Raw genomic sequence first — 55,570 nt, forward strand, 5'->3', positions numbered from 1 at the left:
TCGCAGCAGATGCTGCCCGTGTGGATCGCGCTGATCCTGACCTTTGCGCTCTCCCTCCACTTCAAGCGACGGCTCGGCCTTTACGGCAAGCTGTTTGACAGCACCGTCGGCATGATCGGTTTCGCTATCGTAATGTTCTGGGTCTACACCGGCATCTTCGGCGGGCTGTTCGATCTGTTGGTGACGCATGACAGCCTCAGCCAGACCTCGGGGATGAAGAACAAACTGCCCGGCACGCCCCTGCGCAGCCCGGATGAAGGCGAATACCCTTGGTTCCTTCTGGGCGGTGACAACCTTGCCCGCGATGTCTTCTCGCGGCTGATCAAAGGGTCTTGGGTCGTGGTGCAGATCGCGCCGATGGCGACGCTTTTTGCCTTTATGGTGGGGATCACGCTGGGCCTGCCTGCGGGATACTATGGCGGGCGGTTGGATACTGTGCTGAGCTTTCTGGCAAACCTGATCCTCGCCTTCCCGGTGATCCTGCTCTTCTACCTGCTGGTCACGCCCGAGATCGTGCTGACCGGGATCCCGAACTATATGGCGGTCTTCCTGTTCATCTTCCCGCTGATCTTCCTCGCCGTGCTGCTGAACGCGCGCTATTACACGCAACCTTCGTTCCGCACGCCGCTCCTGATTGTGGTGCTGGGGGTGGTCGGCTGGCTCTACCTGTCGCTGGTCTCCACCGACGGGGCGATCGTGGCGACGGACAGCTACCGTATCCCCGGCCTTCCCGGCATGATCGACCTCTTCGACATCGACCCCGGCGTGCTGGTGGTCTTTGTCTCAGTGGTCTTCGTGAACTCGCCCACGGTGTTCCGCATCGTGCGCGGCTTGGCCCTCGACATCAAAACCCGCGACTACGTCGCCGCCGCACAGACCCGCGGCGAAGGCCCGTGGTATATCATGCTATGGGAAATCCTGCCCAATGCACGCGGCCCGCTGATCGTCGATTTCTGCCTGCGCATCGGCTATACCACGATCCTTCTGGGCACGCTGGGCTTCTTCGGCCTCGGGCTGGAGAGCGAGAGCCCCGATTGGGGCAGCACGATCAACGCGGGCCGCCGCTTGCTGTCGCTCTACCCGCATGCCGCCATCGCGCCTGCGCTGGCGCTGCTGAGCCTCGTGCTGGGTCTGAACCTCTTGGCCGATGGCCTGCGCGAAGAATCTCTGCGCGACTAAGAAACATCCTCCGGGGGGCCAGCCCTCCCGGCCCCTTTTGATCCCCCGACTGGGAGAGCCAAATGCCAAAGACTGATCACGACGGTCCCATTCTTGAGATCAACAACCTGTCGATCTCCTTTTTCACCCGTTTGCGAGAGATTCCCGCCGTGATGGATTTCTCCGTGAACGTCCAACCCGGAGAGGCCGTGGGGCTGGTGGGCGAAAGCGGCTGCGGCAAATCCACCGTGGCGCTGGGCGTGATGCAGGATCTGGGTCGCAATGGCCGGATCGTCGGCGGCTCCATCAAGTTCAAAGGACGCGACCTGAGCGAGATGAGCCCCGAAGAGCTGCGCGACATTCGCGGCAGCGAAATCGCGATGATCTATCAAGAGCCAATGGCCAGCCTGAACCCCGCTATGCGGATCGGCAAGCAGTTGATGGAAGTGCCGATGATCCACGCCGGCATGACCGAGAAGGAAGCCTATGCACGCGCCTTGCAAGTGGTAACGGACGTGAAACTCCCCGACCCCGAGCGCATCCTGAAGGCCTATCCGCACCAGCTTTCGGGCGGCCAACAGCAGCGTATCGTCATCGCCATGGCGCTGATGTCCGAACCCTCGCTCTTGATCCTCGACGAGCCGACCACCGCGCTCGACGTGACCGTCGAGGCCGCGGTGGTGGAACTGGTGAAGGATTTGGGCAAGAAATACGGCACTTCGATGCTCTTCATCTCGCACAACCTTGGGCTGGTGCTGGAGACCTGCGACCGGATCTGCGTGATGTACTCCGGCGAGGCGGTCGAGAAAGGCTCGATCGAGGATGTCTTTGACGAGATGCAGCATCCCTATACGCAGGCGCTGTTCCGCTCGATCCCGCTTCCGGGGGCCGACAAGAACGCGCGGCCCCTGAAGGCCATCCCGGGCAATTTCCCCCTGCCCCACGAACGCCCGCCGGGCTGCAACTTCGGCCCGCGCTGCGACTATTTCGTCCCCGGCCGCTGCGACGCAGCGCCGATCCCGATGGAGAGCGTGCCCGGCAACGACCGGCATGAGACCCGTTGCATTCGGTTTCAAGAGATCGACTGGCAAACGGCCTTGGAACTGGCCGAGGTCAAGGAAAAGGGCGATGTCGGTGAGGTCGTCCTCAAGATGGACAAGCTCAAGAAATACTATCAGGTCGCCGCCAATGCCATGTTCGGCGGCGGCAATACCAAAGTGGTCAAAGCCAATGAATCCTTGAGTTTCGAGGCCCATGAGAGCGAAACGCTCGCCATTGTCGGTGAGTCGGGCTGCGGTAAATCGACATTCGCCAAGGTGCTCATGGGGCTGGAAACAGCGACCGAGGGGCATATCTACCTCGACGGGCAAGACATCGGCGGCGTGCCGATTGATGACCGCACGACCAAGAACGTGGCCGATGTGCAGATGGTGTTTCAAAACCCCTTCGACACGCTCAACCCCTCGATGACCGTGGGGCGGCAGATCATCCGCGCGCTCGAAATCTTCCGCATCGGCAAGAACGAGAAAGAGCGCCGCCAGCGCATGCTCGAACTGCTCGATCTGGTCAAACTGCCCCGTGAATTCGCAGGCCGGATGCCGCGCCAACTGTCGGGCGGGCAAAAGCAGCGCGTCGGCATCGCCCGCGCCTTTGCCGGGGATGCGCGGATCGTGGTGGCGGATGAGCCGGTCTCGGCCCTCGACGTGAGCGTCCAGGCCGCCGTCACCGACCTGCTGATGGAAATCCAACGCGAGCAGAAGACGACGCTTTTGTTCATCTCCCACGACCTTTCGATCGTGCGCTATCTCTCGGACCGGGTGATGGTGATGTATCTGGGCCATGTGGTTGAACTGGGCGACACCGATCAGGTCTTCTCCCCGCCCTATCATCCCTATACCGAAGCCCTGCTGAGCGCGGTGCCGATTGCCGATACCAAAGTGAAAAAGAAACACATTGTCCTCGAAGGCGATGTGCCCTCGGCGATGAACCCGCCCCCGGGTTGCCCCTTCCAAACGCGCTGCCGGTGGAAATCTCAGGTGCCGGGTGATCTGTGTGAACGCGAGGTGCCGCCGATGGTGACCATGGCCGATGGGCACCAGATCAAATGCCACCTCTCTGCCCAGCAGTTCGCCGAGATGGAGCCGGTGATCGAGACAGGCACGGCGGCGGAATGAAAAAAGGCGCGGTTCCGAAGAACCACGCCTCATGCCTCAGGCTATTTAGGGGGGAACGGCCTGAGGTTATGGCGATCCGGCCAGCATGTCCAAATCAGACCCGGATTTAGGGATCAACAGGCGAACCGGCAGTGTTCACATTGGCCAGACCTTCGGCCACGACATCCGCGAAGGTAGAGACGAGCGCTACATAGAACTCAGTCTCGGACGGCTGCACGTTGACATAGCCTTCGGGCGCGATCTCATCGCCGCTGTAGGCAGAGATCATCACCGGGAAGCTCAGGCCCGCGTTGTCACCAGTGGGGCTTGTGATATCAACAACGCCTTCCAACTCGTTGAATTCCTTGCTGTCGGGCAGCATGGTCGCGCCGTTCAAAGAGATTTTGCGGATGTCGATCTTGATCTGCGGATCGGACCCATCGCTGCTCATCGGCACGCGCTCTGCCACTTCGGCGCGCAGGTCTTCTTCCAGATCAGGATAGAAATCCATGGCATTGCTGTCAGCCGCGGCGGCGACAGAGGATTCGACGTCGATTTTCGAGACCATGATCTTGTCATCGGCGAAAGCAGAGCCGCTCAGCGCGATAACGCTTACACCAGCGGCAAGGGCGATGTTTTTCATATTCGTCAGCATGTCGTTCTCCTTTGATCTTTCCTCTCTGCGGCGAGAATGCCCCGCTGCAAAGTTTCTGATCAGAGAACACCACGATTGCCCCGGCGGTTCCCAAGAGGGCCGATGCCAGAGGGGCTTACGGGGGTGCAAATAGGCGGACAAACGCCCAAGCGCAGCGCTTACCCCATAAATATCAATGACTTAACTGCCCGTGATCACTTTAACGTAATTGCGGGTTTCCTTGTAGGGCGGGATGCCCCCGTATTTCTTCACCGCCCCCGGCCCCGCGTTATAGGCGGCCAGCGCCAGTTCCCAACTGCCGAAAGCGCGGTACTGCATCTTGAGGTAACGCGCCCCGCCTTCGAGGTTTTGCACCGGATCGGCGGGATCGACACGCAGCGCCCGCGCGGTCTGCGGCATCAACTGCGCCAGCCCCATCGCCCCCTTGTGCGACAGCGCCTTGGGGTTCCACCCGCTTTCCTGCTGCACCAACCGCAAAAACAGATCGACCGGGATGCCATGGCGCGTGGCCGCGGCGCGGGCATGCGTTAGAAAGGCCCCTTTGTAAGACCCGTTGTATTTCGGCACGTCCCATTTCGTCGGGGTGACGACCTTGGGCGGTTGCAGCCGCACGGAGGCGGAATATTGTTTGGATGCCCGATTATCGAGGATGCTTTTCTGCGAGGCAAAGAGCCCCGCGCGGTTCTTGCTGGCGAACATATCGGCAGCCGCTGGTGCCGCCCCCATCGCGATGATCCCGGCTGCCGTCAAACTCACCGCAGCCAGACCGGCCAAAAGTCCCGTCTTTCGCATATCTGCCCCCTGCCGTTGCATTGCGCGCAGTATACTTAATTGCGCCCCTTCTACCAGCCCCCGAAATCCCGGCCATTTCGCGGGCCGTGGCGATGGGCTGCGGGATGGAAAGCCGGTGTCATCCGGCGAACAAGCACGATATAAACAGCCGAATTGGGCGCGCTCGGATTCGCGCCCGACGCAATGACACAGCAATGACAAACGAGGGGGCAAGATGGCCGGCTCAGTGAACAAAGTGATCCTTATCGGCAACCTCGGGCGCGACCCCGAGGTGCGGTCGTTCCAGAACGGCGGCAAAGTGTGCAACCTGCGCATCGCCACCTCGGAGACATGGAAAGACCGCAACACCGGTGAGCGCCGCGAGAAGACCGAATGGCATTCGGTGGCGATCTTTCAAGAAGGGCTCGTCCGCGTGGCCGAGCAATACCTCAAGAAGGGCTCCAAAGTGTATATCGAGGGCCAGTTGCAAACCCGCAAATGGCAGGACCAATCGGGCGCAGACCGCTATAGCACCGAAGTCGTGCTGCAAGGCTTTGGCGGTACGCTGACCATGCTCGACGGTCCCGGCGGCGGCTCCGGCGGCGGTGGTGGCGGCGGCTACGGTGGTGGCGGCGGTGGCGGCTACGGCGGTGGCGGCAACGACTACGGCGGCGGCTATGACAGCGGCCCGTCCTCTTCGGGCGGCGGTGGCGGCGGCGGCAGCCGTGATCTGGACGACGAGATCCCGTTCTAAACCCTATGCGACTTGGGGCGGGGCGCTGTTGCGCCCTGCCCAACCTTTGCGAACGCGGCTATGAGAAACCTTTAACCGCGCCGCAGTAGACCTTTCCCCATCGCGATACCCGCCGGGCAATCATCCGTTCGGCAACAGGATCAGAGGCGCTCCACGCGGGCGCCATGTCAAGACGTCAAGACATGCAGGGTGACGCCTGTCTCAAACGTCCGATTTGGCGGCGCCGCCCTTTTTATAAGTCTACACAATAGCTTAGAGAATTAAGTTAAACCGCCGGGCCCCACCCGCCGCGGGTCACTGCCTTGCGCTCAATGCATCCCCCAACAGCGCCAGCACCTGCTCGTTCTCCGCCTCGGCCCCCGCAAAGGCCTGCCCGATGCCGCGAGCCAGAACAAAGCGCAAACGGCCATCAACCACCTTTTTATCCTGCCCCATCAGCCGCAGCAGTTCCTCGGCTTCGGGCAGATCGCCGGGAATGTCGCGCAGGTCGGTCTTCATGCCCATCTGCACCAAATGGGCGCGCAGACGGCTCGGGTCTTCCTGCGGGCAAAGCCCCAGCCGCGCGGAAAGCTCAAAGGCCAGCGCACAGCCAATCGCCACCCCTTCACCATGCAGCAGCCGGCCGGAATAGCCCGTCGCCGCCTCAAGCGCATGGCCGAATGTATGGCCAAGGTTCAAAAGCGCACGGTCGCCCTGCTCTGTCTCGTCGCGCTCCACAATATCGGCTTTCATCTGAACCGACCGCCGCACCGCTTCGATCCGGGCGGCCATATCGCCCACCGCGAGGGCTGGGCCCTGCGCCTCCAGCCAATCAAAGAACGCCGCGTCGCCGAGCAGCCCGTATTTTACCACTTCGCCGTAACCGGCGAGGAAATCCCGCTTGGGCATGGTGCCCAACACCTCGGTATCCGCCAGCACGAGGCTGGGCTGGTGGAAGGCCCCGATCAGGTTCTTACCTTGGCGCGCGTTGATCCCGGTCTTGCCGCCCACCGAACTGTCGACCTGCGCCAAAAGAGAGGTGGGGATCTGCACGAAACGCACCCCGCGCCGCAGCACGGCGGCAGCAAAGCCCACCAGATCACCGATCACCCCGCCGCCAAAGGCCACGACGATATCGCCGCGCTCCACCTGCTCATCAAGCAGCCAGTCCACGCAGCGTTGAAGATTGACCCAATCCTTGGTCCCCTCGCCGGGGGCGAGTTCCAGTGCAGACATCGCGATGCCCTCGGCCGCCAACCCCTCCCGCAGGGATTGCAGATGCAATGCAGCGACGCGGCTTTCGGTGATGACGGCCACCCGCTTGCGGCGCAGCAGCGGCGCGATCAGCGCGCCGGCATCCCCCAGCAAGCCCGGCCCGATAACCACGTCATACTCCCGCCCCGGCAGGGCGACGGAAACCGTCTCACGCATCCAATCTCTCCAAAACATCGGGCCTTGTCAGCAGCTTGTCGATCACCCGGTTGGCCATGGCGTCAATCGACAGACGCGGATCGCAGCGCACCGAAAGATCCGCCAGCCGGTAAAGCGGCACTCGGTCGCGATAAAGCGCGGCCAGCGTAGCCTTGGGATCAGCCGTGCGCAGCAGCGGACGGCTATCCTTGTAGCGCACCCGGTTCCACAGCAGTTCCAAATCCGCATCCAACCAAAGCGCCACACCGTAAGCCGCGATATTGTCGCGGTTCACCTCGGCCAGAAAGGCGCCGCCGCCGGTCGACAGGATGCAGCGCTCCTCGGCCAAAAGCCGCGCGATCACCTCGGTCTCCCGTTTGCGAAAGAACGGCTCCCCGTCGCGGGTGAAAATCTCAGGCACGCTGAGATTGGCCGCTGCTTCGATCTCCGCATCGCTGTCCAGAAAAGGCGCGCCCAGTTTGGCCGAGACCGCACGCCCTACCGCCGTCTTGCCCGCGCCCATCATGCCAACCAGCGCCACCGTCTTGTTCAGACGGTAGCGGGGCGGCGTTTCTTCGCCATTGGTCATGCTGTGCTTAATTCCGCTCATTTTTCTCTGAATGACGTGATCTTGCCGAAAAGGCCATATATAGTTTGGCAAAATAGCAGAATTCCGGGCAGGCATAAATCATGGGTAAACTTTTCAAGCTTTTGATATTTCTATTGATTGTCGGCTTCATCGGTCTCGTAGGCTATGCCTATGTCGGGCCTTTCTTTGGCGTGGATTTTTCGCCCGAACAGATTGAGACGCGCCAGCCTGTCACGCTGACAGCGGATTGAGCGGCGTGGCCAACGCCCTGTCCAAAGGCAAACGGGCCCTTTGCGCTGCATTGATCTGCTCGGTCAGCGCCACAGCCCTGCTGGCCGAATCCGAAGAAGACCGCAATCTGGGTCGCGAATCGCGTCAGGCGTCTGAACGGCAAGACCAGCCCCCCGCGGCCAATGATCAGCCGCTGTCGGTGATTGACTGGCTGGGCGCGCAATCGCCGCCCGAAAACCGGCCCAAACGCCCGCCCAACCCGGGCCGGGTGCCGGAACCGCCCGTGGCCGACAGCGCCCTGCCGCCGCCCGTGCAGGTCACGCCCTTGGGCGATGGCGCGCCGCGCCGCATCGGGCTGGTGCCCAGCTCTGTCACCGGGCTGCGCGGGGACATCTGGCTGGGCAGCGACACGACCGCCCTGATCGACCGCATCCGCGATTTGCCGGACCTGCATCTGCCCGCCGCCCAGGCGCTGCTCTACACCGTGCTTCTGGCCGAGGCGCAGGCCCCGCAGGGCGAGGCGCGCAACGGCGATCTTTTGGCGCTGGCGCGGGGCGAAAAGCTGATGGAGCTTGGCGCCCTCGACCCGGCGCTGTCACTGATCGAACAGGCCGGGGTGACCACCTCGACCGCGCATTTCGACCTGTGGATGCAGCTTTCCCTGCTCACCGGGACCGAGCATCGCGTCTGCGAGCGGTTGGTGAAATCGCCGCATCTGACCCGGGACTATGGCACCCGGATTTTCTGCAACGCCCGCGCTGGCAATTGGGAGAACGCGGCCCTGACCTTTGGCTCGGCCCAAGCGCTTGGTCTGCTGCCCGAGGCGCAGCTTGAACTCTTTGACCGTTTCCTGAACCCGGATTTCTACGAAGGGGCCGAACCGCTGCGCGTGCCGCGCCAGATGGACCCGATGACCTTCCGCCTGTTTGAAACCATTGGCGAGCCCTTGCCCTCCAACATCCTGCCGCGTGCTTATGCGGTGGCCGATCTGCGCGACATCGCCGGATGGAAGGCCCAGCTTGAGGCCGCCGAGCGGCTGACCCGCGCGGGCGCCCTGCCCGACAACCTGCTGCTGGGGCTTTATACTGATCGTCAGCCCGCCGCCTCTGGCGGGGTCTGGGACCGGGTCGCGGCGCTGCAACGGTTTGAGACGGCCCTGCGCACCGGCAGCGCCGAGGCGGTGGCCAAGACCCTGCCGCCCGCTTGGGAGGCGATGCGCGAAGCCTCTCTCGAAGTGGCCTTTGCCGCGCTCTTTGCCGAACCGCTCTCGACCATTCCGCTGGCGGGCCATGCCGCGCGTCTGGCGCGGGATGTGGCGCTGCTGTCGCCTGAGTATGAGGCCGCCGCGGCGCGGGTGATCGGCAAGTCCCCCGAGGACGAATTGCTGCGCGCCGTGGCCGTGGGCGACGCGCCCAAAGGCCCCGCGCCCGATGCGCCATTGGCCGCCGCGGTGCATGACGCTTTCGCCAATCCCACCCCCCGCGCCGACCTGATGGCGCTGGCACGGGACAAGGAATTGGGCATGGCGATTTTGCGCCTATTGTCGCTCTTGCATGACGGGGCGAGTGGTGACACATCGGCGCTCCGCGACGCCCTAGCCACCCTACGCGCCCTCGGATTGGAAGACACCGCCCGACGTGCCGCCTTGCAGATTGTATTGCTCCAGCAATGATGATGTCCCAGACCCCGACTTTCCATTGGATCTCCAGCTTTCTGGAGGCCGCCGCCGCCGAACAGGGTGCCGCCACCAACACGCAGCTGGCCTATGGCCGCGACCTGAAGGATTTCGATTCCTTTCTGGCGCAGCGCAACCATGACTTCCTGACCGCCAGCCGCGGCGAGGTCGAAGATTACCTTGTCTATTGCGACGCGCAGGGGCTGGCCAAATCCACCCGCGCACGGCGGCTCTCGGCGATCAAACAGCTTTACCGTTTCGCCTTTGAGGAAGGGCTGCGCGAAGACAACCCTGCGGTGCAAATCGCCGGGCCGGGGCAGGACAAACGCTTGCCCAAGATCCTGTCCGAGGAAGAGGTCGACCGGCTGCTCGATGCCGCGCGCAACTCTGGCCGGTCGCTGGCCGATCAGCTGCGCAACACCTGCCTGATGGAGCTGCTCTATGCCACCGGCATGCGGGTCAGTGAATTGGTCAGCCTGCCGGTCAGCGCCGCGCGGGGCGATCCGCGCCTGCTGCTGATCGCAGGCAAAGGGGGCCGCGAGCGGCTGGTGCCCCTGTCAGAACCCGCCCGCGACGCGCTGGCGGCATGGCTGGTGGTGCGCGACAAGGCGGATGAGGCGGCCCAAGCCAAGGGCAAACCGCCCGCGCGGCACCTCTTCCCGTCCCGCGGGGCGACGGGGCATCTGACGCGGCATCGCTTCTATCTGCTGATCAAGGAATTCGCCGTGACCGGCGGCGTGCCGCCCGAAAAAGTCACGCCCCACACACTACGCCATGCCTTTGCCACGCATCTGCTGGCCAACGGCGCGGACCTGCGGGCGATCCAGACCATGCTGGGCCACGCCGACGTCGCCACGACCGAGATCTACACCCATGTGCTGGATGAGCGGCTGTCAGATCTCGTGCTGGAGCGTCACCCCCTCGCCAAGGACGGCACCCGCAATTCCGGCGGCAACACGTCTTCCGAAGGCCAGTAACCGCTTTGTAGCGCGTCTGCATAGGCGCGCGGCAAGCCTGCCTTGGCCATATCGGCCACGGCCCCGGCCACATCGTAACTCAGCCGGTGAAAGCCCACTTCACCCCCGTCGAGCAGCGCCAGCCGCGTCTGCTGGCCGCCGTCATGGGGCGGCATGCCGATCACGCCTGCGTTGATCCAACGCCCGCGCGCTGTCTCGCGGATGAAGGGCAGACCGGAGTGGCCCGCGATGATGTGATCGACGGGGCCTGCGATGTCTTCCAGCGCCTGCCATTCTTCTTCGAACACCGCCGCCGCACTCTCGGACCAGATGAACCGCGCCACATCGCGCACCCCGCCGTGGATCACGCCATAGCGCTGGCCCTGATGGCGGAACACCGCCACATCCGGCAGGCGGCCCATCCAGTCTTTCGCGCCCGCGTCCAACTGCTGTGCCGCATGGGCGTACCAGGCGCCCGAGAGCATGTCGCAACTGCTGCCCGGCGCGAAGCCGCAGCCGCAATCCTCGGCCCCGCTGGCCAGTTGCACTTCGCAATTCCCTGCCACCACGGCACAGCCAAGCGCCCGCATTGTTGCCACACATTCGCGCGGCGCGCCGCAATAGGCAACAATGTCGCCGGTGCAGATCATCTGCCCCCCGTCGATGCCCCGCGCCACGGCGAAAGCCGCCAGCGCCTCGACCGCCTGAAGGTTGGAATAGGGCCCGCCAAAAAGCAGCAACGGCCCGTCCAAAATCCCAAGCTCCGCGCAGTTGATTTTCGCCTGCATCACGCCACCCTGCCCCGTTGCAACCCTTGAATGACGCAGCCCCTGCGCCCATAACATTCGCAACACATAATGGATGGATTTAGACCTCATGGAAACGGGCCCCGCCCTCTTTGACACCGCTTTCTGGATCAGCACCGGAATTATCCTGTTCCTCCTTGTCCTCTCGGGCTTCTTCTCAGGCTCCGAAACCGCCCTGACCGCCGCCTCGCGCGGCAAACTGCGCGCGCAGGCCGACAAGGGCGCAAGCGGCGCGATCCGGGCGCTCAAGATCACCGAGGATAACGAGCGGCTGATCGGCTCGGTCCTTTTGGGCAACAACTTGGTCAACATCCTTGCCGCCTCTATGGCGACTGCGCTCTTCACCCGGCTCTTCGGTGAAAGCGGCGTGGCGCTGGCGACGCTGGTGATGACGCTTCTGGTGCTCGTCTTTGCCGAGGTGCTGCCAAAGACCTATGCCATCACCAATGCCGAAACGGCGGCGGCGCTGGTCTCGCGCCCGATTAGCATCGTGGTGCTTATCTTCTCGCCCGTGGTGACGGCGGTGCGTTATTTCGTGCGCGGCGTGCTGCGGCTTTTCGGCGTGCAAATCGACCCCGACAGCAACATTCTGGCGGTGCGCGAGGAAATCGCCGGAGCGCTGCAATTGGGCCATTCCGAAGGCGTCGTCGAAAAGGAAGACCGCGACCGTATTCTGGGCGCGCTCGACCTGCGCGAACGCGCGGTCGAAGAGGTCATGCTGCACCGCTCGGGGATCGAGATGATCGACGCGGATTCAGACCCGACCGACATCATGGAGAAATGCCTGCAATCGAACCACACCCGCCTGCCGGTCTTTCGCGATGACCCTGAAAACATCATCGGCGTGATCCACGCCAAAGACCTGTTGCGCGCCATGTACAAGCTGATCGGCGGCCCCAACGGCGATGCCGCAGCGCTCAACGGGTTCAACGTGGCCGATGTGGTGATGAAACCCTATTTCGTGCCCGAAACCTCAACCCTGGACGAACAGATGCGCCAGTTCCTGCGCCGTCGCACGCATTTTGCGCTGGTGGTGGACGAGTATGGCTCGCTCCAAGGGCTGATCACGCTCGAAGACATCCTCGAAGAGATTGTGGGCGAGATCACGGATGAGTTTGACCCCGATGCGGATCACCCGCTGAAACAGTCGGACGACGGGCATTTGATGGTCGAAGGCGCGATGACGATCCGCGACCTCAACCGCGCGACCGATTGGTCCCTGCCCGATGATGAGGCCAATACCGTGGCCGGGCTGGTGATCCATGAGGCGCAGATGATCCCCACCGTGGGGCAGGTCTTCTCCTTCCACAACTTCCGCTTTGAGGTGATCGAACGGGACGGCAACCGGATCACCCAGCTCAAGATCCGCCCCCTATGATCCGGCTCAGGCCGGGGTCTCTACCGCTGCCTGCACGTCTTTGCAGGCGGCGGACCAGATGCGCGCCCGGTCGGGGCCGAAAGGCACCTCTTCAAAAGCCCGGCGCAGATGATCTTCTGCCGCGTCACGGGCGGCGGCCGAGAGGCCGGGATCGGGGTGCTGCATCAGCCCTGTCAGCACCTCCTGCAAGACCATCTGCACATCGACGACCGAGGCGCCATCGCGGGCCAGTGCGCCAAACCCGTCTTCGATCAGCGCGTCCGCCGGAATGGGCGGGATATGCAGGTTCGGCAGCGCGACCTTGCCGCCCGGCTTGGCCTCATCTGAATAATAGGACAGCACGCGCCCGATGCGGGTGATCACGTCAATCGCCGTGCCGCCATCGTTGATCCCCGGCGACAGCGCCTTGGAGGCAACCTCGCCCAGCACCCGCAAGCCGAAACGCGGGTCTTGGTCAAAGGTGCGCAGATCGCCCAGTTGCACGGTCTCCAAAACCTTTTGCTCTAGAATGTCCCAATCATGTTCCGCGTCCTGCGGGCCGCCCCGCCGGGTGACCATGACCAGAGGCTCACCGACAAAGACGAAGTCACCAATCCGCCGGGGCATATAGATCGCGACCCCATGGTCGCGCGCCTGCTGGTCCAGCGCCTCGGGGTAGATATGTTGGATATAGCCGCTCTCAGGGGCAAAAATCGGGCGGGCGTCATCGGGCACCGGACCGGTCAGGGGGTGGCCGCCCATGCAGGGCGTCTTTAGACGCTCCTTGAACAATGAAGTGGTCACCGCCTCGATCTGGCGGGTCGTGTCGATCAGGCTGCCAAAGCTTTGCAGATGCAGCACCCAGCGGATCAGGAAGATCACGATGATCGCCAGCACCAGTACCGTGGTCAGGAACAGCACGAAAGAGCGTTCGTCGATATAGATGCCCAACTCGCGCATGATGATCGCCACCAGCGCATAGACATAGGCGCCGATAAAGACCGCCAGCGTGTTCTGCGTGGTGCGGTCCTGAATGATCAGACGATGCGCCCGTGGCGTGAACTGCGATGACGAGGACCGGTAGACCGTGACCATGATGGTGATGGAAAAGATCGTGACCGCCAACATCGCATCCGCGATGATCTGCAACAGGCGATCCGCCGCTTCGCCGGTCAACCTCGTGGCGACTTCCTTGGGCACCAAGGGCTCAAAAAGCTGGGTCAGCCCGAGGGCGACAAAGGCCAGCAACCCCATGAAAACCACCCGCACCCAAAGTTTGCGAGAATATTCGCGGGCTTTGCGAAACAGCGTGTGCGGGATCAGGTCCTTGATATTCATGGGGAAAGGGTAGCACGAAAAAGCGCCCTGCCAACGGCGGTTTAACGGAATCTGCACGCTGGCCCGGCGCGAAACGCCGCCCCACGGCGCGGGGGCAAGAAAGCCCTTATCCTCGCCCCCCGTGCCCGGTAGGTTGGGCGGCATGACGATAGCCCCTTTGCCCGTGATCCTCCTCGCCGCCGGTGCCTCAACTCGGATGCGGGGGCGTGACAAATTGATGGAAGACATCGGCGGTGAGCCCTTGTTGCGCCGTCAGGCGCGGCTGGCGCAGGGCATTGGCCCCGTCACCGTCGCCCTGCCGCCCGCGCCGCACCCGCGTTACACGACGCTTAGCGGGTTGGACATCACGCCGCTGCCCGTTCCCGAGGCCGCAGAGGGCATGGGCGCCAGCCTGCGCCGCGCCTTTGCCGCCCTGCCGTTGGACACGCCCGCCGCCATGGTGCTGCTGGCCGATATGCCCGCGCTTGAGGCCAGCGATCTTGCCCGCCTCGCGGCTGCGGTGGACCTGACGGGCGAGACCCTGATCTGGCGCGCGACCACAGAGGACGGCAAGCCCGGGCACCCCATCGTCTTTGCCGCCGCGCTTTTCGATCAGCTGAAACAGCTGCGCGGCGATGATGGGGGCCGCGCGGTTGTGCGCGCTGCCGCAGACCGGATGCAGCTTGTGCCCCTGCCCGGCCAGCGCGCGCGCCGCGACCTCGACACGCCCGAGGACTGGGCGGCGTGGCGCGCAGAGCAGGAATAGCCCGCGCATGAAAAAACGGGGCGGTCGCCCGCCCCGTTTTCAAACTGTGTCACGCTCGGCTCCTGCCGAATTACTTCACCAGCAGGCTGGCCTCGTGCTTTTTCAGCGAACGACGCGCGGCGGTGTAGCCTTCGATCCCGTCCTTCGTCGCCAGTTCGGGGAACAGTTCAAAAATTTCCTGACGCTGCTCTTCACCGATACCGGCCAGCGACATGTCACCGGGCTGGAAGCTCTCGGTCCATGTCCCGTCGGAGAGGATCACCTCGTGACGGTCGAACATCACATGGATGTAGCTGGTGCCCGACACGTCGACCACGTCGATGCCCTCCATCCCGGTCAGGTGTTTCGCCGCGACGAGCACCTCACGCTCTTCGAAGTAGAGCGCGGTCTTTTCATTGGCGACCAAGACGCGGTGGTTGGGGCTGACCATCATGTCACGCTCGGGCAGGTCGTTGCCAAGCGCGCCTTTGCGGATCAGCACCGGCTTGAGATGAGCGGCCATTTCGAACTCGGCCCCGGTCATCTCACGCGCGCCGACCCAGCGGATCGTCTGGATGCCGTTGTCGCGGGTGATGACCCGGTCACCGACCTGAAGCGCCTCGACCGGCACCTCACCGCGCGGCGTGGCGATCTTGGTCCCCGGTGTGAAACAGGGGATCACATTCTCGATCTCGATGAAGTTCAAACGCCCGGCATCGCTGCCATCTTGGTTGAAGTAGTCAACAAAACCGTCTTCGCGGTCGTCGGAGGTATAGGTGATCTCCAGACGGCCACCCTCGGGGGCGGAGCCGCGCAGGTCAAGTGTGTCGTAATCCACGCCCGCGCTGCCACCGTCGACATCGTCGCCTGCGTTGACGTTGACGAAGCTGTCCTGATCGGCACCGCCGGTCATCACGTCGACCCCTGCGCCACCGTCGAGCAGATCGTCGCCCCGACCGCCTTGCAGTTCGTCGTCGCCGTCGCCGCCCATCAGAGTGTCATTCTCACCGCCACCGTCGAGCAGGTCATCGCCTTCGCCGCCGACCAGCAGGTCGTCGTCCCGGTTGCCGCGCAGGGTGTCGTCGCCGGTGCCGCCGTCAAGCTCGTCATTGCCCTGACCGCCCGACAGGCTGTCATCGCCCTGACCGCCCAGCAGCGTGTCGTCGCCGGTGTTGCCCGAGATGACGTCATCGTCGATCTGGCCGTCGATATAGTCATCGCCCGAGCCGCCGCGCAGCATATCCGCATCGTCGGCGCCATAGATCACGTCATTGCCCGCGCCACCGTCGACCGTGTCCATCCCGTTGTTCGGGTTGCGGTCAGGGGTGAAGGGGTTGGACGCATCCTCTTCGTCGGGGATGTCGAGCACGTCGAGACCCAGATCGGGGTCGTTGCCCGCATAGATCGTATCGTTGCCAGCGCCGCCGAGCAGGCTGTCGTTGCCCTCGCCGCCGACGATCCGGTCGTCGCCGTCACCGCCGTCGACGATATCGTCGTCGATGCCTGCGTTGATCACGTCATCGCCGGTGCCGCCGGTGATGGTGTCGCGGTCGTCGCCTGTGCTGATCGTGTCATTGCCCGCCCCGCCATCGACAGAGTCGCGGTCATTCTCGGGGTCGGCGTCGGGGTCAAAGCCCAGATCGTCGCTGTCGCTTTCCGGGTAGCCCAGATCGGGGGCGAGATCGTCGTTGCCGGTGGTGATCATGTCATCACCCTCACCGCCCTCGACCACGTCGGAGCCTGCGCCCGCCTCGACAATATCATCGCCGTCGCCTGCCAGAATGGTGTCGTCACCGTCGCCAGCGCGAACATAGTCGTCGTCGCCTTCCGCATCGGGCAGGATCGCGTCGTCATTGTCGATCATGTCGCCATCGGGGTCGCCGGTATAGGCGGTGTCGATCAAGTCTGCGCCCGCTGTGCCGTCGACATAGCCGTCACGGGTCGAACCGCCGTCGCCCACCGTCACGGTCACCGAGCCTTCGTCGGTCAGGCCGTCGGGGTCGGACACGGTATAGGTGATCGTCGCATCGCCGGTGAAATCGTCATTGGCGACAAAGGTGATGGTGCCATCGTCGTTGATGGTCACGGTGCCATCATCACTCGACGCATCTGTCACGCTCAGGGTGTCGCCGTCGACATCGGTGTCATTGTCCAGAACCGGGATCACGACCGGATCGGTGCCGGTGGTGTCGGCGGTGTCGTCATTGGCGACAGGCGCGTCGTTCACCGGGTTCACGGTGACATTCACGGTACCGGTGTCGGTGCCGCCATTGCCGTCATCCACGGTATAGGTGATTGTGGTGTCGCCGTTGAAATCCGCGTCCGGCGTGAAGGTCAGCGTGCCATCGTCATTGATGACGACCGGGCCTGCCGGGCAGGTTGCCATGGTGATGGTCAGCGTGTCGCCATCGCTGTCGCTGTCATTGCCCAGCACGTCGACGGTGCCAGAGGTGTCTTCGTCGATCTCAAGCACATCGTCTTCGGCCACGGGCGCGTCATTGCCGCCGCCCTGCGGTTGGCCATCGTCGAAAACCAGATTGTCGATCGCGCCCGAGCCTTCGAAACGCACTTCGAAACGCGACACGCCATCAATGTTGAACTGAACGAAACGCTCACCGCCATCGCCGGTGGGCTGCACATAATGGTTTTGGATCACATCGCCATTGTCATCGTAAAAGATGACACGGGTGCCTTCCCCGCCGGTCTCTTCGATGTCTTTGAAGGTCACGCCCTTCATGCGCACCATGTCATCGAAGTCAAAAAACAGGCTGCCGCCGCCGGCGTTGTCGTCCGGGTCGCTCTGGTCGCCGTCTTCGGAGACGATCAACAGCCCCTCAAGCGTGTCGGAGGCCAGATCGCTGTCGCCGCCCGTGGGGTTGCTGCTGTCAAAGACCATCGCATCGCCGGAGCCGCCGCTGGCCGAAACCGTAACGCCCAGATCCGCATATTCGTCGTCAATGATGGTGCCTGCGCTGAACGCATTGAAATCAAGTGTTCTAATCATTGTGAAATCTCCTGAGCGGTGTTGCACGCGGCGCGCAACGCGGCCGTCTTGGAAGTGGATGCTGTTTCAATTTGAGGAATGGAGCGCCGAACGGCAGAGCGGTCGAACCGGGCATTTCTTGCCCCGCAGAAGGCCAGTGGCAGGGCCTGTCGCTTGTGTATCATCTCGTCTCTCCCTCCGTTCACATGCGCCCCGCTGGCAGAAATCCAGATCGAGCGGCACGCATCCTGCGCAACGAAGGGGAAGAGCCGGAACATGGCCCACAGCCGAGGCGCGGTGCACTTCGGTATGTTGTGCTTACGGTCGCAAACTTGCGGCGTATCCACATTTCCCGCATCCTTGATGCGCTTAATGCGGCCGCCCCCGTGACCTACAGACTTCTATGCCCCCCAGTTGGGCACCTATAGGAATAGCCCTCCTATACGAATGGACAAAGCAAAAAATGTTTGAAAATAGCCGGAACCAAATGAAGTTTTGCCGCAATTCAGGTGGTTTAGCGCGACTTTTGGGCGCAATTGTTTCCGGCGCACTCCGCGTCGGTATCGCGAATCGCCATAGGATTAAGGTGAATTAACGCCTGCGCAGGACGGCTGCGCCGATCCCTCGGTCAAGACTGTTTCGCATTGCGCGACAATGCCGCCGCAAATCAGCCGCATCTACGCCGCCTTGTTTTCGTCATTCTTTTTGATTGCTTGTTCACCGGCTGGAACCAATCGCCCGCAAACCTGCGGAACTGGTGACGAAACCACGGGCGACCCGCCTTATTCCCGCCGAATCGATTCCTCACGGCATTGAGCCCGCGCGGGGGCGAAAGCCGCGCGGGTTACGGGCGAGTCATGGTGAGCGCTCCGCCCCTCACTCCGCGCCGAGATTGACCGCGGAGAAAATGCAATTGCCACCCGCGAAGGCCACCCAAACAACGGCCCCTTTCCGTTCGATCGACCGCGCCAAAATGCGCCAAATCCGACTCTCAAAACGACATTTCAGATGCCACAAACGACACCACGCCGGGCGGGCGGAAACCTCAGCCATAGTGGGCTCTGCGCCTCGCACATGCGGCAGGGTGTCGCACCCCTATTTCACCCTATTGCAAAGACCGCTCGGGTGGACCAAATGCGCGGCATGTTGATGTATGCTGTTCATAAGAGGCGCCCGCGCAAACCGGGCACGCTGCTGAACCGCCGGTAACCCCGGTCGGACAGGCCGATCCGCCTGTTTAGACCATCGGGGTTCCAACTGACTTACCGGATCACACTCGGGATGAGACCGACCCGGCCCGGCCTTCTGGCACTGACCGTCGTCTCTTGCGGATCCTTCCCACTTCGACCTTCTTGATATGGAGCATGCCATGCATTTCCGCCTGCTGAAAAACACCAACCAGATCGCCGGGATGCCCGGAACCGCCTTTAACGGCACTATCGGTCAAGTCGCCAATGCCGAAGGGCTGGCCCTTGTCGCCATGCTGCGCCGTGCGCTGCGCGACACCGCGCGCCGTTGGGAGCGTAACCGCACGCTGTCGACCTTGAACGCGATGGACGACCGTCTGCTTCAGGATATCGGCCTGAACCGCAAGGACATCCCCCAGCACATCCGCGACATGGAAAGTTTTTCCCGCCGCTGAATGCTCTGGCCCGTGCCCCGCGTGAGGGGCCGTGCCGACCCTTAAAAATATGGCGTTCTGCATGGGAACGCCGCATATAGCGGCATCGCGTCAGGCCCGGCGCGGTGCCCGTTCTTGCGTCTTGCGCCCGGCAATCGTGTTGCACAGGGGCGCATGATTTGTTTTCATATCTCCAGCAAACCCGCCCATCGAAAGCTGCCGCGCCTATCGCGCGACCGGCTCCTTCTTGATGGAAAGGGGCAAAGATCAGCGGTGCGCGACTGCGCGACACTGCGGATACAATAGAGGAGATATCACTATGAAACGCTATTTGCTTGGCACGGCTTTTGCCGTTGCAACCCCGATGGCCGCCGCCGCACAGGACTGTGGCGAAGTCTCGATCGCGGAAATGAACTGGGCTTCGGCACAGATCGTCACCGCCGTCACCGAATTCCTGCTGACACAGGGCTATTCCTGCGACGTGACCGTGGTGCCGTCGGACACCACCCCCGCCGTGACATCGCTGTCCGAGAACAACGAGCCGGACATCGTGCCCGAACTGTGGCCGAACTCCGCCGGTGACGCTTACAAAAAGCTGAAAGCGGACGGTAAGATTGTTGAGCTGACTTCCGTGCTCGACCCCGGTGGCGTCGAAGGCTGGTGGATCCCCACCTATCTGGCCGAAGAGCACCCCGAGCTGAAGACCATCGAAGGCATCTTGGAAAACCCCGAACTGGTCGGCGGCATGTTCAACAACTGCCCCGATGGCTGGGGCTGCCGCGTGGTAAGCGACAACCTCGCGCGGGCCTATGACCTCGAAGGCAACGGCATCGAAGTCTTTAACCACGGCTCGGGTGAGACGATGGTGACCTCGATGGCCTCGGCTTATGAGAGCCAAGAGCCTTGGTTCGGCTACTACTGGGCGCCGACCACCCCGCTGGGTAAATACGACATGACCAGCGTCGATCTGGGCGAATATGACGAAACCGCGCATAACGCCAACCAAAACGCCGACACGCCGGACCCCAAGCCTTCGGCCTTCCCGACCGCGCCGGTGCTGACCGTCATGACCAAGGATTTCCACGACGAGAACCCCGAGATCGCGGAGTTCATCGGCAATGTGACCTTCAAGACCGACGAGATGAGCAAGCTGCTGGCATGGCAGGGTGAAAACAACGCCTCCAACGAGGAAGCGGCGGTGTATTTCCTGCAAAACAACAAGGACGTCTGGGCCGAATGGCTGAGCGATGACGCCCGTGGCAACCTGTCCAAGCTGCTTGAGCAGTAAGACAGACTGACCAAAACGACGGGCGGGGAACTCAACCGGGTTTCCCGCCCGTTCGTTTCGATGACCGGCGGCAAGACTTACGTCTTTTCATACCGACTGCGCCTTGGCCCCTTTGGCCCGAAGCGCAGTTCCTTTGTAAGGACATAGGTTTGAATTGCCGCCACTGCATGGGGCAGCCGACGCCGCGCGGCCTGCGCGGCGCCTCGGCCCCCTCCCCGAAAGCAAACGGTCTGATGCAGGCCGGGAAAGCGACAGATGGCAACCTACGACAATCTCTTTGACACGCTCGGCCTGCGGGACTGGTGCGGCGACGATCAAGGCGGCGGGCTAAGCTCCATGGCCGACCTCATGGGCCAAGCGGGCGGTGATACCGACACCACGCTTTGGGACATGCCCTTCCCCTCTCTGGATGCGCTGCACGACAGTTGCGACGCCATCCCACAATCGCGCGACCTGACCCAAGGGCTGGAGCAAGGCTTCCTTGCCATTAAGGACAGTCTCAAAGTTGTTGTCGACCCCCTCACCCAACCGCTGAGCTGGGCGTTGGAGAACGCGCTTTGGCTGATGCAATCGGTGCCGTGGTTCGTGATGATCCCGCTTTTGATGGCAATCACCTATGCCGTGGGCCGTTCGCTGAAGCTGGTGGGTCTCGTGGCGTTGGTCTTTGGTTTCCTCGCCTTCATCGACTTTTACGAACACACCATGCAGACGCTGGCGATCATCTTTGTCTGCGCATTCATCTGCGTACTTCTTGGCGTGCCTATCGGCATCGCCATGTCGCGCAGTGACAGGGTGCAGCGCTCGATGATCCCGGTTTTGGATATGCTGCAAACCCTGCCGCCCTTCGTCTACCTGATCCCGCTGATCTTCCTCTTCTCGGTGACCGAGCCCAAGCTCTACGGCATCGCCATCATCCTCTATGCCATTGTGCCGGTGGTGCGCCTGACTGACCTCGGCATCCGTCTGGTCGACAAGGACGTGATCGAGGCCGCGGATGCCTTTGGCATGACCAACCGCCAAAAGCTCTACAAGGTGCAGATCCCGCTGGCGCTGCCCAACATCATGGCCGGTGTGAACCAAACCATCATGATGAGCCTTGCCATGGTCGTGATCGCCTCGCTGGTGTCCGCCCCCGGCCTTGGCGTGCTAGTGCTGCGCGGCATTCGCAGCCTTGAGTTGGGCGTGGGCCTCCTGTCGGGTCTGGGGATCGTGCTGCTTGCGATCATCCTTGACCGGGTCACCAAAGCCGCGCTTGCGCGGATCAACGCGGCGCAGAAGTGAGGCCAGACATGACAGACGACATCAAGATTTCCGTCCGCAACCTCTACAAGATCTTCGGCGACGATCCCAAAACCGCGCTGGAGAAGGTCCGCGGGGGGATGAGCAAAGCCGACCTTCAGGCCGAGACGGGCCATGTGCTGGGCCTTAATGACATTAACGTGGACATGCCTGCGGGCAAGACGACGGTGATCATGGGGCTCTCGGGCTCGGGCAAATCAACGCTGATCCGACACCTCAACCGGCTGATCGACCCCACGGCGGGCGAGGTCATCGTGAACGGTGAGAACATCCTCGACTATAACGAGCGTCGCCTGCGCCAGTTGCGCAAGCATGACATGTCGATGGTGTTCCAAAAGTTCGCCCTGCTGCCCCACCGCACGGTGCTGGAAAACACCGGACTGAGTTGGGAGATTGAAGGCAAAAGCCGCAGCAAATACGCGGATGAGGCCACCAAATGGCTCAACCGCGTCGGGCTGGAAGGCCAAGGAGAGCAGTATCCCGCGCAGCTTTCGGGCGGGATGCAGCAACGTGTGGGCATTGCCCGGGCGCTGACCTCAAACTCCGACGTGATGCTGATGGATGAGGCGTTTTCCGCGCTTGACCCGTTGATCCGCACCGACATGCAGGACCTGCTAATCGAATTGCAGGAAGAACTGCATAAAACGGTGATCTTCATCACCCACGATCTGGACGAGGCGTTGAAACTGGCGGACCATCTGGTGATCCTCAAAGACGGGTTCATCGTCCAACAGGGCGAGCCGCAGCATATCCTGCTGAACCCCAACGATCCCTATATCGAAGCCTTCGTCAGCGACATCAACCGCGCCCGCGTGCTGCGCGTGCGTTCGGTCATGGAAAAGACCGATGTGCCCCCCACGGATGTGGCCGGTGAGGTTGATTTCGACGACACGCTGGAAAGCATCATTGCCGTTTCCGGCGGGGATACCACCAACAACTACCGCGTCATGCGCGAAGGCAAACAGGTCGGCGTGCTGCATATGCGCGATCTGGTGCGCGCGCTGGTGCCGCGTCACCCCGGCGAGGCGGCGTAATAACCTCGCGGCAACCTGACAGCCGCAAGACAAGATCAAGAAAGGGGCAGCACCCGGCCAAAGCGCCGTTGCTGCCCTTTTTGCAGGCGACCCTTACGTTTCGTCGCGAGAGCCTGCTTAAAAACAGCTACTTACGCGCCATTTCATTCTGCAAAACGGCGCTTTACCGCCGATCAAACTCCCTGCGTCCTATTGACACTCACGCCCACGATTGGCCTATGGGGGGTGAAATAAATACTGGGGTTCAAGATGCCGCAATCTGCTACGGCCAATATTCTGACTGTTCTCGACACCGATTTCAAAGGTATCATCGAGGAGTGGCTGGGAACGCAGGTCAAAGAAGGCGTAAAGCGTTCTGACCTGTTCTCCGATGCGGAGAGCCGTAACCAGAACCGCGAATTGCTCAAAGCCTTCTCCAAAGGTGTGCGCGATGGGGTCACCGGCGAGGATTTCGACTTTGACGATACCCAATGGGACGATCTGCGCGCCGTTCTGACCGATGTCAGCCGCGAGCGGGTCAACCGGGGCGTGACCCCGACCGAGATGGCGACCTTTGTGCTGGCGTTGAAAACGCCGCTGTTCAAACGGCTTGAGACGATGCTGGACAGCGACCACGCGATGCTGATCCGCGACGTGATGCTGGTCACCCGTTTGGTCGATGCCTTTGCCATCTTCACCAACGAAATCTTTATTCTCGAGCGTGAGCAGATCATTGATCGCCAGCGCCAAGAGATGCTGGAACTGTCGACTCCTGTGGTCGAGCTTTGGGACCGCGTTTTGACCCTGCCGCTGATCGGCACGCTGGATTCCGCCCGCGCCCAAGAGGTGATGGAGAACCTGCTTCAGACCATTCTTGAGCGCCAGGCCGAAGTGGTCATCATGGACATCACCGGCGTCGGCACTGTCGATACGCAGGTGGCGCAACACTTGCTGCGCGCCGCCGCCGCCGTGCGTCTGATGGGGGCTGAATGTATCATCAGCGGCATCAGCCCGATGATCGCCCAGACCATGGTGCAGCTTGGCATCGACGTGGGCACTGTCTCGACCCGGTCCAGCATTCGCACCGCCCTGTCGGATGCGCTGATGACCGTCGGCTATGTGATCAAGAAGACCGAGGGTCAATAAGGTGGCCGGTGTCACGTCGATTAATCTGGTCGAACATGCGCTCCTCGTTTCGATACAGGATGACATCACGGACACGGAGATTTTGGAGCTTCAGGATCGGCTGTCGAACAAGATATCCCAGAATCGCATCGATGGGGTGATCCTAGATATCTCGGCGCTTGAGATCGTGGACACTTTCGTTGGGCGGGTGATTGCGCAGTTGGCGGGGATCTCTCGCCTACTGGCGGCGGATACCTATGTGGTTGGCATGCGACCCACGGTGGCGGTCACGCTGGTTGAGCTTGGCATGTACTTGCCAGAAATCCGCACCGCCTTGAGCCTGACCCATGCCCTCACCCAGCTACGTCGCGTTTGATGAAAAGGACCTTGGGGCGCAGGTTCTTCTCTCTCAGTTCAAACTAAAGACCAGCGGCGACGCGGTTACAGTGCGCCAAGCCGTGGCGCGCTACATGAAAGAACATGGCGCCTCGGCGCTGAATATCACACGTTTCGCCACCGCCGTCAGTGAAATCGCGCGCAATGCGATCGTTCATGCTGGCGGCGGCGAATTTTCCATCTATGTCGACCCGAAGGCCAAGCGGTTGAGCGTGGTCTGTTGGGACAAGGGACCGGGGATCGAGGACGTGGCATTGGCCCTAACGGACGGCTATACCTCGGGCGGCGGGCTTGGCCGGGGTTTGGGCGGCGCACAGCGGCTTGCCCAGAAATTTGAAATCCGCACCGCCGTTGGCGGGGGCACCAGCGTGTTGATGAGTGTGAACCTATGATACAGTGGGTCGAAGTTCAGGACCAAAGCGCCATCGCCGTGGTGCGCCGCGCCGCGCGTCGTCTGGCCGCTGAACACGGCTGGCCCAAACACCGGACCGACGAATTGGCCATCGTCGCCACCGAAGCCACCACCAACATCCTGCGCTACGCCGAAAAGGGCCGCGCGCTGATCAATGCCCCGGCCGAGGCCAAGGGCGACAAGATCGTGATGATCTTCACCGACCGCGGCCCCGGCATCAGCGATATGGATCACATGTTTCAGGACGGCATGAGCAGCGGCGGCTCTGCTGGGCTGGGCCTCGGGGCGATCCGCCGCCTGTCGAATGATTTCGACATTTTCAGCGGGCCGGAGGTGGGCACCACCATCGTTTGCAGCTTCGTCCAAAACAGCGCCCCCTGCCCGACCCATGGGGTCGAGGCCGTGGGCCTACGGGTCTGCCATCCGAACGAAGAGGAGTGTGGCGACGATTACCTGCTGCGGCAGACGCCGAAAGCCACCGACATCCTGCTGTGCGACGGGTTGGGCCATGGCCCCGAAGCCGCAGCCGCATCGCTGGAGGTCACCGACGCCGTCAAAGCCACGCGCAGCTTCAACAGCGAGCCGGGCGCGGTGATGTATGAGGTGACCGAGCAGTTGATCGGCAAGCGCGGCGCGGTGGCGGCCCTTGTACATATCGCGCAGCCGCAGATGGTCCTGCGCTATGCTGCCTTGGGCAATATCGCCACGCTGCGGGTCCGCGACGGTGCGGTCAAACGCCTGCCGGTGCGTGACGGGCGGATCGGTGCCCGCGCCACGCGAGGCTATGAAGACACCTTTGACCTTGAACCGGGGGATCTGATGATCCTGCACAGCGACGGGTTGAAAACCCTGCGCGACAGCTATCTCCCCCAGGGTCTATTGTGGAAATCTCCGCTTTTGATCGCTGGCTACCTGCTCGACCGGGCATTTCGCGGGCGTGATGACGCCTCCATCGTGGTCATACGCATTGCACGGGACGCGGACTGATGAAAGCAACGAACCTCACATCGGTGAACCTTGAAAAGGGCGGTGATATCGCAGCCCTGCGCCAGATCGCCCTGACCCTCACCGAAGCCATGCGCTTTACCTCATTCGAGCGGACGCGCACCGTGACCGCCGCCGTGGAACTGGGCCGCAATGCGATAGAGCACGGCCAGAAAGGCCGTGCGCGCTTTTCACTGACGGATATCAACGGCAAGCCCGCCCTTGGCCTAACGGTAATCGATCAAGGCCGCGGGATCGAGGAAGACAAGCTCGACCCCACGCGCGACATCGTGTCGGAGACCGGTCTGGGCCTCGGCCTGCGCGGCGTGCAGCGTATCGCGGCGCGTTTCGATGTGGACACCGGGCAAGAAGGCACGCGGGTTCATGCGGAGTTCCTGCTGCCCGAGCCGCAAAGCGCGGTTGAGCAGATCAAGGCCGATGCCCTCGCGGCGCTGGAAGCCTATAATGCCAAAGACCCGACCGCCGCGCTGACCGAACAGAACCGCGAACTCAGCGAAGGCATCGCCGACCGCGACCTCTTGATGCAGGAGCTTCATCACCGCACGGGCAACAACCTTGCCCTGATCGTGGCGCTGATCCGGATGAGCAAGACCCAAGCCAAAGAGGATGAGACCCGCCAAGTGTTGCGCGAGTTGGAGACCCGGGTGGGTTCGCTCTCCAAGGCGCATGAGCTGATGCAACGCTCAACCGACAGCACCGACCTTGATCTGGAGGATATGCTGGATGAAGTCGCCAAAAACGCCGAACGCGCCTTTACCGGAGATCGTCAGAACATCGGCATCAAGCTGATTTGCCCCAGCCTGAAGATGGACAACAAACTGGCCGTCGACATCGGGCTGATCGTGGGTGAGCTGATCACCAACGCCTATAAACACGCTTTCAAAGGGCGCGACAAAGGGGTGATCACCATCGAAGTCACGCAAGAAGATGACGAAGGGCTCACGCTCAAGGTCTATGACGATGGCGTCGGCCTGCCCGATGACGCCAAACGGCCCGAGCGGTCGGATTCGCTGGGCTGGCGCATGATCCGCACGCTGACCTTCCAACACGAAGCGACGCTGAAGGTCGAAGGCCAAGACGGGCTTTGTGTCGAAATCAGCTTCCCGGCGCAGGGCTGAGCGCCCCCTACCCGCCCGCAGGTTTCAAGCCGCCGCGCCCGTCTTTTTGATCAAAAATCACCTCTGAACTTTTCCGCCCCGTAAAATTGTCCTAGGCATATCGGGAGCCGGCGATTCCCGGACACTTCTAGGCGGCAAGAAAGACGCGCGCCTGGCCAATAACGGAGACAGAGCATGATCGAAAAACGTGATTTCTATATCGACGGCAAATGGGTCGCCCCGCTTGAGGGCAGTGAACATAAGGTCATCAACCCGTCGACCGAAGAACCCTGCACCGTGATCTCGCTCGGCGGGCCGAAGGATGTGGACGCCGCCGTGGCTGCGGCCAAGGCCGCCCTGCCTGCATGGATGGCCACCGCCCCCGAAGAGCGCATCGCGCTGATGGAGAAACTGGCCGAGGTCTATAAATCCCGGACCGAGGATATGGCCCAAGCGATCAGCACCGAGATGGGCGCACCCATCGAGATGGCGCGCAGCTCCCAATGGGGGGCGGGTTACAGCCACCTGAAGAATTTCATCAAAGCGGCGAAAGATTTCAAATTCGTAAAGCCCTTGGGGGATCACGCGCCGAACGACCGGATCATTCACGAGGCGGTTGGCGTCGTGGCGATGATCACGCCATGGAACTGGCCGATGAACCAAGTGATGCTGAAAGTCGGCGCCGCTGTTGCCGCGGGCTGCACCATGGTGCTGAAACCGTCTGAGGAAAGCCCGCTGAGCGCGGTGATCTTTGCCGAGATGATGGATGAAGCAGGCTTCCCCGCCGGTGTCTTCAACCTTGTGAACGGCGACGGCGCGACCGTGGGCACCGCCCTGACCGGCCATGAGGATGTGGATATGGTGAGCTTCACCGGCTCCACCCGCGCCGGCATCGCGATTTCCAAGAACGCGGCGGATACGCTGAAGAAGGTCCATCTGGAGCTTGGCGGCAAGGGCGCGAACCTTGTCTTCGCCGATGCCGATGACAAGGCCGTCAAACGCGGCGTGCTGCATATGATGAACAACACCGGCCAAAGCTGTAACGCCCCCAGCCGGATGATGGTCGAGGCCAGCGTCTATGACCAAGCGGTCGAGACGGCAGCCGAAGTGGCCAATAAGGTCGAAGTCGGCCCCGCCAGCGAAGAGGGCCGCCACATCGGCCCGGTCGTGAACGAGGCGCAATGGGGCAAGATCCAAGACCTGATCCAGAAAGGCATCGACGAAGGCGCGCGTCTGGTGGCCGGTGGCACCGGTCGGCCCGAGCATCTGAACCGGGGTTTCTATGTCAAACCCACCGTTTTCGCCGATGTGACGCCCGATATGACCATCGCCCGCGAAGAGATCTTTGGCCCCGTGCTGTCGATCATGAAGTTTGAGAGCGAGGATCAAGCCGTCGAGATGGCCAATGACACGGTCTATGGCCTGACCAACTATGTTCAATCCAGCGATGGCACCCGCCGCAACCGTCTGGCGACCAAGCTGCGTTCGGGCATGGTTGAGATGAACGGCGAGAGCCGTGGCGCAGGTGCGCCCTTCGGCGGCATGAAACGTTCGGGCAACGGGCGCGAAGGCGGCGTTTGGGGGATCGAGGACTTCTGCGAAATCAAAGCGGTTTCCGGCTGGTCCAACGACTGATCGCTTTTTAGCGCGAGTATGATGCGGCAGGGCCAAGATTGTCCCTGCCGTTTGCATTTGGCGGTCAGATCGCCTTTTGGTTTACCCGTTTGGAAAGCTCCTCGGCGCTTTCCTTACGCTCGCTATAACGGTCGAGCAGATAATCCTTATTGTCGCGGGTCAGCAGGGTGAATTTCACCAACTCCTCCATCACATCGACCACGCGGTCATAGAAGGGCGAGGGTTTCATCCGGTCATCCTCGTCAAACTCCAAGAAAGCTTTGGGGGTCGAGGATTGGTTGGGGATGGTCAGCAGCCGCATCCAGCGGCCCAAAATGCGGAGTTGGTTCACCGCGTTGAAACTTTGCGACCCGCCGCTAACCTGCATCACGGCCAAGGTCTTGCCTTGGGTCGGGCGCACCCCGCCGAGCGACAGGGGGATCCAGTCAATCTGGGTTTTCATGATCCCCGTCATCGCGCCGTGGCGTTCGGGCGAGCACCAGACCATGCCTTCGGACCATGACACCAGATCGCGCAGTTCCTGCACCTTGGGATGCTCGGGCGCGGCATCGTCGGGCAGCGGCAGGCCCGTGGGGTTGAAAGTCCGCGTCTCGGCCCCGAGACGGGTGAGGATGCGGGCGGCGTCTTCGGTCATCAGGCGGCTGAAGGACCGCGGGCGAAGCGAGCCGTAGAGCAGCAGAATGCGCGGGCCGTGGGTGGCGCGCTGAGGCGACAGGAGGCAGCTCTCGTCGATGGAATTGAAGTGGTCTTCTTCGATGTTTGGCGTATCGGTCACGGGAATTTCCTTAGGCGGCAGAGTGTTATCGGGCGAGGTTCATTTGGCGGCGGGGAACCAATGCTGCGTGCGGTTGGCAAAGCCCACGAGGGAGAGCATGACCGGCACTTCGACCAAGACGCCTACAACGGTGGCCAAGGCAGCACCCGACCCCAACCCAAAAAGGCTGATCGCCACGGCGACGGCCAGTTCAAAGAAGTTCGACGTGCCGATCAAGGCGCAGGGGGCGGCCACGTTGAAGGGAATGCCCCACGCCCGCGCAGCACCATAGGCGATGAAGAAGATGCCGTAGGATTGCAGCAACAGCGGCACGGCGATCAGCGCGATGACGAGCGGACGGTCGAGGATCACCTCGCCCTGAAAGCCAAAGAGCAACACGACCGTCAGCAGAAGCCCCATAATGGCAAAGGGCTGCACCCGAGCCTTGAAAGCGTCGACCGCCGCCTCACCGCCCTTAGCTACCAACCGCCCGCGGGTGAGGTAGCCGGCCAGCAGCGGCAGCATGACGTAAAGGCCGACCGAGATCAGCAGCGTGTCCCAAGGCACGGTGATGTCGGTCACGCCCAAGAGGAAAGCCACGATCGGCGCGAAGGCGAAGACCATGATCACATCGTTCACGCTGACCTGCACCAGCGTATAGGTCGCGTCGCCGCGGGTGAGGTTGGACCAGACAAAGACCATGGCGGTACAGGGTGCGGCCCCCAAGAGGATCACCCCCGCCAGATAGGCCTGCGCATCATCGGGTGGGATCAGCCCGGCGAAGACATGGTTAAAGAACAGCACCCCGAGGGCGGCCATGGTGAAGGGTTTGATCAGCCAGTTGACCACCAGCGTCACCACCAGCCCTTTCGGCTTGTCCCCCACCTGCCGCAGTGCGCCGAAATCGACGCCGACCATCATCGGATAGACCATGGCCCAGATCAGCACGGCTACCGGCAGGTTGACCGAGGCGACCTCAAGCGCCGCCAACGCGCCAAAGATGCCGGGAAAGAGATTGCCCAGCAAAAGCCCCGCCCCGATGGCCAGCGCCACCCAGAGCGAGAGCCAGCGTTCAAAAGCACCAAGGCCAGCGGTTACGGGATCGGCGGTATCGGTCATGGCGGTCTTTCGTTTGTATCTATGGGGTTAGCAGCAGGTCAACTCATCCAGCAGCGGTTGGCACAGTTCAGGCTGGCCGCCGCAGCAGTCTTCCAAGAGAAAGCCCAGCAGCGCGCGCAGCCCGTTCATATCGGCGAAATATCGGATGCTGCGCCCTTCGCGCTTGCTGCGGATCAGCCCTGCGCGGGCCAGCACCGAGAGGTTGGCCGACATCGTGTTTTGCCGCACATCAAGCGCGGTGCCGATCTCGCCCGCCGACATGCCTTTACCGCCCGCTTTGATCAGCAGGCGAAAGACATCCAGCCGGGTCGACTGACCCAAGGCGGCGAAGGCTTGGAGGGCGTTTTCATTATCCATATATCGCGAATTATTGATATAATACCGCCCGGTCAACCCCGCCCCGCCAATCTCTGTGCAACGAAGCGCCGCCCTGCGCGTTAATCTCGCGACTCCCGCAGGCTTGGTAAGGAAGAGACAGAATGCTCGATTGGATCGCAGAGAATTCCGGCACGTTACAAGTGGCGGTCAGTCTTTTTACGGCGGTGGTCTGGCTGGCCTATCTGCATATCCTATGGCTCAACTTCCGGCGGCAGCGGCAGCCGGTGATCCTGATCAACCGCTCGATCGCGCGGGATGAGAATGCCCATTGCTTCGTGACGAATATGGGAGCCGAGCCGATTTACCTGCTCGAAGTCATGGCGCGGGTCGTGACGGAGGAGAAAACCTATCACGTCAAGGTCACCGAACGCGAAGAGGTGGCGTTGAACGATGTGGAGAACCCCCTGACCCGCACCAATCAGGGGCCGATCAAAAGCGGTGATTTCATCGACATCGGCAGTTTTCTCGACCTGCTCCGCCGCGCCGAGACGCGGATCGGGACCGAGGGGCTGTTCGACAAAGTCCGGCAGATGGACCTCACCGTTGCTGCAGCGGATGGCCATACCACCAAGCTGATCGCCGCGCGGCATGAGTTCCGGGCGGAATGGAAAGACGGCAAACCCTATTTCGTACCGGAGCGGATTATGGCGCATCAGATCCGCAATATCTTTCAACGCCGCAAGATCACGGCCATGCTGGAAGAGCAGATCGAATAGCGCGGCCTCAGGCTACAACCGCTCCAGACCTTCGGCGATTTCACGGGCAATGGCATGGGCGTCGATCCCCTCCCGCTCGGCCGAGACGCGCAGGCCCAAAAGATCGCTCTGATAGCGCCGGGCCAGCGCCTTTGGATCATGCGCGGCGCCGATTTCCCCGTCTCGCTGCATCTGCGCGAAAAGCGCTGCGAATTGCTCTTCCATCCCCATAAGATGCGCGCTGGCCCGTTTCGCCAACGGGTGGCCATGAGCCTGTAGCTCCAACAAGGTTTTGGAGAGCATGCAGGCTTTGGCCGGAGCTTCCTCGCGGCAGATCGCCAATTCGGGATAGCGTTTCAGCGCCGCCATCGGACCATGTTCCGCGACCAATTCGGCCAAGCGCCCGGCCCCATCCTCGGCATATTTGTCCAAAGCGATTTCAAACAGCGACTCTTTTGACCCGAAGGCCGCGTAGAAACTGCCGGGCTTCATCTTCAGCACCGCTTCGAGGTCTTTCAGCGACGTGCCCGCCCAGCCCTGACGCCAGAACAGATCGCGGGCGCGGTCGATCAACTCGGCTCGGTCGTGGTTCGGTTTGCGGGGCATGTGATCACCATATGTTGAACGATCACTCAAATATATACTTGAGTGATCGTTCAAGAAAGCCTAAATGACGGATATCAACGATTTACAAAGGTAGACATCATGACTTTCCCGTCCCACGACCAAGACACCGCGCCCGAAGCCTCCAAGCCGCTGCTGGAAGAATCGCAAAAGGCCTTTGGCCGCCTGCCGGGTCTGCACAAGGTGCTGGCCGAAAGCCCGCAGGCCTATGAAGGCTATCAGGTGCTGCACAAGCTCTTCACCGAGACCGAGTTCGACGCCGAAGAGCTGACCGTGGTTTGGCAGTCGATCAACGTCGAGAACGAGTGCCACTACTGCGTGCCCGCCCACACCGGCATCGCCAAGATGATGAAGGTCTCGGACGAGATCAGCGACGCGCTGCGCAATGAAACGGCCCTGCCGACGCCCAAACTCGAAGCGCTGCGGACCTTCACCGTGCAGATGGCGCGCAACCGCGGCTTCGTTTCCGACGCGCAGATGCAGGCGTTTTTCGACGCAGGCTATGGCCACCGCGCGGTGCTGGACGTGATCCTCGGCATGGCGCAGAAAACCATCTCCAACTACGTCAACCACGTTGCCGAAACCCCGGTGGATGAGGTTTTCCAGCCGCTGGCATGGAAACGCGGCGACAAGAAGCTCGACGTTTAAATTTAAAGGCGCGCCCATAGAGGCGCGCCTTTTTTTTCGCCTTCGCGCGGACGTAGCGCGCCCATTCTCCCTTCCATGGCCGACAGATATCTGCCCCATCGCCTGATTGGGTGCGGGTGGTCCAAATGTGCTGTCCTTCTTCAAGAGAACCGCCACCATGCCCCTCACTCAGACCCTTCGCACCCTCGTACTGGCAGGGCTTCCCGGTGAAATCGCCTTTGAGCTTTATGCTTGGCTGCTGTCCCCTCTCCTTTTTGGCGTCGCACTCGCCCCGGCGAACCTTGTCGTAGCAATTGCTAAGCTTATCGGGGTTACCCTGCCCTATTGGCTTGGGTTTGTGCTGCATATCGCCATTGGCATCGCAGGCTTTTCAGCCACGGTCTGGCTCGCGCATCGCTTGACGCGGCTGGGGCTAGTGCTGCCAGGGGCGCTGTCGGGTCTTGTGCTTTGGTTTGTCGCACAGGGGCTTCTGGCACCACTGATCGGGCGTAGCTTTATGATGGGATTTGGGGCTTACACGCAGTCATCCTTTGTCGGACATGTCGGGATGGCCATGGTGATCGGCTATGTCATCGCGGCCCTGCAACGCAAACAAACGGCGTAAATCGAGCGCGGCAGGTGAATTGCTCCCTGACGCGCCCGCAGTATGAATCAGGCGGCGCTTTTCCATCGATTAAGCGTTAGTGTGACCAGCGCCTCTTCCAGATTGACCGTCACCTCGCCGTCTTGGATCATCACCTGAAGCTTCATCGCCCGGCTGGCCAGTTCCGCCAGCGCCTTGGTGTCACCCTCGGCCAGGTTCACCACGTCCAGATTGTCAAAACGGGTGGTGCTGTTCTTGACCTTATCCCACCAGACCTCCGCCGTTTTGCCGCCATAGGGATAGACCACCACCTTGGCCGCTTTGTTGCAGGACTGGCGCAGGACCTTCTCACTCGGCAAGCCGAGCGTGATCCAAACGTCCAACTCACCGCTCAGACTCTTCTGCCAGATGTCCGGCTCATCATCCGTAGAGAGGCCCTTGGTCATCTCCAGATGCTCATGGGCGTTAAGGGCAAAGGCCACCAGCCGCACCATCAGGCGCTCATCGGTTTCCGAGGGGTGTTTGGCGATGGTCAGCTTATGGGTCTCATAATAATGACGATCCATGTCCGAGACCGAAAGCTCGACTTTGTAGATGGTGGCATTTTGCGCCATGATATGTCTCGTTTTCCAAGGTAGGCGCTGCCTACGCGCTTGGGCCGACCGGGGAAAGGGAATTATCACTGGGCTCTGCGCGGGTCCGGCGGGTAAAAACCCGCCAATTTTGCGCGAAATTGATGTTATTTGGCCCGGGGCAGCGCCCAAAAGACCACGCGTCTTCGCCAGCATGCCGTTGTGCGGCAGGGGAAGTCACCCTACCCTAGCCCCATGATCGACCGTCGCACGCTTCTCTGGGCCCTCGGCTCTACCGCTTTGACTGCGACAGCGGCATTTTCCCAAGAGGCGGGTGGCATCCTACGCGGGTTCAACCTGATCGAGACGCCGAACGCTCCCTTCGGCAGCCCCGCCGCCGCCCAAAGCATCGCGCGGCTGCGTGACACGGGCGCGACGGCGGCGACGGTGATCCCCTTCCTATGGCAGCCTTCGCCCAGCTCCAGCGCCATCGTCTTGGGGGATGCGCTGCCCCATGACAGGATCGCCGCCGGGATCGCGCAGCTGCACGCCGCGGGGCTCGCCGCCATCGTCAAGCCCCATGTTTGGGTGCCCGAAAGCTGGGCCGGCGCGATAGCCCCCGAGCCGGACAGCGCAGACGCATGGCACGCCGCCTACGCAGAGGTTCTGCGCGCCATCGCCGTCACGGCAGAGCGCAACGGCGCCGACGTGCTCGTTCTCGGCACCGAATTGCGCGGCGTATCGGGGGCGGCGCAATGGGGCGACACCATCGCCGAGATACGCGCGCTTTTCAGCGGAAAGCTCACCTATGTCGCCCACGGCGCCGACGAGGCCGAGAAGATCGCCTTCTGGCCCGAACTGGATGCCGTGGCGGTATCCCTCTACCCCGTTCTAGGCGCCCCGGACGCGCCGACCGATTGGGACCGCGCCATTACCGCAGAATTGGACCGTGTCGCCGCCGTGGCGCGAAAACACGCAAAACCCATCTGGATCGCGGAAATCGGCCTCCGCTCCGCCGAAGGCGCGACCGCGCGCCCATGGGAAAGCGCCGAAGAACGCGCCGCCCCCGCCGATACGGCGCTTCAGGCGGAGGTGCTGGGTCGCTGGCTCCGCGCCCTCAAGGCCCGCGGGATTCAAGACGTCTGGATCTGGCGTTGGTTCACCGACCCCGAAGGCGGCGGCGCAGGGGACACTGATTTTACGGTGCAGAATAAGGTGGCGCAGGAGGTGATCGCAGGGTTTTGGCGCGAAGGATGAACGGGCTTAAGAGGCGCAAAGCACCGGGATCATTCATACGACTATGCGGAAAACCTTTTGGAAAAGGTGGTACCCAAGGCCGGACTCGAACCGGCACGCCTCGCGGCGGGGGATTTTGAATCCCCTGCGTCTACCATTCCGCCACTTGGGCACGTAGGGCGATGTAGCCTGCAAAAGCGGCAGGAGCAAGTGGATTTTCACCCGCGCTGCGCGCCCAGTTGCTTGACCTTGGACGCGCGACATGGTGAGGCATTCAAAACAGCCGGAGCCCCCGATAATGATCCGCCGCCTTTATGACTGGACCCTGGGCCTGGCCCAACACCGCCATGCCCTTTGGGCGCTTGCCGTTGTCGCTTTTGTCGAAAGCTCCTTTTTTCCGATCCCCCCTGACATCCTGATGATCCCGATGATCATCGCGCGGCCAAATCGCGCTTGGCTGATCGCCGGGGTGGCGCTGCTCGCGTCGGTCTTGGGCGGGCTTTTGGGCTATGCCATCGGCGCGCTGGCCTTTGAGAACCTCGGCCAGCCGATCCTTGCAAGTCTGGGCAAGACCGATGCGATGGCGGAATTCTCGACCCGGTTCAATGACATGGGCTTTTGGGCGGTGCTGGTCGCCGGGGTCACCCCCTTCCCTTACAAGGTCATCACCATCATGTCGGGCTGGACGGGTATGCCGCTTGGCACCTTTATCATGACCTCGATTCTCGCCCGCGGGCTGCGGTTCTTTGTCGTCGCGGGGCTGCTGTGGCGCTTTGGCGCACCGATCCGAGACTTCATTGAACGGCGCTTGGGTTTGATGTTCACATTGGCCGTCGCCCTGCTGATCGGCGGCTTCATGGTGGTGAAGGTTCTATGACGGGTAAGACATTGACTTTGCTGGCGATGCTCGGTTCGGCCGCGCTGTTGCTGGGGGCCTTCGGGTTTCAGCATCTGGGCGGCTACGCGCCCTGTCAGATGTGCCTTTGGCAGCGCTGGCCCCATGCGGCGGCGGTGCTGATCGGGGCAATCGTACTGCTTGGCGGGCCGCGCGTGCTGGCTTGGCTCGGCGCCTTGGCGGCGGCGGTGACCGCGTTGATTGGCGTCTTTCATGCCGGTGTGGAATGGGGCTGGTGGCCCGGGCCAAGTTCCTGCACCGGCGGCGGCATGGATCTGGGAAGCCTCGATGGCGGGTCGCTGCTGTCGACCGAAGGCCCCAGCGGCTTGGTGATGTGCGATGAGATCGTCTGGCAGTTTCTGGGCCTGTCGATGGCCGGGTGGAACGCGATTTTCTCTTTCATCTTGGTCGGCCTTTGGGTCGCCGCCGCGCGGAAGACGGCCTGAAAGACGAGAGCCTGACAAACTGGACAGACGACCTTACAGTTTGCCAAAAACACCCCCGAAACGGACAGTTTGACGGCTTGTCGTTCGACAGATGCGCGGATTATCTGAGATCAAACATCTCAGGAGTCCCCCATGTCGAACCAACAGAACTGTATTTTGCTGGGCGTTCCGCTGGACAGCGGCAAGCGCCGTCGCGGCTGCCTGATGGGGCCGGACGCCTACCGCACCGCGGGGCTGGAGCGGGCGCTGCGCGACCTTGGCCATAGCGTGACCGACCGCGGCAACGTGGCCCCTGCCCCCTTCCACGCCAAGGAGCACGACAAACTGCATGCGCTGGAAGAGACCATCGCCTGGACCGAGAGCCTCGCCGCCGCCGCCGATGCGGCGATGGACGACGGGCTGCCGATCTTCATGGGTGGCGACCACGCGCTGGCGCTTGGCACCGTGCTGGGCGCGATGCGCCACGCCGAGAAGGCGGGCCGCCCGCTCTTCGTGCTCTGGCTCGATGCGCATACGGATTTCCACACGCCCCAGACCAGCGACAGCGGCAATCTGCATGGCACGCCTTTGGGCTATGTCACCGGGCGCGAGGGCTTTGACGGCTTCCCCGTGATCGACAGCCCCCTGCCCCATGACAATATCGCCATGATCGGGCTGCGCTCCGTCGATGCCGCCGAACGTGGCGCCTTGCAGGAAACCACCGTTACTTACGTCGACATGCGCGAGATCGACGAGAGCGGCATTGCCAAGCCGCTGCAACGCTTCCTCGACAAGGTCGCGGCGGCGGGCGGGATGCTGCATGTCTCGCTCGACGTTGATTTCCTCGATCCTTCCGTCGCGCCCGCCGTGGGCACCACCGTGCCGGGCGGCGCCACCGTGCGCGAGGGGCATCTGGTGATGGAGATGCTTTCGGACAGCGGTCTGATGACCTCGCTCGATCTGGTGGAGCTGAACCCCTTCCTCGATGAACGCGGGCGCACCGCGCAGCTGATGGTCGACCTCACCGCCTCGGCCTTTGGCCGCCGCGTCTTTGACCGCCCCACACGCGCATATTGATTGGAGACCCCAAGATGACCAACCTCAAACCCTCCGACAAGGCGCTGGTGCCTTTTGTTTCCGTCGACCAGATGATGAAGCTGATCCACCATGTCGGCGTCGAAGAGATGCTGCGCGGCCTGGCCGACTACATCGAAGCCGATTTCAAACGTTGGGAGCTTTTCGACAAGACACCCCGCGTGGCGAGCCATTCCGAGAAGGGCGTGATCGAATTGATGCCGACCTCGGACGGCGATGTCTACGGTTTCAAATACGTCAACGGCCACCCCGACAATACCAAGACCGGCTTCCAGACCGTGACCGCCTTTGGCCTTTTGGCCAATGTGGCCAACGGCTATCCGGTGCTACTGACCGAGATGACGATCCTCACCGCCCTGCGCACGGCGGCGACTTCGGCGGTGGTGGCGCGGCTGCTGGCGCCCAAGGGCAGCCGGGTCATGGCGATGATCGGCAACGGCGCGCAGTCCGAGTTCCAGAGCCTCGCCATGAAGGCGATCTGCGGCGTGGACGAGGTGCGGCTCTACGACATCGACCGCGCGGCGACCGCGAAATGCGCGCGCAATCTGGCGGGCTCGGGGCTGAAGGTCGTGGAATGCGACAGTGCCGAGGAGGCGATCATGGGCGCGCAGATCATCACGACCTGCACCGCGGACAAGCAATATGCCACGATCCTGACCGACAATATGGTCGGCTCCGGCGTGCATATCAACGCGATCGGCGGCGACTGTCCGGGCAAGACGGAACTCGCGCCCGCCATCCTGCACCGCTCGGACATCTTCGTCGAATTCCCCGAGCAAACACGGATCGAGGGCGAGATTCAGCAGTTGGAACCTGATCACGCGGTCACCGAGATCTGGCAGGTGCTGTCCGGTCAGGCCGAGGGCCGCCGCGATGCGCAACAGATCACCCTGTTCGACTCCGTGGGCTTCGCGATCGAAGATTTCTCGGCCCTGCGCTATGTCCGCGACCAGATTGCTGAGACCGGGCTGTTCCAACCGCTCGACCTGCTGGCCGACCCGGATGATCCGCGCGACCTGTTTGGCATGCTGCAACGCGCGGGTTGAGTGTTTGGGGCCGCCGTTCTTCCGCGGCGGCCTCTACCCTTTCGTCACGTCATGGGCATAGAGCCAATCGAAGGCCCGCAGCATCGCGCCGGGCGCCAGCGTTGAGGCGATGCGCAGCCCGGTATGGGCCGCAAAGCGTATCGGACCTGAGCGCAGGTGATAGCGGGTGGCGTTGCCTTCGGAGGTTTTCACGATGCGCCGCGCCCGGTCGATGCGCGCGGCCTGATAGGCGGTGAGCGCCGCGTCGCGCGGATGGCGGGTCAGGCAATCGGCCAAGACCCATGCATCCTCCAACGCCATATTGGCGCCCTGCGCCAGAAAGGGCAGTGTCGGATGGGCCGCGTCGCCCAAAAGCGCGACGCCCTCTGCCTGCCAATTGGCGGCAACGGGGTGATGGTGCAGCCCCCAGAGGGTGACCTCCTCTACCGCCTCCAACATCTGCGCGGCCTCACCGCCGAAACCGGCAAAGGCGCGGCGCAGGTTGGCAGGATCGTCGCTGTGGTGCCAGCCTTCGGCGGCCCAATCGTCACGCTCTTCCACGGCGACGAGGTTGACCATGCGCCCCTCGCGCAGCGGATAGCTGACCAGATGTTTCCCCGGCCCCATGGTGACCCGCGCCTCGGGCGGATGATTGACCACGTTGGGAATAAGCGCCCGCCACGCGACCTGCCCCGAGAAACGGGCCTGATCCGCCCCGTTCAACTGCACCCGCCCGACCGAGTGGATGCCATCGGCGGCCACCACCAGTTCCGCCCGCCGCCGCCCGCCGCGGGCCATCTGCACCTGTGGCAGCGCGCCGGGATGGATGGAGGCGACCTGCGCATCGGTCTCAAAGCTGACGTTGGCGCGCTGCGCGGCCTCGCGCAGCAGATCGACCAAATCGGCACGGTGGAGGAAATAATAACGCTGATCCTCCGGCAGGCGGGTCAGGTCCAGCCGGGCCACTTGGCCGCCTTTGGCATAATCGCAAAGCCGTACCGCCTGCCCGCGCACCGCACCGCGCGCCGCCAACCCGCGCTCAAGCCCCAGCCCGCGCAGCACGGCAAGGCCATTGGGGCTGATCTGCAACCCGGCACCGATCTCGGAAAAGCGCGCGGCCTGTTCGAGCAGGGTCACGGCCACGCCACGCCGCGCCAGCGCTGTGGCCAGCGCCAGCCCGCCGATCCCGCCGCCCACGACAATCGCATTGGAAGGTTTCATTCGCGCCCCAACCACAAACGCCGAAGCATTTGCCCCGGCGTGTGGTGTTTCAGGTAATGTCAGTCGTCGCGGTGGACTTTCTCGCGCCGCTCGTGACGCTCTTGCGCCTCAAGGGTCATAGTGGCGATGGGCCGCGCGTCCAGCCGTTTGAGCGAGATCGGATCGCCGGTGACCATGCAGTAACCGAACTCTCCCTCGTCGATCCGCCGCAGCGCCGCGTCGATTTTGCCGACCAGTTTACGCGCCCGATCCCGGGTGCGCAGTTCCAAGGCGCGGTCGGTCTCTTCCGAGGCGCGGTCGGTCACATCCGGGATGTTCCGGGTGCCGTCTTGCAGTGTTTCGATGGTGTCGCGGCTGCCTGCCAAAAGTTCCGCTTTCCAGTTGATCAGCTTGCGCCGAAAGTACTCAAGCTGACGGTCATTCATGAATGGCTCGTCCTCGGCCGGACGATAGTCGTCCGGCAGGAAGATTTCCTGCTTCATTTGTTTTTCCCCGGCGTTTTTCAACTCAGACATTAAAAAGGCCTGTCTCCCGACATCGTCCCCTGCCGCAGCGTCTATCTGAGCGGGTAACAATTGTCACTACACAATCCCTTTGATTTTTGGTTAAAGGCCAAGGATCAAGCGCCCGTCACACGAGGTTGAAAACAAGATGAAATTCCAAGGCACCAAAGACTACGTCGCCACCGAGGACCTGAAAATTGCCGTAAATGCGGCGGTGACGCTGGAGCGGCCATTGCTGGTGAAGGGCGAGCCCGGCACCGGCAAGACCGAGTTGGCGCGGCAGGTCAGCGACGCTTTGGGCCTGCGGATGATCGAATGGAACATCAAATCGACCACCCGCGCACAGCAGGGCCTGTACGAGTATGACGCCGTGAACCGTCTGCGCGACAGCCAGTTGGGCGACGAGCGCGTGCATGACGTGAAGAACTACATCCGCAAGGGCAAGCTTTGGCAGGCCTTCGAGGCGGACGAGAAGGTCGTGCTCTTGATCGACGAGATCGACAAGGCCGATATCGAGTTTCCCAACGACCTGTTGCAGGAACTCGATAAGATGGAATTCTTCGTCTATGAGACGGGCGAGACGATCCGCGCGCGTCAGCGCCCCATCGTCATCATCACCTCGAACAACGAAAAGGAACTGCCCGACGCCTTCCTGCGCCGCTGTTTCTTCCACTACATCCAATTCCCCGACATGGAGACGCTGAAACAGATCGTCGAAGTGCACCATCCGGGCATCAAGCAACAGCTTCTGACCACCGCGCTGACGCAGTTCTACGAGATCCGCGAACAGCAGGGGCTGAAAAAGAAACCCTCGACCTCCGAAGTGCTGGACTGGCTGAAGCTTTTGCTGGCCGAGGATATGGACGCCGAAGATCTTGCCAAGGACGGCCCCAACGCCCTGCCCAAGCTGCACGGCGCGCTGCTGAAGAACGAACAAGACGTGCATCTGTTCGAGCGGCTGGCCTTCATGGCGCGTCGCCAGCGGTAGGGCGGCAACACAAATGCGACTTTACGTCAAAAGCGGGTATTTTCCTCGCTTTTGATTTTTCGCCTGCCTAGGCTGAGGTCAATCACGGGCGCAAAGACCCGGGTTCAAACGACCGATGGGGCAGGCAGATGCAAGGACAATCAACAACCGCGCCACGCGCATATTGGGATAGACCAGCCCACGCAGGGAAGCAGAGAGGCCCCCGCGCATGAGGCCCCGGCGCATGAGGCGCAGCGTGAAGGCGCGGCTGATCCTGCCGCTGATGCTGCTGCTGAACGCCTGCGTGCCCGCCTCGCATTCCGAGGTGGCAACCCGTGCGGTCATCGCCGACAGCACCCTGCCCCCGATGAAGCAGTTCACCCAAGCCCGCCCCGCTCAGCCGCATGTGTCGAATGCCGCGCTGGCGGAGGATTTCCTCGACCTGTCCTTCCGGATGGAAAGTGGCCGCGCCCTGCCCGTTCTGACCCGTTTCGAGGGGCCGATCACCCTGCGCGTTCTGGGCCAACCGCCTGCCACACTGGGGCCGGACCTTGCGCGTCTGCTGGCCCGTCTGCGCCGCGAGGCCGGGATCGAACTGCGTGAGGTCACGGGCGGAGAGGCCAGCATCACCATTCAAGCGGTGCAGCGCGCCCAAATCCGGCGGCTCTTGCCGCAGGCGGCCTGTTTCGTGGTGCCAAACGTCAGCACGCTTGAGGAATACCGCCGCGCACGCCGCTCGCCCGCCACCGATTGGACCCGCCTGACCGAGCGGCGCAAGCTAGCGATCTTCCTGCCCAATGATGTGAGCCCGCAAGAAAGCCGCGACTGCCTGCATGAGGAACTGGCCCAAGCGCTTGGGCCCCTGAACGACCTCTACCGCCTGCCGGATTCGGTCTTTAACGACGACAATGTGCATACGGTGCTGACCGGTTTCGACATGCTGGTACTGCGCATCTATTATGACCCCGCGCTGCGCTCGGGCATGAGCCGCGAAGAGGTCGCCGCCCGTCTGCCGGGCATTCTGGCGCGGGTGAACCCCGCAGGCGGCACCGTCGCCCCCCGCCCCGCCCGCGCCACGCCGCAGGTCTGGAGCCGTGCGATCCAGACCGCGCTTGGCCGCGACGTGGGCCGCAACGCCCGGTTGAAGGCCGCCCGTGACGCGCTGCGCATTGCCGAGACGCAGGGCTGGCAGGACAACCGCCACGCCTTTTCGCATTACGCCATGGGCCGCGTCACGCAAATGACCGACCCGGCCGCGGCACAAGCGCATTATCATACCGCTGACGCCCTCTATGCCCGCACCCCCGGCACCACGCTGCACCGCGCCTATGTTGCCACCCAGCGGGCGGGCTATGCGGTGACCATCGGCGACGGCGCGGGCGCGCTGGCCCTGATCGAGCCGCATCTGCCCGTGGCAAAAGCCAGCGAAAACGCCGCCCTTCTGGCCACGCTCATGCTGCTTAGGGCCGAAGCGCTTGAGATCGAAGGCCGCGGCATTGAGGCGCGCCGCGTCAGGCTGGACAGCATCGGCTGGGCGCGATACGGCTTTGGCCCTGACTGGGCCGTGCGGGCCAAGCTGCGCGAGATCGCAAGCCTGAACCCGCGCAATGGATAGGCCCGCGAAACAAACGGGCAATAGGTTATGATAGCACTCGGATTGGCATTGATCGGCGCGATTATCGGCGGGCTGACCGCGCGCAAACGCGGCGGCAACCGCAAGGACATCGCGCAATATGCCGCGGGCTATGGCATGGCCTTTCTCATCGTCGGCATGATCGCCACGGTTCTGCTGGACCGCGCATTGAGCGTCTGATGTTTCTGCCCTTCTTCGATCAGCTGCGCCGCCACAATGTCCCGGTCTCCTTGCGGGAGTTTCTGGCCTTTCTCGAAGGTATGAACGCGGGGCTTGCGACCTATGACGTGGAGGCGTTTTACTATCTCGCCCGCGTGTCGATGGTCAAAGATGAGCGCAACATCGACAAGTTCGACCGCGCCTTCGCCGCCGCCTTCAAAGGGTTGGAGAAGATCAGCCTCGACGATGTGCTCGACGCCGTGGACCTGCCCGAAGACTGGCTGCGCAAGATGGCCGAAAAGCACCTCACGCCCGAGGAAAAGGCCGAGATCGAAGCCATGGGCGGTTTCGACAAGCTGATGGAGACGCTGAAAAAGCGGCTTGAGGAACAGAAAGGCCGGCATCAGGGCGGCTCCAAATGGGTCGGCACGGCGGGCACATCGCCCTTCGGCGCCTATGGCTACAACCCCGAAGGCGTGCGCATTGGCCAAAAGGAAAGCCGCCACCAACGCGCGGTCAAGGTCTGGGACAAGCGCGAGTTTCGCAACCTCGACGACAATGTCGAGATCGGCACACGCAACATCAAACTGGCGCTGAAACGCCTGCGCCGTTGGGCGCGCGATGGCGCGGCGGAAGAGTTTGACCTGAACGGCACGATCCGCGCCACGGCGGAACACGGCTATCTCGACGTCAAGACCCGGCCCGAGCGGCGCAATGCGGTGAAAGTGCTGCTGTTTCTCGACATCGGAGGCTCGATGGACCCGCATGTAAAGGTGGTCGAAGAACTCTTCAGCGCCGCGAAGGGCGAGTTCAAACATCTCGAACATTTCTACTTCCACAACTGCCTCTACGAAGGCGTGTGGCGCGACAACCGCCGCCGCTGGGACGCGCAGATCCCCACCCATGAGGTGCTGCGCAGCTATGGGTCTGACTACAAATGCATTTTCGTGGGCGATGCCTCTATGTCACCCTATGAGATCGCCTATCCGGGCGGCGCGAATGAACATTGGAACGCCGAGGCCGGAGCCACATGGCTGGCGCGTGCGCGCGACCAATGGCCAAACCACCTGTGGATCAACCCCGTCCCCGAACGGCAGTGGGGCTACACCCAATCCATCGCGATGATCCAAGAGATTTTCGGCCCCGAGGCCATGGTGCCCATGACGCTCGAAGGGTTGAGCCGGGGCATCAAGACCATGACGCGCTAACCCCTTCCTTGACAGCCTGCCGCGCCGCGCCACCTCAGGGGACGAAGGCAAGCAATGTGGAAGGAAATAGAATGTCCCCGATCATCAAATCCGGCAGCGCGAAATGGGAAGGCTCGCTTAAAGAGGGCAATGGCCATGTCTCGACCGAAAGCGGCGTGCTGTCCGACCAGCCCTATGGCTTCAACACCCGTTTCGAGGGCAAGCAAGGCACCAACCCCGAAGAGTTGATCGGTGCGGCCCATGCCTCTTGCTTTTCCATGGCCCTGTCGATGATCCTTGGCCAAAGCGACCTGACGCCTGACAGCATCGAGACCAAGGCCGAGGTGCATCTCGAAGAGAAAGACGGCGGCTTTCATGTGCCGAAAGTGCATCTGACGGTCGAGGCCAGCATCCCCGGCGCGTCGCAGGAAGATTTCGATGAGGCGGCCAAAACCGCCAAGGAGAACTGCCCGATCTCCAAACTGCTGACGGCTGAGATCACGATGGACGCGAAACTCGTCTGATCGCCAAGAATACGACCGGGGCGCAGGCCATGGCCGCTTGCCCCCGGTCCCCCCGCTCCCCATATTGGGCGCATGATCCGCGTTATCCCCATCCTCCTCGCCATCCTCTATGCGCTGGCGATGTACCGTTTTTCGGCTTGGCGCACGGCGCGGGAGTTGGATGCGAAATCGACGCCGCTGGTCGATCCGAAGTTGAACGAGATCAGCAACCGCATGGCCCGCGCGCTCGACCTGCCGCGCATCAAGGTGCATCTCTATGAGATCGAACCCGTCAACGGGCTAGCGGCCCCCGATGGGCGGATTTTCATTACCCGCGGCTTCTATAACAAATTCCGCCAAGGTGCTGTAACGGCTGAAGAATTGGCAAGCGTCATCGCCCATGAATTGGGCCATGTCGCGCTTGGCCATTCGCGTCGCCGGATGATTGATTTCTCGGGCCAGAACGCCCTGCGCACTGCCCTTGCGATGGTGCTGGGGCGGCTCATTCCCGGCATCGGCGTCTGGATCGCCAGCGGGCTGACCAGCCTGCTTGCCGCGCGGCTGTCGCGTAACGATGAATATGAGGCCGACGCCTATGCCGCCGCGCTGCTCACCAAAGCCGGGATCGGCATTGGCCCGCAAATCTCCCTGTTTGAAAAGCTCGACGCGCTCAGCCAATCCGGCGGCAACCGTCCGCCTGCGTGGTTGCTGAGCCATCCAAAGACGGAAGAGCGGATCGACAAGCTGCGCCAGATGCAGTTGCGGTGGGACGGCTGATCTAGCCCAAAGCCTTTGCCAGCCGGGGCAGCCGCGCCTTTTTCAACAGCGCGCGCATTTCCCATGGCGCCCCCGAAAGCCGCCGCGCCTCTTGCAGAACGGCTTCGGCCACGGGGGCGACCATCTCCGGCGTCGCCTGCCAGATGCCGTGTAGGTAGCTGTCGGGATCGGCCCGGCTCAGCCCCTCTTCGGCGAGGATTTGGCGCGGGAAGTCCTTGGCGTTCAGCGTCAGGATCATATCGGCGCTGCTGGCCACGGCGACGGCCAACACATGGATGTCATTCTCATCCGGCAGCCAAAGCCGCGCTTGCAGACCGGGGGAAGCCTCGCGTTCGGCCCCGGGCCAGTTGCCGCGCAGCAGCGCGATCTCGGCCCGTGCCTGCGCTTCGCCCTCGGGGCCAAGCTTGACCGCCGCTCGGGCCCATTCCTCTAAGATACGCGCCGACCAAATCGGCTCGAACGCGCCCCCTGCGGCCACGCCGAGCACCATTTCGCGCATCACCGTGGGGTAAAGCACGCAGGTGTCGATCAGCACGCGGGGGCGCGCTTTCATCACAGGCGGAAGAACAGCGATTTGAGGTAGCCGCTTTCCGCAAGCTGGGGCAGTTGCGGGTGGTCCGCCCCGGCGAAACCGGTGTGCAGCAGCATGGCGCGGCGTCCGGCCCGACCGATGCCGCGGACGGAGGCGGTGCGGAATTGGTTCAGATCAGCGGCATGGGAGCAAGAGCAGAGCCCCAGAATGCCATTCTCTGCCACCAGCTGCGCAGAGAGCCGCGCGACGCGTTCATAGGCACGAAGCCCTGCGTCGACCGCTTGGCGCGAGGGGGCAAAGGCGGGCGGGTCGCAGATCACCACGTCGAAAGTCTCGCCCTCGTCCCGCAGGGCGGTGAGCACATCGAAAGCATCGCCTTGGCGGGTGGCGAAACGGTCTTGCATGTTCATCGCGGCGGCCCCGGCCTCGGCCAGTTCCAGCGCGGGGGCGGAACCGTCGACGGCGAACGCAGAGGACGCGCCATTCGCAAGTGCTGCGAGGGAGAAGCCGCCAACGTGGGAGAAGACATCCAACACCCGCGCGCCATTCCGCGCGAGGTTGGCGGCAAAGGCGTGGTTGGGTCGTTGGTCATAGAACAGACCGGTTTTCTGCCCGCCGGTAAGGTCGGCCATATAAGTCGCGCCATTCATCGGCACGGGCAGCGGGCCTTCGGGCGTATCGCCCGCAAGCGTGGCCGAGGCATCGTCGAGCCCTTCAAGCTTGCGGGTCCGGCCAGAGGCGTTTTTCAGCACATTGGTCACACCGGTCACCGATTGCAGCGCGGCGACGAGCGGCTCAAGCAGCGCATCGGCCCAAGCGGCGTTGGGCTGGATCACGCAGGTATCGCCAAAACGGTCGATAATGACACCCGGCAGGCCGTCGGCTTCGGCGTGGATCAGGCGGTAATAGGGCTGATCGTAGAGTTGGCTGCGCAGGGCTAGTGCACGATTGAGGCGGGCCTCGAACCATGCTTGATCAACCTGCACCTCGGCATCTTGGTCGATCATCCGGGCGATGATCTTGGAATTCGGATTGACCGCGACCAGCCCCATGGGCTTGCGCTCGGCATCCTCCAACAGCGCCAGCGTGCCGGGGGCAAGGCCCCGCGTGCGGCGGTCGGTGACCAATTCATTGGCATAGACCCAAGGAAAGCCGTGGCGGATGGCGCGGGCGTTGGCCTTGGGCAATAGGCGCACCACGGGACGTGTGGCAGGCTGCGGGGCGGAGGGGGTTTGGGGCGTTGTCATAGCGCCCCTCGTACTGCGTTCGCGCGGCTGGGGAAAGAGGTTTCGCAAGCCCCGATCGGCGGTCAGTTGCGCGCCCTGCCCCGCCAGCCGCCCCGACGGCGCGGGGTGGTCAGCGTCGTCTGCCCCTCGCGCAGCACTTGGGTCATCGGGTGATCTGCGGCGGCGCGGTGCCGTTCCAGCAATCGGCTGATGGCGGCGGCGCTGTCGTGTCCGTCGGGCAGGCTCAGGGCCCAATCAAGGAAGATGCTGCGGCATTCGGCGGGGCCGATCCCCTCCATCCGGTAGGATTCGCGGATCAGGCCCTTTGGGTCATCGGGATCGCTCATGCTTCCTCCTGCCCCGCCGCTGGCAGCGCTGCGTCGATGATCTCGGCAGCCGTCGCGTAATCCTCCTGCATCTTGCGCTCCAACGCCGAGAGGTCGTCACATTCCAGCACCCGGCAGAGGAAACTCGCCCCCGCCTGCCCCATGGCCCCAGCGTCGATAGGATTGGCCGAGAGCAGCCGCGCGGCGCAGTTCAGGGTCCAAGCGTCGGTATAGGCCGAAGAAAGCGCGACCTCTCCTTCGGCATCGATCACGCCTTCACTTTGCGCAGCTGCAAGCCCCGCGTCGATCTCACGCGCGCCGGTGCCCCCGATGAGCGCGCCGGCTTGTGCGAAGAGTTCGATGTCTTGCAAACGGCCCGCGCCGGTCTTGGCGTCGAGCGGCCCGCTGGGGCTTCGGGCGGCGGCAATGCGGCGGCGCATCTTGGCGACCTCGCTCAGCACCTTGTCGCGCGGGGCGGCACGGCCAAGGATATCTTTGCAGAGCGCTTCGACATCACGGCCCAGATCCTCGGCCCCCGCGATCACCCGCGCGCGGGTGAGGGCCAGATGCTCCCACACCCACGCCTGCTCTTTCTGATAGCTTTCAAAACTGGCGAGACTGGTCGCCACCGGTCCCTGATTTCCCGAAGGGCGCAGGCGCATGTCGATGTCATAAAGCTTGCCTTGGGCCATCGGCGCGGTCATCGCGGTGATCATCGCTTGGGTCAGCCGCGCGTAATAGCTGCGTGTGGCAAGCGGTTTGGGGCCATCGGAACTGTCCACCCCATCGGCATCATAGATCACCAGCATATCAAGGTCAGAGGTCGGCGTGAGCCGCCCGGCCCCGAGCGATCCCATGCCGAGGATCACCGCCCCGCGTCCCGGGGGCGGGCCATGGCGTGTTGCGAATTGATCGACGACCACAGGCCAAAGCGCTTGCAAGACGGCCTGAGCCAGTTCGGCATATTGCCGTCCGGCTGTGGCCGCGTCGATCAACCCGCGTAGCAGATGCACGCCGATCCGAAAATGCCATTCGCGCGCCCAACGGCGGGTGCCATCAAGGCGCAACTCATAATCCGCCTCCGCCGCGAGATGTTCCTGCAACATCTCCGTCAGCTTGGCCTGCCCCGGCCAGTCCGAGAAGAAATCCCCGCCGATCACCGCATCGAAGACGCCGGAGTTGCGCGACAGATGCGTGGCCAGTGCGGGCGAGGTGGCGACGATATCCACCAAGAGATCGCCCAGTTGCGGATTGGCCCGCAAAAGCGAGAAGAGCTGCACCCCGGCAGGCAATCCCGCGAGAAAACCGTCAAAGGCCAAAAGCCCCTCATCCGGCTTGGCCGATTGCGCCAGACGGTCCAGCAGAAGCGGTTTGAGCCGCCCGAAGATATCCGCACCCCGCTCCGAGCGCAGCGCGGGGTAGCTGGGCCAACGGTCCAGCACCGAAGTGTCGAATTGATGCGCAGGGCGCGCGGCTTCCGGCTCTTCCCTCGTGGCGGCGAAAAAGCTTTCGATCAGGTCGTGCACAGCTTGAAGTCGCGCATGAAGATCAGCCTGCAAGTCTTTGACATCCATATCCATCATGGCGGCCAGCCGGTCGAAATCGGCATCATTGCGCGGCAGCGTGTGGGTCTGGGCGTCTTGCACCATCTGCAACCGGTGTTCGACCGTGCGGTGCGCGCGGTAGTGATCGCCAAGCGTCGCGGCCACCTCCTCGGGCACCCAGCCCTTGTCGGCCAGCACGCGCAATCCCGCCAGCGTGCCACGGGGCCGCAGCTCCGCATCGCGGCCCCCGGCGATGAGCTGCCGGGTCTGGGTGAAAAACTCGATCTCGCGGATGCCGCCCCGGCCCAGTTTCATGTCATGGCCCGGCAGGGTGATTGGGCCGCCCAAGCCCTTGTGCTCACGGATCGCCAGCCGCATGTCATGCGCGTCTTGGATCGCGGCGAAATCCAAGTGGCGGCGCCAGACGAAAGGGCGCAGGGATTGCAAAAACGCCTCGCCTGCCGCGATGTCGCCCACTGCGGGGCGGGCCTTGATATAGGCCGCGCGCTCCCATGTGCGGCCAAGGCTTTCGTAGTAGCGCTCCGCCGCCTCCATCGCGATGCAGACGGGGGTGACCGCCGGGTCGGGGCGCAGACGCAGGTCCGTGCGGAAGACATAGCCTTGGGCGGTGTTCTCGCTCAGCGTGGCAGACATGGCGCGCGTGGCTTTGACGAAGACGCTGCGGGCGGCGTGGAAATCATCAGGCGCAAAACGGCTTTCGTCGAAAAGGCAGATGAGGTCGATGTCGGAGGAATAGTTCAGCTCCCCCGCGCCCATCTTGCCCATGGCAAAGACGACCATGCCGGCGCAATCGGAAAAATCGTCCATCGTCATGCCCGGCAGCTTGCCGCGTTTGATCTGTGCCGCGAGCCCCACGCGCAGGGCCGCGCCGCAGGCGGCATCGGCATATTCCGTCAGCGCCCCGGTCACCTCTTCCAGCGACCATGCCCCACCCAGATCGGCCAGCGCGGTCAGCAGCGCCATACGCCGCTTGCCCTGCCGCAGCCCATCGGCAAGCCGGTCGGGGGCCAGTTCCGCCGCTGCCGCGCAATTCTCGGCCAGAGCGGCTTCGGGGTTTGCCACCGCCGCGCTCAGCCAGCCCGCCTCTTTCTCCAGAAGCGCCATCAGATAGGGCGCGGTAGAGGCCGCAGCCGAGATCATTTCGCGCAACTCTGGCGCAAGATCGGGCATTAGCGCCGCCGCATCCTGCGCGCGTTCGCGGTGATAGACACGGGGGGAACGGGTGATCCGGGCGGCGAGAGATGGGTCTGTCATGGGGCCAGCTTTGCGGGCTGATCCAAGCGGCGTCAATGGGGGTTGCGGCAGGGCACTGGCTTGCTACGACTTTGGCGCGCGCCCTGAGGGGGCGCGATGCGAAAAGGGGCAGGAAATGAGCAAGAGTTTGAAACGGGTCCGCGCCACGCTGGAGGCCGCGAGGGTGACGCCGGAAATCCGCGAGACGGCTTTGGCGCGGACGGCGGTGGATGCGGCCACGGCGCTTGATTGCGCGGTTGACCAGATCGCGAAATCAATCGTTCTGCGCGGCGAAGACAGCGGGGCGGCGCTGCTCTTCATCACCGCGGGCGCACAGCAGGTCGATCTGGAGCGTGCCGCGGCATTGGCCGGGGAGCCTTTGGGCAAGGCCGATGCCGCGCTGATCCGGGCGCAGACCGGCTTTGCCATCGGCGGCGTCGCGCCTTTGGGGCATATCACGCCGCCGCGCGCTTGGTTTGACCGCAATCTGCTGCAATTCCCGCTGGTCTGGGCCGCTGCGGGCACGCCCCATCACGTTTTCTGTCTTGAACCCCAGAAGATGGCGCAGCTTTCCGGTGCGCAAGTCGCTGATTTCACTGTCGCTTCCTAAATAATGTAAAAAACATTCACATAGCCCCTTGCGAAACGGGTTCGGCGTTCCGATCTATTCAATGTGAAAGACATTCACATTATCCGAAACGCCCGGGCCGGCGACAGGCCCGTCACGACCGAAAGGCTCAACAATGACGACAGTGACCACCGACCCGACCTATTCCCCCCGCAGCAGCTGGCTGGCCCGGACCGAAGCCTGGATGGACGCGCGTGGCAAAGGCGCATGGATCGCCGCCATGGTGCTCGGCTTCATCTTCTTCTGGCCCCTCGGCCTCGCCCTTCTTGCCTATATGACTTGGAGCAAACGCATGTTCTCTTCGAAATCCTGCAGCCGCAAATCCAGCCGCGCGATGATGTCGCGCAGCACCGGCAACCGCGCCTTCGACGCCTATAAGGCCGACACCCTGCGCCGTTTGGAGGAAGAGCAGGACAACTTCGAAGCCTTCCTTGAGCGTCTGCGCGAAGCCAAGGACAAGGCCGAGTTCGACCAGTTCATGGACGAGCGTGCCAAGCGGGACGAAACGGCTACAAACGCCTGATCGCACCCCGACCCCCGCCTCCCGGCATCCGGCCCGGGGGGCCTTTCGCAGGACAAGACATGACCCAGACCCCAGACCCCGACCTACACCCGCAATTCTATGACGGCATCGCTGGCAAGCGGCTGCTGGCTTGGGTCATCGATGTGACCCTTGTCCTGCTCTTTTGCGTGCTGATCCTGCCCTTCACGGCCTTTACGGGGCTGTTCTTTTTCCCCTTTCTGACGCTGGTGGTGGGCTTTGCCTACCGGGTGGCCACGCTGAGCGGCGGCTCGGCCACATGGGGGATGCGCCTGATGGCGATGGAGCTGCGCGACCACCGCGACCGACCCTTCGATTTCATGACCGCGCTTTTGCATACCATCGGCTATTCGCTGTCGATGACGGTCACGATCATTCAGGTCGTCTCGGCCGTGTTGATCTGCACCACCGCCCGCCGTCAGAGCCTCACGGACATGGCGCTTGGCACCGTGCCGGTGAACCGGCGGCTCAGCCGCTAGGGCATCACGCAAATTTGCCCTTGGCGGCGCGGGGGGTGGTTGATAGCATCCCCCGATAAATGCTGGAAGCCCATGCGACATACACTGCCTTTGACACCGCAATTCTATGTCACAGCGCCGCAACCCTGCCCCTATCTGGAGGGCCGGATGGAGCGCAAGCTGTTCACCGCCCTTCAGGGCGATAATGCCGCACGCCTGAATGACAGCCTGTCGAGCCAAGGCTTCCGCCGCTCGCAAAACGTCCTGTACCGCCCGTCCTGCGCCGATTGCGCCGCTTGTCTTTCCGCGCGGATTGACGTGGCCGCCTTTCGCCCCAGCAAAAGTCAGCGCCGCATCCTGAAGCGCAACGCAGGGCTTGAGCGCCGCGCGACATCGCCTTGGGCCACGGAAGAGCAATATGACCTTTTCCGCAGCTACCTCGACAGTCGCCATGCGGATGGGGGCATGGCGGATATGGATGTGTTCGAATTCGCTGCCATGATTGAGGAAACGCCGATCCGCAGCCGGGTGATCGAGTATACCGACCCCGAGGCCGACAATGCCCTCGTCGGTGTCTGCCTGACCGATGTGCTGAGCGACGGGGTGAGCATGGTCTATTCCTTCTACACCCCCGACCGGCCCCGCAACGGACTGGGCAATTACATTATCCTCGACCATATCGAAATCGCCCGCGCGGCGGGGCTGCCTTATGTCTATCTTGGCTATTGGGTGCCCGGCAGCCAGAAGATGGGATATAAGGCCAAATTCTCAGGGCTTGAGGTCTATATGGGGGGCCAGTGGCAAAAGATGCGTGATCCTGAGGGTTTCGTGCCCGACCGGCATCCGCTCAGCAACGATCCCATCGCCGAACAGGTGGCCAATATCACCCTGCCGGATGTCAGCCCGCGCTGAGGAAGCCTATTGATTTTGGCACTATTACCGGGCGGCCCCTTGGGCTGCCCGTTTTGTTTTGTGTGATACCGCGCCGGAAATGCAGGAAAGTACGCTATGCCGATCAAATCTTTCCGAAAATAACGCATATAAGGCGTGCTGCGAAATAAACCTACAAATAATCCCGCCGGACGCACAAGATTTTCGCCATTTCGCTGTTGACGCCCCTCTTTCCCCCTCCTAATCTCACGCCACGCTTAGAGGACCCTTAAGATGACCGACCTAGTCATTATTGTAAGACACACGCGCATGGGCCGGTAACGGTAGACCATAATCCTTCCCATGCGCCCCCGTCAGACCGGGGGTTTTTTTATGCCAATCGCAATAACCTGCCTTACGGAGCACCCAAGATGAAACGCCAGATGACCGGAGCGAAAATGATCGTCCAAGCCCTGATTGACCAGGGTGTGGACACCGTCTTTGGATATCCCGGTGGCGCGGTGCTACCGATCTATGACGAGGTCTTTCAGCAGAATTCGATCAAACACGTTCTGGTGCGCCATGAGCAAGGGGCGGTGCACGCCGCCGAAGGCTATGCCCGCTCCACCGGGAAGCCGGGTGTTGTGCTGGTCACCTCCGGCCCCGGTGCCACGAATGCGGTCACGGGCCTCACGGATGCGCTGCTCGATTCCATTCCGCTTGTGGTGCTGACCGGTCAGGTGCCTACTTTCATGATCGGCTCGGACGCCTTTCAAGAGGCCGACACCGTGGGCATCACCCGCCCCTGCACCAAGCACAACTGGCTGGTGAAAGAGACCGACACCCTTGGCGCCACTCTGCACGAGGCCTTCCATGTCGCCACACATGGCCGCCCTGGCCCGGTGCTGATCGACATCCCCAAGGACGTGCAATTCGCCACTGGCCACTACGAGTCCCCCAAACCCTCGACCTCGCGCTATCAGCCGCAGGTTAAGGGCGACATGGCCGAGATCACCGAACTGGTCGCGGCTATGGAGACGGCGAAGCGGCCGATCTTCTACACCGGTGGCGGGGTCATCAACTCCGGCCCGGCGGCGAGCCAGTTGCTGCGCGAATTGGTTGATGCCACCGGCTTTCCCATCACCTCGACCCTGATGGGCCTCGGCGCCTACCCGGCGTCGGGTGAGAAATGGCTTGGGATGCTCGGGATGCACGGGCTTTACGAGGCCAATATGGCGATGCATGACTGCGATCTGATGATCAACATCGGCGCGCGGTTCGACGACCGGATCACCGGTGTCATCGACAGTTTCAGCCCGAAATCCACCAAGGCGCATATCGACATCGACCCCTCGTCGATCAACAAGGTGATCCGCATCGACATTCCGATCGTCGGCGATGTGGCCCATGTGCTCGAAGATCTGCTGAAGGTCTGGAAATCGCGCGGCCGCAAAACCAATAGCGAGGCGGTGGCGAAATGGTGGCAACAGATCGAAGAATGGCGCAGCATCGATTGCCTCAAGTTCAACCAATCCGGCAAGGTGATCAAACCTCAGCACGCGCTGGCGCGGCTTGAAGCGCTGACCAAAGATCACGACCGTTATATCACCACCGAAGTGGGCCAACACCAGATGTGGGCCGCGCAATACCTCGGCTTTGAGGAGCCGAACCACTGGATGACCTCGGGCGGCCTTGGCACCATGGGCTACGGTTTCCCCGCCTCCATCGGCGTGCAGATGGCCCACCCCGAGGCACTGGTGATCAATGTGGCGGGTGAAGCTTCGTGGCTGATGAACATGCAGGAAATGGGCACGGCGATGCAATTTGGCCTGCCGGTGAAACAGTTCATCCTCAACAACGAGCGGCTCGGCATGGTGCGCCAGTGGCAGGAACTGCTGCATGGTGAGCGCTATTCGCAAAGCTGGTCCGAAGCCCTGCCCGATTTCGTCAAACTGGCCGAAGCCTTTGGCGCCAAGGGGATCATCTGCTCGGACCCCGATGACCTTGATGATGCGATCATGGAGATGATCAACCACGACGGGCCGGTGATCTTTGACTGTCTGGTCGAGAAGCATGAAAACTGCTTCCCCATGATCCCAAGCGGTAAGGCGCATAACGAAATGCTGTTGCCGGGCGATCATGAGACCCAAGGCGTGATCGACGCAAAAGGCTCGGTGCTGGTGTAACCCGTTTTCTTTAAAAGAAAACGTCCCGGTAATTTTTCAAATTTCCGACGAAGATGAAGAAGGACGAAGACATGGCTGCCCTAAAAATCAAAAAAGGTGCGACCTCGCATTCCGCCTATAACCTACGGCCCAACTTCTCGGATGTGGTTGAAAAACACACGCTGGCCGTGCTGGTCGAGAACGAGCCCGGCGCGCTGGCGCGGGTGATCGGCCTGTTCTCGGGCCGGGGGTATAACATCGACAGTCTGACCGTGGCCGAGGTGGACCACACCGGGCATCTGTCGCGCATCACCATCGTCACCAGCGGCACGCCGCAGGTGATCGAGCAGATCAAGGCGCAGGTCGGTCGCATCGTGCCGGTGCATGAGGTGCATGACCTCACCGTCGAAGGGCCGAGCGTGGAGCGGGAACTGGCGATTTTCAAAGTCGTCGGCAAGGGCGAACATCGGGTCGAAGCGCTGCGGCTGGCGGATATCTTCCGCGCCAATGTGGTCGACAGCACGCTCGAAAGCTTTGTGTTCGAGATCACTGGCGCGCCCGACAAGATCGACGCTTTCGCCGAGTTGATGCGCCCGT

56 protein-coding genes and 1 tRNA gene (2 of these 57 only partly in view) are annotated in these 55,570 nt (G+C 62.6%); 38 read left to right on the forward strand and 19 right to left on the reverse strand.

Features of this window, described 5'->3' with window-relative positions:
- Together HKX24_RS11295 and HKX24_RS11300 are read left to right on the forward strand one after the other, a co-directional pair.
- On the forward strand, positions 1-1,179 hold the 3' portion of the coding sequence (locus HKX24_RS11295) for an ABC transporter permease (RefSeq protein ID WP_271693608.1). It extends 288 nt beyond the left edge of the window; only the last 1,179 of its 1,467 coding nucleotides appear in the window; the start codon falls outside the window, past its left edge; its stop codon occupies positions 1,177-1,179.
- Positions 1,180-1,241: 62 nt separating this feature from the next.
- The gene (locus HKX24_RS11300) at positions 1,242-3,332 is read left to right on the forward strand and encodes an ABC transporter ATP-binding protein (protein WP_271693607.1); all 2,091 of its coding nucleotides are present in this window, start codon (positions 1,242-1,244) and stop codon (positions 3,330-3,332) included.
- Positions 3,333-3,438: 106 nt separating this feature from the next.
- Here the strand turns inward: HKX24_RS11300 and HKX24_RS11305 are convergent, their stop codons facing one another.
- Positions 3,439-3,966 (reverse strand): hypothetical protein, encoded by a 528-nt coding sequence (locus HKX24_RS11305; protein ID WP_209218906.1) that lies wholly within the window; start codon positions 3,964-3,966, stop codon positions 3,439-3,441.
- Positions 3,967-4,146: 180 nt separating this feature from the next.
- Positions 4,147-4,692, reverse strand: a complete 546-nt coding sequence (locus tag HKX24_RS11310; RefSeq protein WP_271689979.1) for a lytic transglycosylase domain-containing protein — start codon at positions 4,690-4,692, stop codon at positions 4,147-4,149.
- Between the two features lie 280 nt (positions 4,693-4,972).
- Between HKX24_RS11310 and HKX24_RS11315 the strand changes: the two genes are divergently transcribed.
- Positions 4,973-5,491: a single-stranded DNA-binding protein gene (locus HKX24_RS11315; protein ID WP_271693606.1), complete on the forward strand. Its 519-nt coding sequence runs from the start codon at positions 4,973-4,975 to the stop codon at positions 5,489-5,491.
- Positions 5,492-5,785: 294 nt separating this feature from the next.
- On the opposite strand, the gene aroB is transcribed toward HKX24_RS11315, so the two are convergent.
- Positions 5,786-6,901 (reverse strand): 3-dehydroquinate synthase, encoded by a 1,116-nt coding sequence (gene aroB, locus HKX24_RS11320; protein WP_271693605.1) that lies wholly within the window; start codon positions 6,899-6,901, stop codon positions 5,786-5,788.
- Entirely contained in the window at positions 6,894-7,490 is a 597-nt protein-coding gene (locus HKX24_RS11325; RefSeq protein ID WP_247744652.1) for a shikimate kinase, read from the reverse strand. The genes aroB and HKX24_RS11325 overlap by 8 nt, the downstream gene beginning before the upstream one ends.
- Before the next feature lie 80 nt (positions 7,491-7,570).
- On the opposite strand from HKX24_RS11325, the gene HKX24_RS11330 reads away from it, so the two are divergent.
- From HKX24_RS11330 to HKX24_RS11340, 3 genes are read left to right on the forward strand one after another with little or no spacing between them, the layout of a single operon-like run.
- Positions 7,571-7,720 (forward strand): hypothetical protein, encoded by a 150-nt coding sequence (locus HKX24_RS11330; RefSeq protein ID WP_007120408.1) that lies wholly within the window; start codon positions 7,571-7,573, stop codon positions 7,718-7,720.
- A gap of 5 nt (positions 7,721-7,725) precedes the next feature.
- A complete protein-coding gene (locus HKX24_RS11335; RefSeq protein WP_333909708.1) occupies positions 7,726-9,372 on the forward strand; it encodes a hypothetical protein in 1,647 nt (548 codons plus the stop codon).
- Positions 9,369-10,352, forward strand: a complete 984-nt coding sequence (locus HKX24_RS11340; RefSeq protein ID WP_271693603.1) for a tyrosine recombinase — start codon at positions 9,369-9,371, stop codon at positions 10,350-10,352. Before HKX24_RS11335 ends, HKX24_RS11340 begins: the two co-directional genes overlap by 4 nt.
- Here the strand turns inward: HKX24_RS11340 and HKX24_RS11345 are convergent.
- Positions 10,289-11,119, reverse strand: a complete 831-nt coding sequence (locus tag HKX24_RS11345; RefSeq protein WP_271693602.1) for a metallophosphoesterase family protein — start codon at positions 11,117-11,119, stop codon at positions 10,289-10,291. The two genes, HKX24_RS11340 and HKX24_RS11345, sit on opposite strands and share 64 nt — an antisense overlap.
- An 88-nt stretch (positions 11,120-11,207) precedes the next feature.
- Between HKX24_RS11345 and HKX24_RS11350 the strand changes: the two genes are divergently transcribed.
- Positions 11,208-12,515: an HlyC/CorC family transporter gene (locus HKX24_RS11350; RefSeq protein WP_271687478.1), complete on the forward strand. Its 1,308-nt coding sequence runs from the start codon at positions 11,208-11,210 to the stop codon at positions 12,513-12,515.
- Positions 12,516-12,521: 6 nt separating this feature from the next.
- On the opposite strand, the gene HKX24_RS11355 is transcribed toward HKX24_RS11350, so the two are convergent.
- Positions 12,522-13,976, reverse strand: coding sequence for a DUF2254 domain-containing protein (locus HKX24_RS11355; RefSeq protein WP_346428855.1), 1,455 nt, complete (start codon positions 13,974-13,976; stop codon positions 12,522-12,524).
- Between HKX24_RS11355 and HKX24_RS11360 the strand changes: the two genes are divergently transcribed.
- The gene (locus HKX24_RS11360; protein ID WP_271693600.1) at positions 13,975-14,577 is read left to right on the forward strand and encodes a nucleotidyltransferase family protein; all 603 of its coding nucleotides are present in this window, start codon (positions 13,975-13,977) and stop codon (positions 14,575-14,577) included. The genes HKX24_RS11355 and HKX24_RS11360 overlap by 2 nt on opposite strands.
- Positions 14,578-14,647: 70 nt before the next feature.
- Here the strand turns inward: HKX24_RS11360 and HKX24_RS11365 are convergent, their stop codons facing one another.
- Positions 14,648-17,560, reverse strand: coding sequence for a Hint domain-containing protein (locus tag HKX24_RS11365; RefSeq protein ID WP_271693599.1), 2,913 nt, complete (start codon positions 17,558-17,560; stop codon positions 14,648-14,650).
- Between the two features lie 1,348 nt (positions 17,561-18,908).
- On the opposite strand from HKX24_RS11365, the gene HKX24_RS11370 reads away from it, so the two are divergent.
- From HKX24_RS11370 to HKX24_RS11415, 10 genes are all read left to right on the forward strand, one after another.
- Positions 18,909-19,181: a DUF1127 domain-containing protein gene (locus tag HKX24_RS11370; RefSeq protein ID WP_067627410.1), complete on the forward strand. Its 273-nt coding sequence runs from the start codon at positions 18,909-18,911 to the stop codon at positions 19,179-19,181.
- A 298-nt stretch (positions 19,182-19,479) separates the two neighbouring features.
- On the forward strand, positions 19,480-20,448 hold the full coding sequence (locus HKX24_RS11375) for an ABC transporter substrate-binding protein (RefSeq protein ID WP_271693597.1): 969 nt from the start codon (positions 19,480-19,482) through the stop codon (positions 20,446-20,448).
- Positions 20,449-20,703: 255 nt separating this feature from the next.
- Positions 20,704-21,729, forward strand: a complete 1,026-nt coding sequence (locus HKX24_RS11380) for an ABC transporter permease subunit (protein WP_271693596.1) — start codon at positions 20,704-20,706, stop codon at positions 21,727-21,729.
- Between the two features lie 8 nt (positions 21,730-21,737).
- A complete protein-coding gene (locus HKX24_RS11385; protein WP_271693595.1) occupies positions 21,738-22,781 on the forward strand; it encodes an ATP-binding cassette domain-containing protein in 1,044 nt (347 codons plus the stop codon).
- A gap of 249 nt (positions 22,782-23,030) precedes the next feature.
- A complete protein-coding gene (locus tag HKX24_RS11390; protein ID WP_271693594.1) occupies positions 23,031-23,906 on the forward strand; it encodes an STAS domain-containing protein in 876 nt (291 codons plus the stop codon).
- Between the two features lies 1 nt (position 23,907).
- Positions 23,908-24,261 carry an STAS domain-containing protein gene (locus HKX24_RS11395; RefSeq protein ID WP_271687493.1) on the forward strand — a complete coding sequence of 118 codons (354 nt, stop codon included), beginning with the start codon at positions 23,908-23,910 and terminating at the stop codon, positions 24,259-24,261.
- A complete protein-coding gene (locus HKX24_RS11400) occupies positions 24,233-24,673 on the forward strand; it encodes an ATP-binding protein (RefSeq protein ID WP_271693593.1) in 441 nt (146 codons plus the stop codon). The genes HKX24_RS11395 and HKX24_RS11400 overlap by 29 nt, the downstream gene beginning before the upstream one ends.
- A complete protein-coding gene (locus HKX24_RS11405) occupies positions 24,670-25,680 on the forward strand; it encodes an ATP-binding protein (protein ID WP_271693592.1) in 1,011 nt (336 codons plus the stop codon). The genes HKX24_RS11400 and HKX24_RS11405 overlap by 4 nt, the downstream gene beginning before the upstream one ends.
- Positions 25,680-26,816, forward strand: a complete 1,137-nt coding sequence (locus HKX24_RS11410; RefSeq protein WP_271693591.1) for an ATP-binding protein — start codon at positions 25,680-25,682, stop codon at positions 26,814-26,816. Before HKX24_RS11405 ends, HKX24_RS11410 begins: the two co-directional genes overlap by 1 nt.
- 174 nt (positions 26,817-26,990) lie before the next feature.
- The gene (locus tag HKX24_RS11415; RefSeq protein WP_271693590.1) at positions 26,991-28,430 is read left to right on the forward strand and encodes an aldehyde dehydrogenase family protein; all 1,440 of its coding nucleotides are present in this window, start codon (positions 26,991-26,993) and stop codon (positions 28,428-28,430) included.
- Between the two features lie 64 nt (positions 28,431-28,494).
- Here HKX24_RS11415 and arsH read toward each other — a convergent pair whose 3' ends face one another.
- Genes arsH through HKX24_RS11430 form a run of 3 tightly spaced genes read right to left on the reverse strand, consistent with a single transcriptional unit; the run spans position 28,495 to position 30,660 of the window.
- The gene (arsH, locus tag HKX24_RS11420) at positions 28,495-29,205 is read right to left on the reverse strand and encodes an arsenical resistance protein ArsH (RefSeq protein WP_271693589.1); all 711 of its coding nucleotides are present in this window, start codon (positions 29,203-29,205) and stop codon (positions 28,495-28,497) included.
- 39 nt (positions 29,206-29,244) lie between these two features.
- Positions 29,245-30,303 carry an ACR3 family arsenite efflux transporter gene (gene arsB / locus HKX24_RS11425; protein ID WP_271693588.1) on the reverse strand — a complete coding sequence of 353 codons (1,059 nt, stop codon included), beginning with the start codon at positions 30,301-30,303 and terminating at the stop codon, positions 29,245-29,247.
- 27 nt (positions 30,304-30,330) lie between these two features.
- The gene (locus HKX24_RS11430; RefSeq protein ID WP_271693587.1) at positions 30,331-30,660 is read right to left on the reverse strand and encodes a helix-turn-helix transcriptional regulator; all 330 of its coding nucleotides are present in this window, start codon (positions 30,658-30,660) and stop codon (positions 30,331-30,333) included.
- A 122-nt stretch (positions 30,661-30,782) separates the two neighbouring features.
- Here HKX24_RS11430 and HKX24_RS11435 point away from each other — a divergent pair, with 122 nt between their 5' ends.
- Entirely contained in the window at positions 30,783-31,397 is a 615-nt protein-coding gene (locus tag HKX24_RS11435) for a hypothetical protein (protein ID WP_271693586.1), read from the forward strand.
- A 12-nt stretch (positions 31,398-31,409) separates the two neighbouring features.
- Here HKX24_RS11435 and HKX24_RS11440 read toward each other — a convergent pair whose 3' ends face one another.
- On the reverse strand, positions 31,410-31,982 hold the full coding sequence (locus HKX24_RS11440) for a TetR/AcrR family transcriptional regulator (RefSeq protein WP_271693585.1): 573 nt from the start codon (positions 31,980-31,982) through the stop codon (positions 31,410-31,412).
- 99 nt (positions 31,983-32,081) lie between these two features.
- Here HKX24_RS11440 and HKX24_RS11445 point away from each other — a divergent pair, with 99 nt between their 5' ends.
- Together HKX24_RS11445 and HKX24_RS11450 are read left to right on the forward strand one after the other, a co-directional pair.
- A complete protein-coding gene (locus tag HKX24_RS11445) occupies positions 32,082-32,648 on the forward strand; it encodes a carboxymuconolactone decarboxylase family protein (protein ID WP_271693584.1) in 567 nt (188 codons plus the stop codon).
- Between the two features lie 127 nt (positions 32,649-32,775).
- Positions 32,776-33,252, forward strand: coding sequence for a hypothetical protein (locus HKX24_RS11450; RefSeq protein ID WP_276154016.1), 477 nt, complete (start codon positions 32,776-32,778; stop codon positions 33,250-33,252).
- Between the two features lie 47 nt (positions 33,253-33,299).
- Here HKX24_RS11450 and HKX24_RS11455 read toward each other — a convergent pair whose 3' ends face one another.
- Positions 33,300-33,845, reverse strand: a complete 546-nt coding sequence (locus tag HKX24_RS11455; protein WP_271693582.1) for a YaeQ family protein — start codon at positions 33,843-33,845, stop codon at positions 33,300-33,302.
- Positions 33,846-34,103: 258 nt separating this feature from the next.
- Here HKX24_RS11455 and HKX24_RS11460 point away from each other — a divergent pair, with 258 nt between their 5' ends.
- Positions 34,104-35,060 carry a hypothetical protein gene (locus tag HKX24_RS11460; RefSeq protein WP_276154018.1) on the forward strand — a complete coding sequence of 319 codons (957 nt, stop codon included), beginning with the start codon at positions 34,104-34,106 and terminating at the stop codon, positions 35,058-35,060.
- A gap of 67 nt (positions 35,061-35,127) precedes the next feature.
- Here HKX24_RS11460 and HKX24_RS11465 read toward each other — a convergent pair.
- Positions 35,128-35,211: transfer RNA gene (locus HKX24_RS11465), tRNA-Leu, on the reverse strand.
- Positions 35,212-35,337: 126 nt separating this feature from the next.
- Here HKX24_RS11465 and HKX24_RS11470 point away from each other — a divergent pair.
- The 4 genes from HKX24_RS11470 (at position 35,338) to HKX24_RS11485 (ending at position 38,500) form a co-directional block, all read left to right on the forward strand.
- Positions 35,338-35,916 carry a YqaA family protein gene (locus tag HKX24_RS11470; protein ID WP_209218107.1) on the forward strand — a complete coding sequence of 193 codons (579 nt, stop codon included), beginning with the start codon at positions 35,338-35,340 and terminating at the stop codon, positions 35,914-35,916.
- The gene (locus HKX24_RS11475; protein WP_271693516.1) at positions 35,913-36,380 is read left to right on the forward strand and encodes a disulfide bond formation protein B; all 468 of its coding nucleotides are present in this window, start codon (positions 35,913-35,915) and stop codon (positions 36,378-36,380) included. The genes HKX24_RS11470 and HKX24_RS11475 overlap by 4 nt, the downstream gene beginning before the upstream one ends.
- Before the next feature lie 132 nt (positions 36,381-36,512).
- Positions 36,513-37,436, forward strand: coding sequence for an arginase (rocF, locus tag HKX24_RS11480; protein ID WP_271693515.1), 924 nt, complete (start codon positions 36,513-36,515; stop codon positions 37,434-37,436).
- Between the two features lie 14 nt (positions 37,437-37,450).
- Complete coding sequence (locus HKX24_RS11485; RefSeq protein ID WP_271693514.1) at positions 37,451-38,500, forward strand: ornithine cyclodeaminase; 1,050 nt, start codon at positions 37,451-37,453, stop codon at positions 38,498-38,500.
- 33 nt (positions 38,501-38,533) lie between these two features.
- On the opposite strand, the gene HKX24_RS11490 is transcribed toward HKX24_RS11485, so the two are convergent.
- Positions 38,534-39,700, reverse strand: a complete 1,167-nt coding sequence (locus tag HKX24_RS11490) for an FAD-dependent monooxygenase (protein WP_271693513.1) — start codon at positions 39,698-39,700, stop codon at positions 38,534-38,536.
- 59 nt (positions 39,701-39,759) lie between these two features.
- Positions 39,760-40,182: an RNA polymerase-binding protein DksA gene (gene dksA / locus HKX24_RS11495; RefSeq protein WP_067262021.1), complete on the reverse strand. Its 423-nt coding sequence runs from the start codon at positions 40,180-40,182 to the stop codon at positions 39,760-39,762.
- A gap of 169 nt (positions 40,183-40,351) precedes the next feature.
- On the opposite strand from dksA, the gene HKX24_RS11500 reads away from it, so the two are divergent.
- The 6 genes from HKX24_RS11500 (at position 40,352) to HKX24_RS11525 (ending at position 45,429) form a co-directional block, all read left to right on the forward strand.
- Complete coding sequence (locus HKX24_RS11500) at positions 40,352-41,191, forward strand: MoxR family ATPase (protein WP_271693512.1); 840 nt, start codon at positions 40,352-40,354, stop codon at positions 41,189-41,191.
- A 223-nt stretch (positions 41,192-41,414) separates the two neighbouring features.
- A complete protein-coding gene (locus HKX24_RS11505; protein ID WP_271693511.1) occupies positions 41,415-42,785 on the forward strand; it encodes a DUF2927 domain-containing protein in 1,371 nt (456 codons plus the stop codon).
- A gap of 27 nt (positions 42,786-42,812) precedes the next feature.
- The gene (locus HKX24_RS11510; RefSeq protein ID WP_067262001.1) at positions 42,813-42,983 is read left to right on the forward strand and encodes an apolipoprotein acyltransferase; all 171 of its coding nucleotides are present in this window, start codon (positions 42,813-42,815) and stop codon (positions 42,981-42,983) included.
- Positions 42,983-44,170 (forward strand): VWA domain-containing protein, encoded by a 1,188-nt coding sequence (locus tag HKX24_RS11515; protein ID WP_271693510.1) that lies wholly within the window; start codon positions 42,983-42,985, stop codon positions 44,168-44,170. The genes HKX24_RS11510 and HKX24_RS11515 overlap by 1 nt, the downstream gene beginning before the upstream one ends.
- A gap of 71 nt (positions 44,171-44,241) precedes the next feature.
- The gene (locus tag HKX24_RS11520; protein ID WP_271687561.1) at positions 44,242-44,673 is read left to right on the forward strand and encodes an OsmC family protein; all 432 of its coding nucleotides are present in this window, start codon (positions 44,242-44,244) and stop codon (positions 44,671-44,673) included.
- A 72-nt stretch (positions 44,674-44,745) separates the two neighbouring features.
- Positions 44,746-45,429, forward strand: a complete 684-nt coding sequence (locus tag HKX24_RS11525) for a M48 family metalloprotease (RefSeq protein WP_271693509.1) — start codon at positions 44,746-44,748, stop codon at positions 45,427-45,429.
- Between the two features lies 1 nt (position 45,430).
- On the opposite strand, the gene HKX24_RS11530 is transcribed toward HKX24_RS11525, so the two are convergent.
- From HKX24_RS11530 to HKX24_RS11545, 4 genes are all read right to left on the reverse strand, one after another.
- Positions 45,431-45,982 carry a PIN domain-containing protein gene (locus tag HKX24_RS11530; protein ID WP_271693508.1) on the reverse strand — a complete coding sequence of 184 codons (552 nt, stop codon included), beginning with the start codon at positions 45,980-45,982 and terminating at the stop codon, positions 45,431-45,433.
- A complete protein-coding gene (locus HKX24_RS11535) occupies positions 45,982-47,208 on the reverse strand; it encodes a class I SAM-dependent rRNA methyltransferase (RefSeq protein WP_271693507.1) in 1,227 nt (408 codons plus the stop codon). The genes HKX24_RS11530 and HKX24_RS11535 overlap by 1 nt, the downstream gene beginning before the upstream one ends.
- A 62-nt stretch (positions 47,209-47,270) precedes the next feature.
- Entirely contained in the window at positions 47,271-47,534 is a 264-nt protein-coding gene (locus HKX24_RS11540; RefSeq protein WP_271693506.1) for a hypothetical protein, read from the reverse strand.
- Entirely contained in the window at positions 47,531-50,332 is a 2,802-nt protein-coding gene (locus tag HKX24_RS11545; RefSeq protein WP_271693505.1) for a glutamine-synthetase adenylyltransferase, read from the reverse strand. Before HKX24_RS11545 ends, HKX24_RS11540 begins: the two co-directional genes overlap by 4 nt.
- A gap of 115 nt (positions 50,333-50,447) precedes the next feature.
- Between HKX24_RS11545 and HKX24_RS11550 the strand changes: the two genes are divergently transcribed.
- The 6 genes from HKX24_RS11550 to ilvN all read left to right on the forward strand — a co-directional run.
- Entirely contained in the window at positions 50,448-50,921 is a 474-nt protein-coding gene (locus HKX24_RS11550) for a YbaK/EbsC family protein (protein WP_271693504.1), read from the forward strand.
- A 133-nt stretch (positions 50,922-51,054) separates the two neighbouring features.
- A complete protein-coding gene (locus HKX24_RS11555; RefSeq protein WP_271693503.1) occupies positions 51,055-51,462 on the forward strand; it encodes a DUF2852 domain-containing protein in 408 nt (135 codons plus the stop codon).
- Positions 51,463-51,521: 59 nt separating this feature from the next.
- Entirely contained in the window at positions 51,522-51,959 is a 438-nt protein-coding gene (locus tag HKX24_RS11560; protein ID WP_271693502.1) for an RDD family protein, read from the forward strand.
- Between the two features lie 72 nt (positions 51,960-52,031).
- Positions 52,032-52,850, forward strand: a complete 819-nt coding sequence (locus HKX24_RS11565) for an arginyltransferase (protein ID WP_271693501.1) — start codon at positions 52,032-52,034, stop codon at positions 52,848-52,850.
- Between the two features lie 389 nt (positions 52,851-53,239).
- A complete protein-coding gene (locus HKX24_RS11570; protein WP_271693500.1) occupies positions 53,240-54,994 on the forward strand; it encodes an acetolactate synthase 3 large subunit in 1,755 nt (584 codons plus the stop codon).
- Between the two features lie 71 nt (positions 54,995-55,065).
- Positions 55,066-55,570, forward strand: partial view of an acetolactate synthase small subunit gene (gene ilvN / locus HKX24_RS11575; RefSeq protein ID WP_067268661.1) — the 5' portion only. 56 nt of this gene lie beyond the right edge of the window; the window shows 505 of its 561 coding nt (coding positions 1-505); the start codon lies at positions 55,066-55,068; the stop codon falls past the right edge of the window.

Source organism: Sulfitobacter sp. M85 (genome assembly GCF_029285915.1).
GTDB classification, from domain to species: domain Bacteria; phylum Pseudomonadota; class Alphaproteobacteria; order Rhodobacterales; family Rhodobacteraceae; genus Sulfitobacter; species Sulfitobacter faviae.

Coding starts and splice junctions, on each gene's coding strand:
- HKX24_RS11300 (WP_271693607.1), top strand. CDS start 1,242: ATGCCAAAGACTGATCACGACGGTCCCATTCTTGAGATCAACAACCTG.
- HKX24_RS11305 (WP_209218906.1), bottom strand. CDS start 3,966: ATGCTGACGAATATGAAAAACATCGCCCTTGCCGCTGGTGTAAGCGTT.
- HKX24_RS11310 (WP_271689979.1), bottom strand. CDS start 4,692: ATGGGGGCGGCACCAGCGGCTGCCGATATGTTCGCCAGCAAGAACCGC.
- HKX24_RS11315 (WP_271693606.1), top strand. CDS start 4,973: ATGGCCGGCTCAGTGAACAAAGTGATCCTTATCGGCAACCTCGGGCGC.
- aroB (WP_271693605.1), bottom strand. CDS start 6,901: ATGCGTGAGACGGTTTCCGTCGCCCTGCCGGGGCGGGAGTATGACGTG.
- HKX24_RS11325 (WP_247744652.1), bottom strand. CDS start 7,490: ATGAGCGGAATTAAGCACAGCATGACCAATGGCGAAGAAACGCCGCCC.
- HKX24_RS11330 (WP_007120408.1), top strand. CDS start 7,571: ATGGGTAAACTTTTCAAGCTTTTGATATTTCTATTGATTGTCGGCTTC.
- HKX24_RS11340 (WP_271693603.1), top strand. CDS start 9,369: ATGATGATGTCCCAGACCCCGACTTTCCATTGGATCTCCAGCTTTCTG.
- HKX24_RS11345 (WP_271693602.1), bottom strand. CDS start 11,119: ATGCAGGCGAAAATCAACTGCGCGGAGCTTGGGATTTTGGACGGGCCG.
- HKX24_RS11350 (WP_271687478.1), top strand. CDS start 11,208: ATGGAAACGGGCCCCGCCCTCTTTGACACCGCTTTCTGGATCAGCACC.
- HKX24_RS11360 (WP_271693600.1), top strand. CDS start 13,975: ATGACGATAGCCCCTTTGCCCGTGATCCTCCTCGCCGCCGGTGCCTCA.
- HKX24_RS11355 (WP_346428855.1), bottom strand. CDS start 13,976: ATGCCGCCCAACCTACCGGGCACGGGGGGCGAGGATAAGGGCTTTCTT.
- HKX24_RS11365 (WP_271693599.1), bottom strand. CDS start 17,560: ATGATTAGAACACTTGATTTCAATGCGTTCAGCGCAGGCACCATCATT.
- HKX24_RS11370 (WP_067627410.1), top strand. CDS start 18,909: ATGCATTTCCGCCTGCTGAAAAACACCAACCAGATCGCCGGGATGCCC.
- HKX24_RS11375 (WP_271693597.1), top strand. CDS start 19,480: ATGAAACGCTATTTGCTTGGCACGGCTTTTGCCGTTGCAACCCCGATG.
- HKX24_RS11380 (WP_271693596.1), top strand. CDS start 20,704: ATGGCAACCTACGACAATCTCTTTGACACGCTCGGCCTGCGGGACTGG.
- HKX24_RS11385 (WP_271693595.1), top strand. CDS start 21,738: ATGACAGACGACATCAAGATTTCCGTCCGCAACCTCTACAAGATCTTC.
- HKX24_RS11390 (WP_271693594.1), top strand. CDS start 23,031: ATGCCGCAATCTGCTACGGCCAATATTCTGACTGTTCTCGACACCGAT.
- HKX24_RS11400 (WP_271693593.1), top strand. CDS start 24,233: ATGCCCTCACCCAGCTACGTCGCGTTTGATGAAAAGGACCTTGGGGCG.
- HKX24_RS11405 (WP_271693592.1), top strand. CDS start 24,670: ATGATACAGTGGGTCGAAGTTCAGGACCAAAGCGCCATCGCCGTGGTG.
- HKX24_RS11410 (WP_271693591.1), top strand. CDS start 25,680: ATGAAAGCAACGAACCTCACATCGGTGAACCTTGAAAAGGGCGGTGAT.
- HKX24_RS11415 (WP_271693590.1), top strand. CDS start 26,991: ATGATCGAAAAACGTGATTTCTATATCGACGGCAAATGGGTCGCCCCG.
- arsB (WP_271693588.1), bottom strand. CDS start 30,303: ATGACCGATACCGCCGATCCCGTAACCGCTGGCCTTGGTGCTTTTGAA.
- HKX24_RS11430 (WP_271693587.1), bottom strand. CDS start 30,660: ATGGATAATGAAAACGCCCTCCAAGCCTTCGCCGCCTTGGGTCAGTCG.
- HKX24_RS11435 (WP_271693586.1), top strand. CDS start 30,783: ATGCTCGATTGGATCGCAGAGAATTCCGGCACGTTACAAGTGGCGGTC.
- HKX24_RS11440 (WP_271693585.1), bottom strand. CDS start 31,982: ATGCCCCGCAAACCGAACCACGACCGAGCCGAGTTGATCGACCGCGCC.
- HKX24_RS11445 (WP_271693584.1), top strand. CDS start 32,082: ATGACTTTCCCGTCCCACGACCAAGACACCGCGCCCGAAGCCTCCAAG.
- HKX24_RS11455 (WP_271693582.1), bottom strand. CDS start 33,845: ATGGCGCAAAATGCCACCATCTACAAAGTCGAGCTTTCGGTCTCGGAC.
- HKX24_RS11470 (WP_209218107.1), top strand. CDS start 35,338: ATGATCCGCCGCCTTTATGACTGGACCCTGGGCCTGGCCCAACACCGC.
- HKX24_RS11475 (WP_271693516.1), top strand. CDS start 35,913: ATGACGGGTAAGACATTGACTTTGCTGGCGATGCTCGGTTCGGCCGCG.
- rocF (WP_271693515.1), top strand. CDS start 36,513: ATGTCGAACCAACAGAACTGTATTTTGCTGGGCGTTCCGCTGGACAGC.
- HKX24_RS11485 (WP_271693514.1), top strand. CDS start 37,451: ATGACCAACCTCAAACCCTCCGACAAGGCGCTGGTGCCTTTTGTTTCC.
- HKX24_RS11490 (WP_271693513.1), bottom strand. CDS start 39,700: ATGAAACCTTCCAATGCGATTGTCGTGGGCGGCGGGATCGGCGGGCTG.
- dksA (WP_067262021.1), bottom strand. CDS start 40,182: ATGAAGCAGGAAATCTTCCTGCCGGACGACTATCGTCCGGCCGAGGAC.
- HKX24_RS11500 (WP_271693512.1), top strand. CDS start 40,352: ATGAAATTCCAAGGCACCAAAGACTACGTCGCCACCGAGGACCTGAAA.
- HKX24_RS11505 (WP_271693511.1), top strand. CDS start 41,415: ATGAGGCGCAGCGTGAAGGCGCGGCTGATCCTGCCGCTGATGCTGCTG.
- HKX24_RS11510 (WP_067262001.1), top strand. CDS start 42,813: ATGATAGCACTCGGATTGGCATTGATCGGCGCGATTATCGGCGGGCTG.
- HKX24_RS11515 (WP_271693510.1), top strand. CDS start 42,983: ATGTTTCTGCCCTTCTTCGATCAGCTGCGCCGCCACAATGTCCCGGTC.
- HKX24_RS11520 (WP_271687561.1), top strand. CDS start 44,242: ATGTCCCCGATCATCAAATCCGGCAGCGCGAAATGGGAAGGCTCGCTT.
- HKX24_RS11525 (WP_271693509.1), top strand. CDS start 44,746: ATGATCCGCGTTATCCCCATCCTCCTCGCCATCCTCTATGCGCTGGCG.
- HKX24_RS11530 (WP_271693508.1), bottom strand. CDS start 45,982: ATGAAAGCGCGCCCCCGCGTGCTGATCGACACCTGCGTGCTTTACCCC.
- HKX24_RS11535 (WP_271693507.1), bottom strand. CDS start 47,208: ATGACAACGCCCCAAACCCCCTCCGCCCCGCAGCCTGCCACACGTCCC.
- HKX24_RS11540 (WP_271693506.1), bottom strand. CDS start 47,534: ATGAGCGATCCCGATGACCCAAAGGGCCTGATCCGCGAATCCTACCGG.
- HKX24_RS11545 (WP_271693505.1), bottom strand. CDS start 50,332: ATGACAGACCCATCTCTCGCCGCCCGGATCACCCGTTCCCCCCGTGTC.
- HKX24_RS11550 (WP_271693504.1), top strand. CDS start 50,448: ATGAGCAAGAGTTTGAAACGGGTCCGCGCCACGCTGGAGGCCGCGAGG.
- HKX24_RS11555 (WP_271693503.1), top strand. CDS start 51,055: ATGACGACAGTGACCACCGACCCGACCTATTCCCCCCGCAGCAGCTGG.
- HKX24_RS11560 (WP_271693502.1), top strand. CDS start 51,522: ATGACCCAGACCCCAGACCCCGACCTACACCCGCAATTCTATGACGGC.
- HKX24_RS11565 (WP_271693501.1), top strand. CDS start 52,032: ATGCGACATACACTGCCTTTGACACCGCAATTCTATGTCACAGCGCCG.
- HKX24_RS11570 (WP_271693500.1), top strand. CDS start 53,240: ATGAAACGCCAGATGACCGGAGCGAAAATGATCGTCCAAGCCCTGATT.